Origin of the sequence: Actinotignum sanguinis (genome assembly GCF_030230305.1) — a bacterium.
Lineage (GTDB): Bacteria > Actinomycetota > Actinomycetes > Actinomycetales > Actinomycetaceae > Actinotignum > Actinotignum sanguinis.
Genome location: NZ_JASPCQ010000010.1, coordinates 1 through 57,671, shown reverse-complemented (window position 1 = coordinate 57,671; position 57,671 = coordinate 1). Strand labels below are relative to the sequence as shown.

Below are 57,671 nucleotides of genomic sequence, written 5' to 3'. Positions count from 1 at the left end.
TTTTGCCGCGGTTTTCGGGCCGACCCCGGGGACTCCGGGAATATTATCGGCGCCCTCTCCCACGAGTGCAGCCAGGTCAGCATAACGTTCGGGGCGCACCCCGGTTTTCTTTTCGATACCGGCCGGGTCGAGAGCCTGCATGGCCGAACGCGGCATGGGATAGAGCACGGTGGTGTGCTCGTCAACGAGCTGGTAAGAGTCTTTGTCACCGGAGGCGATATAGACATCCGCTCCCTCTTCTACGGCGCGACGCGAGAGGGTGGCGATAATATCGTCGGCTTCGTAGTCCTCATAGGTAAGCCAGGTAATGCCGCAGACATCAAGAACGTTTTTAATAACATCGATTTGTCCGGCGAATTCTACCGGTGTGGGGGCCCGGCCTCCCTTATAGTCCGGATAGACGCGGGTGCGGAATGTTCCTCCCGGCAGGTCAAAGGCCACGGCGATGTAATCGGGGTGGTAATCACCAATGATTTTAAGCAGGGTGGAGAGGAAACCGTAAACCGCATTGGTGTACTGCCCGCGATCGGTGAGGAAATTCTCTGCCCGCAGGGCATAGAAGGCGCGGAACGCCATGGAATGGCCGTCAACAAGAAGGAATTTTTTTTCACTCACCCCTCTAGCCTACGCGAGATAGCAAGCAGGCGCCCACCGGAGATCCGGTGAGCGCCTGGCTGCACGAGTATGGAATGATCAGCGCGAGCTCAGCCGCGCCATGCGTGCACCTGGTGGCTAATTACGCCCGCCTACCTGTTCAATCACAGCATCGGCCACTTCGCGCATAGTGAGGCGCCGATCCATCGAGGTCTTTTGAATCCAGCGGAAAGCTTCCGGTTCGGTCAGGCCCATCTGCGATTCCAGCAAGCCCTTAGCCCGATCCACCCGCTTGCGGGTTTCAAATTGCTCGGCCATGGTGGACACTTCGTTTTCGAGCGCTTCGATTTCCTGATTACGCGAGACCGCGATTTCTACCGCGGGAATGAGATCAGCGGGCGTGAACGGCTTGACCACATAGGCCATCGCTCCGGCGTCCCGTGCGCGCTCCACCAGGTCACGCTGCGAGTAGGCGGTGAGCATGACGATGGCCACGCGGTGTTCTTCCAGAATGCGATCCGCTGCGGTAATGCCGTCCATCCCCGGCATCTTCACATCCATGACAATAAGATCCGGTTCGAGTTCACCGGCTAGTTCAATAGCGGATTCGCCATCGCCAGCTTCCCCGACAACCTCATACCCGGCATCTTCCAGTGTTTCAACGATATCGAGGCGAATGAGAGTTTCATCTTCAACGACAAGAACCCGAATAGCTTCTTTGTTCTCCGCGGATTGCGCCGCTGCGTCCTTGGCCATCATGACCCCTTCGACCGGCATGCCGGATAGATTGAACCAATGTACTGCGTGCGATGTTGCACCTGCATCCACACTGAAGTGTTCTCTGACCTTTGAGAGAATGATGACCGGCAACGGGATTCACGCGCCCCTTACCATGCTGTCAGACTGCGCGGTGCAGAGCAAACACCGGGACAGAGATTCCCAGCGAACTTCAAGGTTATCGCCGCGGTGCTCCCGGAGGGACTCGAACCCTCACGCCTTGCGGCGCTGCATTTTGAGTGCAGTGTGTCTACCAATTCCACCACAGGAGCTTACGCGTGTGCTGACATTACCAGCGGGATCACCAGGATCACCGCGGGTGATTGTGCAAACGCAGAGAATATTTCACCATACCCGCCACCAAATTTCAAATGAGGTGACGCAGAAAGTTGGAATGGGAGCGGGTGCCCGCCCGACCTATGCCGGCAGGCACCCGCTCGCCTTTCCTGTGCTAGCCGCGCATCCGGCACGCCTAGCGCAGTTCGCGAGTTTTAGGCAACGCCCGTTTCTTCACCGATCTTGTGAACACGCAGGGTGTTGGTGGAGCCGGCTACGCCCGAAGGCATCCCGGCCACGATCACCACGCGGTCACCGACCTGGGCGCGGCCCAGTTCGAGAAGGCGGTCTTCTACCTGCTGCACCATCTCATCCGTGGTGGCAGCGGAGTGATCCACCGTGTAGGTTTCGCTACCCCACAGCACGGCGAGCTGATTGCGCACCTTCTCCGAGGGAGTGAAGTTGATAATGGGCAGGCGGGAACGGTTGCGGGCCACGCGGCGGGCGGTATGCCCGGTTTCCGTAAAGACCACAACGGCCTTGACGCCCAGCGCTTCACCGATGTCCAGCGCGGAGCGGGTGAGAACGCCGTTGCGGGTGCGATGCAGGGAAGAGAGCTGCGGGATCTGCTCCAGGCCGTGTTCCTCCGTGTAGGAAACGATAGAGGCCATGGTCCGCACACATTCGATCGGGTAGAGACCCACCGAGGTTTCCCCGGAAAGCATAACGGCATCCGCACCATCCAAAATGGCGTTGGCGCAGTCAGAGGCCTCAGCGCGGGTAGGCCGCGGGTTCTGGATCATGGATTCGAGAACCTGGGTGGCGAGAATGACCGGCTTGGCGCGCTTGCGGGCCAGCGAAATGGCTTCCTTCTGCACCAGCGGAACCTGCTCAAGGGGCAGTTCCACGCCGAGGTCACCGCGGGCGACCATAATGCCGTCGAAGGCCTGGACAATATCATCCAGGTTGGCAACCGCCTGCGGCTTTTCGATCTTGGCGATAACGGGGAGGCGAATACCCTCTTCGTCCATGATGCGGTGGACATCGTCAATATCCTTGGCATCACGCACGAAGGAAAGTGCGATGAGATCCGCGCCGTAGTTGAGGCCCCAACGCAGGTCCTCTTCGTCCTTTTCGGACATGGCGGGAACGGACACCGCCACGCCGGGAAGATTAATACCCTTGTTATTGGAAACAGGGCCGGGGACCTCCACGCGGGTGACCACGTCAGTGCCGTCCACAACTTCCACAACGCGCACGGAAACCTTGCCGTCGTCAATCAAGAGCACATCACCGGGGTTGCAATCGCCCGCCAAGCCCTTGAAGGTGGTGGAGCAAATATCCTTCGTGCCGGGGATATCGCGGGTGGTAATGGTGAAGGTATCGCCCACGTTCAGCTGGACCGGGCCTTCGGCAAAACGGCCGAGGCGGATCTTCGGGCCTTGCAAGTCAACGAGTACCGCAACCGGGGTACCCAGTTCCTTCGCGGCGGCGCGCACATTATCAATGCGCTTTTCGTGTTCTTCATGCGAACCGTGGGAGGCGTTAATACGCGCCACGTTCATGCCGGCTTTAACAAGTTCAAGGATTTGATCGTAGGTATCCGTAGCCGGACCCAACGTACACACAATTCTAGCTCTACGCATGTTTCCTATCTTACCCGAGCGCCCTGTTTCCCCATCGGGACTCAAGGCACTCGTCCTGGTAAATATGCACCGTTATAAGCCCCGCTAGCGGAGCTCATCTTTACGCTAGCGCACGGCTCGCGCAGCGGCGTCACCCGTTCACTGAGCGGTTACCCACGCCCTCGTCGGATTCGCTTGCCGCGGCGGCAGCATCACTATCGCGTGCGGCCCCGGGAGTCTCCATTTTTTCGGGCACGACGGCGGCCGCGCCGGCAGCGGCGGCGTCGTTCTGCGACATGTCAGTTCCCTCAGTTTCCGGCTCGGGGCGGGCCCGCAACCACACGTGATCGCGAGAAGAATCACGCAGGTAGGCGCGTCGCAGGATAAAGAGGGCGATGATCCCGCCGAGCAAAACGAGAAGCGATGTCCAAACGTTGAGACGCAGACCAGCAACGAGGTGCGCCGGATCGATACGCAGGTTTTCAATCCACACTCTGCCGAGAGTGTAAGCGATAACATATGCGGCAAAAAGCTGCCCGGCCACAAGGTGGAAGCGTTTTTCCAGGAGAAGGAGTACGACGGCGCCACCTAGGCACCACAGGGATTCATAGAGGAAGGTGGGGTGGAAGAGCTGGTCGGGTGGGAAACCGGCCGGGCGGTGTGCGGCATCGACTTCCAAACCCCACGGTAGTGCGGTGGGGCCGCCAAAAAGTTCTTGGTTGAAGTAGTTACCCAGGCGGCCGATGGCCTGGGCGATGAGAAGCCCCGGGGCAAGAGCATCCGCGAAAGGCAGGAGCCGGACGCCGTTGCGGCGGCACCCGATCCAGGCACCTACGCCGCCCAGCGCAACTGCACCCCAGATGCCCAGGCCGCCGCCACGCAGGTCAAAGACTCGCCACGGATCACGGCCCGGGCCGAAATACAGCTGGTAATCAGTGATCACGTGGTAGAGCCGCCCGCCGATAATCCCGAAAATAACCGCCCATAGCGCGATGGAAAGCGTGACGTCGCGGGTCGCGCCCTTCGCAACGTAGCGCCGCTCCGTCAGGGCATACGCGACGATAATCCCAATGACGATAGCAATCGCGTAGAACTTGATAGAGAGGGAAAATGCGGAGGTCTCGAAAAGCACCCATTCGGAGTGCTCGGGAGCCGGAATAGCTGTTGGTATCATCGTGTCCCTTCTTGTGCGTGGGCATGGGGCGGATGCCCGAGCCCGGGTGCCTGGGCGGTATATTCGGTCGCGTCAACGGCATGGTCGCTCACGTGCGCGATGCGTTCGGCCATGAGCAGCGCGGCCGGATGCCGCCCCGCGGTTGCCATGCGAGCCACAAGCCCGACCGGATCATCGGTTTCGAGGAGGGCCCGCCCTACGATAACGCACCCCGCACCGTGCCGCGCCGCGGTGAAAACATCTCGGGGACTACGCACCCCGCGCCGCACCACCCGCACGCAGGTGTAGGGCAACTGCTCGAAAAGCTGCGGATAATCTGTGACGGAACGCGAATCTGCGACGACGACGCGCGCCGCGCAGCCAATCGCACGAGTTATGTCACTTTCGGATTCCACTTCCAGGCAGGGTTCCATGCCGAGGGATCGCGCGCGTTCCACCAGTGCCTCGAGTTCCACATCGGAGAGGATGCGCGGGGTAAGCGACACAGCATCCGCGCCCGCCGCGCGCGCCCGCAAAAGCTGCACGGCGGAGACAGTGACATCGCGGTAGAGAAGCGGGCCCACTCCGATGGCGCGGGCGCGGCGCAGCGCCGGCAGGCCAAGCCCTCCGGGGATAACCGGTGCGGTCACGGAGATAGCAGCCGCTCCCCCGCCGCTCAACGCTTCCGTAAAGGCTTCGATATATTCCGGGGCGGGGGCAGGGTTTCCGTCCAGGCTGCGGATTTCCCCGATAACACCGATGGGACGCTGCGGACTGGGCGTGAGCGCACGGTAGAACTCGCGCGGTGCAGGAGCTGCCTGGACGGCGCGCCGCAGCGCATCACGCTCCTGGTCCGGGACCTGCCGAGCTGCGGCCCGCACCCGCTGTGCTACCTCATCAATAAACCATGCCACTGTGCCTCCCGCTCTCGGTGAGCTTCGCTCCGCGTGCCGGTTATGACATAGAGTACCCGCACGGGATGACAAAAATGACGCAGGAATAGGCGGGAGCAATGAAAGAAGGTGCGGACGGCCTGGATCTCCTTGCAGCCCTGGTGATTCGCGGGAACGGTAGGCGGATCTACGCCATTGACGGACGCAGCGGGGCGGGGAAAACCCAGCTATCGCGGGCCCTCGCGGCGCGACTACGGGAGAGCGGGCTGGCGGTCGAGATTCTTGAGGTGGAACGTTTCGTACCCGGATGGGACGGCTTGGCCCGTGGCGTGGAGCGGGTAGCCCGGGAGATTCTGGGGCCTTTTCTGAGTGGGGAAAGCGTGCGGGTGACACCGTGGAATTGGTATATGAGCTGCTACGATGCTCCGGTAACGGTGCCGGCTGATCAGTTCACCGAGGTGCTGCTGCTGGAAGGTTGCGGGGCGGCTTCCGCGGCCTGTGCCCCGCTATGCACGGCAACAATCTGGATGGAATGTGAGGATTCTCTCCGGCTGGCTCGGGTACGGGAGCGCGAAGGTGATCCGAGTGGCTGGTGGGATATGTGGGCCACCCAGGAGCGTGCGTTGCTCACAACAAGAGATGCCCCGGCCCTGGCACACGCGGTGGTGCGCTGGGATGCGGGGCAGCTACACGTGCAGATACGCGGCTCTTAGGCAGCCCCGGCACGAATCTGGGTGAGGGCCCGGCCCGTGGCCAAAATATCAACAATGGCAACGAGGTCGGTATCTCCGCGGGCTTGGCTGGCTGGAATAAGAATCATGACACGCGAACCTACCCGCTGATCAACTAAACCTTTGCGCATTCCATCCATGAGATCGCCCATAGCCGCGCGCACCGGCCCCGATGTCCAGCTGGAATCAACCGTTTGCCCATTCGGATCCACGAGGAAGTAGTTGAGCACAAGTTCGTCCGAGGCGGCTACCTGCTCACCGCGCCCGAGCACGAGCGGCACCACCGCGAATTCCGGAATGGGCCCGCCACCCCCGGTCAGCACGGGTGCCACGCCTTCGCCGCTTGCTAGCCCCGGCATTCCGGCCGGCGGCGTGGCCGGTGGAGGCGCTGACTCCCCGCGTGCATTTGTGTAGAGAATATCGACAATGACGATTTCTATCGCACCGGGATCTCCGGCAACTAATTCTTCTCGCTGGATGAGCAGGCGGCTGCCTTCCCGCTGCCCGCTGATGTAGGGGGCAAGTTCCCCCACTCCGGCTTGGCTCACGGTGGCGAGAGTGATCCCGCCGGTGGCAAAGCCTTCAACCGGAGCTTCGGTACGCGAGTCGAAGGAGGTAATGCGAGCGAGGACCGGGCTGCCTTCGGCCAGTTCCACCCCGTCTCCCGGGATGAGGACATCATGGCGCACTCCGTCAACATGGAGATTTCCACTCACGGAGATGGTCACGGGAGCTCCGAAAGCACCTGTAACATCCACGCTTCCGGGGGTGCCGGGCTCGCGGTGGCCGCTACAGCCCGCTAGCGCGGTAGCGGCCACCGCGAGGCCCGCCAAGATAGCTCGGTATCGCACGGGGTAGTTCACGCGGTGATCTCCTCGATAAGCGCCTCGACCTCGGGGTTTTCAGTGGCGAGTGGGTCGTTGAGGACCGCACTGGAATTCCCATTGGCCTCCATGAGGCGCAGGGTGGACCAGTCCACCGCCACATCGCGCCGGGCTTGCCGTGCAGCGGCCAGGAAACGCCCCCGCAGTGCGGCCCGGGTGGTGTGCGGCGGGGTCGTCATCGCTGCGGTGGCGCGTGCGGGCGCGATAACCCGGCGCAGAAGCCCGGATTCTTCCATCCGGTCGCGCAGACCTCCTTCGGTAATATCGTGATATGCCAAATCCAGGCGTGCCACGCGGGTATCGCAGAGTTTCGCCCCGGTGCGTTCCCGGTAGCGGGTGAGGAGGGCGAGTTTGGCAGCCCAGTCGATTTCGGTGGCAATAGCGCTCGGATCACGGCGTTCCACCGCGTCAATGGCGCGCTCCCACAGCTCGAGGAGATAGCGCCGGGTGGGGTCGAGCTCCGCCAGGTATCCTTTCCGATCCAGGTGGTTCAGCGCGGCTTCGTACATCCGCTGCTGTACCGAAATCGGATCGGTCAATCCACCACTGGCCAGTTCCAGATTCGCCCGCCCCGATAGGTCCGCGCCCGTGATCCGGATGGCGTGCATGGGGTCGGCGAGCTCCAGGTCCGGAAGGATAGCTCCTTCTTCCACGAGGGTGAGGAGAGCTTCGGTGGCCGCAACTTTGAGGCCGGTTGTTGCCTGGGAGATATTGGAATCCCCCACGATGACGTGCATGCGCCGATAGAGTTCCGCATCAGCGTGGGGTTCATCGCGGGTGTTGATCATGGGTCGGGACCGCGTGGACGCCGAAGAGATAGCCTCCCACATTTGGTGGGAGCGCTGGGAGAACTCATAGCGAACCTGCCCGTCTTCCCCGCGGTGCAGGCTACCGGCTCCCGCTACGATCTGCCTGGTCACGAAGAAGGGGATGAGCCGAGCAATGCGCTGGCGGTAGTCAGGGCGCCGGTGCACCATGTAGTTTTCGTGGCAGCCGAAAGAATGCCCCTCTGAATCAACATTGTTTTTCAGGAGGTGGATGGCCCCAGGTACGCCGTCGTCCTGTAGTTTTTCATTGGCGCGTTTCGCGAGCCGCGCAAAAATGAGTTCGCCGGCGCGGTCATGCGCGAGGAGATCGTCAATGTTGTCACATTCGGCCGTGGCATATTCCGGGTGTGCACCCACGTCCAGGTAGAGACGTGACCCGTTTTCTAGAAAAGTGTTCGTGGACCGATGCACGGCAACTACCGGCGCGAAGAGTCGCTGTGCGGATTCTTCGGCGTCCAGCGGTGGGCGTGTACCGCGCTGCGCCGCGCAGGTGATCCCGTACTCGGTCTCAATGCCCATAACGCGACGGGGTATCACTGTCCGCCTTTCTGTACGAATCCTTGCACGAAGGAGGACGCATTGCTTTCCAGCACGGCGTCGATATCGTCGAGCAGCGCATCAATACCAAAATCTTGGTTCTGTGCCTGCGGGGCCTCCACTTCGGTGTGTTCTTCCTGACGGCGTTGGGGCTGCAGGAATTCTTGACTGGACATTTCTTCCTTTCCTCTTCTCTGGTAGTGATATGCGCACGGGTGGCCGGGTGCTGCGGGCCGAGTGCGCGGCCGGGGCAGGGTGCCGGGCCGGGCGCGGTGGCGCGACTTCGCCTAGGAACCCGCCGCGGTGAGCGCGGCTATAACGTCGTCTATCGTGTGTGCGGCGGTCAGGGTAGCTCCCAGTGCGGCTTCGTTCGCGGCGTTCGGATTGGGCAAGTTGAGGCGATGAAGCTGGCCGGTGCTATCGCGTAGCAGCACGCTCGACCAGCTGGCCGCAGCCACGTGATCGGAAAAACGGGAGATGAGCTGCCCGCGGAGATACGCACGGGTGGAGCCCGGGGCCTGCCGGGCAGCGTGGGCGATCTCCGCCTCCGAGAACAGCTCCTCCACCCGGCCCGCGGCCCGGAGCTTCGCTACGATGGAGCGCTCGGGGCGCAGGTCGTGCCATTGGACATCGAGGGCACGCAGCTTATCCGAATCCCAGCTTCCCCCACCGCGTTCGCGTAATTCGTTGAGGATCTGGTATTTCGCTACCCATTCCACCTGGGGTGCGGCGGAAAAAATATCACGGGAGAGCAGGTCAAGAATGTTTTGCCAGCGTTCGAGAATCTCGGCGGTATCCGGGTCTACCTCACCGTGTTCGGCCAGCGCATCGCGCACCGCATCGAGGTAGATCTGCTGAATCTCCAGGGCGGTGCGCGGTTCGCCTTCGTGTACTTCGAGTTTGGTGGAGAGGGTGGGATCCTGGGATACCGTCCACGTGAGGGGCACGGGATTATCCATGATGACGGATTCCAGCCCGAGCGGCACCGCATCCTGTTCTAGCATCCACAGCACCAGCGAGGTGGTGCCGACCTTGAGCAGGATAGACACGTCGAATTGGTTGGCATCTCCCCCGATGACGTGCAGGCGCCGGAACCGCTGCGCGGCCGCATGGGGTTCATCGCGGGTATTGATAATGGGCCGGTTGAAAGTAGTTTCCAGCCCGACGTCATTTTCCACGTAGTCAGCGCGTTGCGAGATTTGGAATCCGGGTTGTTCGGAGCGCGGGCCGAGCCCCACGCGCCCGGTGCCGCACAGAATCGGCCGGGTCACGAAAAATGGAATGAGGTAGCGGATGATTTCCGTAAAAGGTAGCGCCCGATCCACCAGGTAGTTTTCGTGGGAACCGTAGGCCGCGCCTTTTCCGTCCACATTGTTTTTGTAGATCGCAAATTCTCGCCCGCGCTCGCGCAACAATTCCATGCCGCGCCGCGCGATGAGTTCACCCGCGCGGTCCCACAGCACCGCTTGCCGTGGAGTTGCGGTTTCCGGCGCCGAATATTCCGGGTGGGCATGATCAACGTAGAGGCGTCCGCCGTTGGTGAGGACCGCGTTGGCGGCGCGCGGGCGGCGCAGCTCTGCGTCATCTTCCGTACTAGGTACGACGACGACGCCAGCGGGCGGGGCGGGATGTTCGGGGTCATCGGTGAGCTGAGAGGGATCCGCCTCCTCCCGGCTCATCCGGAAACCGCGCGCGTCATTGAGGGGGTCTTCCCCGGTGTAGTCCCAGGCCACCGGGCCATGCGCGCCGGCTCCTTCCCCGCCCTGCCCGTAGCTTTCTACAAAATCGGCCGAGAGCACCACGGGATTTGCCCGCGGCGCAGCGGGTTCCATAATCCCAAATTCTGTTTCCAGGCCGATGACTCGACGTGCTGTCACCGTGACTCCTTCCCCGTTGTGTTGCGTGCGGGCTGCGCACTTGCGTCGGCCTGGCATGCCGGATCAACCTGGCGCGGCCGCACCGCCACGATTCGCTCCCCGCGGTTTTTACCGTTGACTTTGGCCCATTCATCCGGGTTGGAGATCTGATCCAGTTCCGAGCTATCACGCGCTTCAGCGTGGACCGCGGCCACGGCGTGTTCCGCGGTAATGCCGCGCACACCGCTCGTCAAATATGTTTTGATAGCTGCCTTTTTCGCGCGATCAACAATGCCTGCCAGCAGCGCCCCAGATACAAAATCGGCAAGGTAAAGAGTTTCTTTCCGCCCCGAGGCGTAGGTGACATCAACAAATCGATTCTCCGGGGATGCCTCGAAAACGCTATCCGCGATGAGGCGAGCCAGATGGGCAGCAGCTCCGGCCCCGCCACCGTAGGCTTCGATATCAGCCGGAGCGTAGGGCAAATCCGGAGTGAGGTACTTGGAGAGAATATCCACGCTTCCCGCGTAATCGGGGCGTTCTACCCGAATTTTCACGTCGAGTCGGCCGGGCCGCAAGATAGCCGGGTCGATCATATCTTCCCGGTTGGAGGCGCCGATAACAATGACGTTAGAAAGTTGTTCCACCCCGTCAATTTCGGCAAGAAGTTGGGGCACCACGGTTGTTTCCACATCGGAAGAAACCCCTGAGCCGCGGGTGCGGAAGAGGGCTTCCATTTCGTCGAAGAAAATAACAACGGGAATACCCGAGGAGGCCCGGTCCCGGGCCCGCGAAAAGATTTCGCGGATCTGGCGTTCGGTTTCCCCCACGTATTTATCGAGAAGCTGCGGGCCCTTGATATTGAGGAAGTACGAGGATGCCTTGGCTACCCCCTGGGCGCGCGCAGCATTCTCCGCGAGGGAGGTGGCCACCGCTTTCGCGATCATTGTTTTCCCCGTTCCCGGAGGCCCGTAGAGCAAAATTCCCTTGGGTGGGCGCAGGCCGTGCTCTCGGTAGAGTTCGGGTTGCTGGAAGGGTAATTCGATACTGTCACGAATTTCCTCAATCTGGGCATCCAGACCGCCAATATCCGCGTAAGAAACATCCGGCACCTCTTCGAGTAAGAGGTGTTCGACATCCGGCCGTTCCACTTTTTCAACCAGGAACCCGGTTTTCAGATCCGCCATGCAGGTATCTCCCACCCGCAGGCTAGAGGCTGAGAGCTTCCCGCCAATGCGCAGCACCTTTGTTTCATCCGCGTGCACTCGCACGAGCACCCGCTGGGGATCCAGGACAAGCTCCACGGCCACAAGTTGCCCGGTATTTTCGTAGCCGCCGATGCCGACCACCACGAGTTCTTCATTCAGGCGTACTTCTTGGCCGGGGCGTAATTGTTCCAAGGCGACATACGGGGACACAGCCACATTCATTTTTCGGCCGCCTACGAGGGCGTCAATGGAATGATCAGAAGAATGCCCGCGAATAAAGGTGGCGAAAGTAGCCGGCGGCCGGGAAAGGGAATCGAGTTTCTCCCCCAATTCCTGGATCCGTTTGCGGGCGGCGACCAGCGAGGTGGAAAGCCGTTCATTTTTCTCACGCAAGGACGCGATTTCGGCAAGAGCCGCGCTCGACTCCGATGTGCTCATGGCTTCCTTTCTGATCGTCCCTTTATTCTAGGACAGGCCAACCTTACCGCCCACCCCGGGATATAGCATCCCCGGCGCTCCCGAAGCTAGGCCACTAGTCCTCTACCTGGCGGGATTCCTCCACCTGCCCTTGTGTTTCCACCTGCCGGAGTTCCTCTGCTCGCCGCTGTTTTTCGGCTTCGCGGACGGCGATTTCCGCCGCGATTTTCTCAGCTATCTTGCGAGAATGTTCCCCCGGAGTAGATACCCCGCTTTCTTCTACGTCGGCTCGGTGTGCCAGGTCACGGCGGACTTTACGCAGTTTCTTTTCTGCAATCGGGCGTTCTTGAAGTGGTGCAGCTTCGCTATTTTCCCAGGGCATAGGTTCGGCGTAGGCACCCTTGGCCGGGCGGGATGCCGGAGTTAGCCGGGTCGGCCCGGCTAGCCGACGCGCCAAAATGAGGAAGCCGGTATGCGCGACCATCCGGTGATCGGGACGCACCGCGAGTCCCTCTAAGTGCCAGGTACGCACCAGAGTTTCACTGGCCTCGGGGCCGGTGAAAAGTCCGGTGGCTTTGAGATCTTCGGCGCAGCGGGAGAGCTGCGTCGTCGTTGCAACGTAGGCGAGGAAAACCCCGCCGGGTACCAGAGCCTGCGCGGCCGCCGGAATGATTTCCCAGGGAGCGAGCATATCGAGGATAACGCGATCAAAACCTGCCGGGTGAGCAGCCAAAATATCAGCGGCCTCCCCGCATTCCACCCGCCAGTTATCCGGGTGCTTCCCCCACCAGGACACCAGATTGGCCTGCGCTATCTCCGCGAATTCCGGGCGGCGTTCCGCGCTCAGAAGAAAACCTTCGGTGCCGACCGCCTGGAGCAGCGAAATGGAGAGCGCGCCGGAGCCCACCCCGGCTTCAAAAACTCGCGCCCCCGGATAGATATCCGCGGCGTGGATGATTTGCGCCGCATCTTTCGGGTACACAATGGTGGCACCGCGGGGCATGGAGAGCACGTAATCGCTCAGGAGCGGGCGCAGGGCAAGGAATTCGCGGCCCTCCTGGGTGGTGATGAGGCTGCCTTCCTCTTGTCCAATAAGTTCGCTGTGGCGGAAGGAACCGCGCGTGGACTGGAAATAGCCATCAACCGTAAGATTGATGGTGTAATGCCGCCCTTTAGGATCGGTGAGTTGCACGCGTTCACCGGGGCGGAAGGGGCCTCGTCGTAGTGTCATTCCTCCAGTGTAGTTTGTCCGTGCGACAGATTTTTCTGTCGCAGCGAGTTGTTAAAGTGGAATCATGACTCGTCACGCCGCACTATCACCATCACGTGCCAAAGATTTCAAGCAGTGCCCGCTACTCTTCCGTTTCCGGAGCGTCGATCACCTTCCCGAAGCGCCTTCCCTCGCCGCGCTACGCGGCACTCTCGTGCATTCTGTTTTGGAGTACCTATACGCCGCACCGCAGCACGAACGCACCGAGGAATATGCCCAGTCCCTCCTGCTGCCGCGCTGGGAAGCTCACCTGGAAAAGTCCCCTCAGGATGCCGATCTTTTCGAATCCGCGGATGCACTCTCGCAATGGCTGGAGCAGGCCCGCGCTCTTATTAGTAACTATTTCCATATGGAGAATCCGCGTTTTTTGGCGCCGCGGGATCGGGAGAAGTTCATCAATGCCCGCCTGCCCTCCGGTTTAGCGCTGCGCGGAATCGTGGATCGAATTGACGCGGCACCCGATGGAGCCTTGCGCGTGGTTGACTACAAAACGGGGAAGTCACCACACCCGCGCTACCAGAACGAAGCGCTGTACCAGATGCGCTTTTATGCCCTGCTTTTAGAGCTGACGGAAGGGCAGCGCCCGGCTCGCACCCAACTTGTCTACCTCAAAGATGGACGCACCCTCACCTATGATCCGCTTCCGGAAGATACCCAGCGTATCGCCATGGATTTAGAGGAAACCTGGCGGGCCATCGCCGCGCGCCTGGATTCGGGGGAATTCGAACCGCGTACCTCCCGGCTGTGCGATTGGTGCTATTTCCAGCAGATCTGCCCGGCCTTCGGCGGCACTCCCCCGCAGCTCAGCAGTGAGGGGGTGGAGCAGATGCGCACCGCACATAGTTAACGCAGTGCCGCATCGCCCGTGCTGCCCTCGGGCACCAGGCCCGCCCTCAGGCACCACACCTGAGCCATCTGCCTCAGGTCTGGTGCCTCGAACACCTGTCCCTTGTTCTGCGGTTAGTGGGTAAGAAGCCGAATCCCCAGGAGTGCATCAACGGCGCGGGCCACCTGTTCCGTATCGGGTGCCCCGGCTGCCGCCCAGTCATCCAGGATGCGCAGTGCCTGCGGAGTATCCAGATCATCGGACATAGCGTCAATAAGTGCCCGGCACGTTGGAGCTAACTCCGCGGGTGTTGTGGCTGGCGCAGCGGAAGTTTCGGGTGCGCTCGCAGCGGCCGCGGGCTTTGCGAGCGCACTGCGGGCTGCCTGCTGCCAGCATTCCAGGCGGGCTTCGGCACGCCGGAGCGCACTCGCCTCGTATTCCCAATCGGAGCGGTAATGATTGGCCAAAAGAACCAGGCGAATAGCACTCGGGTGCGCGCCTGCCGCGGTCAGCTCCGAAACCCGCACCAGGTTACCCAGCGACTTGGACATTTTTTCGCCCTGGTAGGCCACCATACCCACATGGAAGTGGATATCTACCCGGCCGCGATCATCGGTCATCTCTCGCAGATGGCTCTCGCTCATTTCGTGGTGCGGGAACAGCAAATCGCGCCCACCGGCCTGCACGGTGATATGTTCTCCCAGGTAGGTGCGGGCAATCAGCGCGCATTCCACGTGCCAGCCCGGCCGCCAGAATCCGGGTTTCTCCCCCGCGGGTCGGAAATTATTACCGCGCACGCCCTTCCACACCAGCGGGTCAAGGGTGCGGCGTTTGCCCGGCCGGGTGGAATCCCCACCGTGCTCGTCAAAAATCTGCTCGAGATCCAAATACTCAAATACCGGCGCGGCAGCGAAACTCGGGTCACGGGTGAGGTCAACATAGATATCTTCCGAGCCGTCCCCATTGGGCAAACGGTAGGTAAGACCGCGAGCCTCAAAATCGCGCACAACGGCCTCCAGCTCGTCCAAAATCTCGGAGACCGCAATCCATTTCCCGGGCGGGACAACTCGCAGCGCATCCATATCGGAACGGAAAAGCGCTATTTGAGAATCGGCAAGTTCGCGCCAATCCACCCGCGTTTGCTCGGCGCGTTCGAAAAGCGGATCGTCAATATCCGTAATGTTTTGGGCGTAGCGAACCGGAAGGCCAGCCGCCATCCAGTACCGCACCAAGGTATCGGCGCTCACATAGGTAAAAGCGTGCCCCAGGTGAGTGGCATCGTAGGGCGTGATACCGCAGGTATAGAGGGTAGGTTGCCGAGTTTCTACCCGGCAGATTTCCTCATTATCGGAATCGTAAAGGTTGAGGTCCGGGGTGAATCCCAGTGGTGGTACCTCCGGGCGTGTCCAAGTCTCCATCTGGTTATCCGTTAGTCTCCTACGTCGCGAGTCCTCCACGTGAGGAACTCAAGCACAGTTTACCCAGTACGCCGCTAGCTCTCAGAGAACACCGGTGCAAGGCGAGCCATCGCGGCGTCGTCGTTAAAAAACAGAGAGCGTACCGGCGCCCAAGAGCACCACCACGAGTAGCGCCAATCCAAGACGGTAGATCACGAAGGGCAGGTACGAACGCGTGGAGACCAAACGCAAGAACCACACGATCACCGCGTACCCCAGAACGAAAGAAATCACCGTGGCAAGAATCGTGGGCCCGGCCGGAATCGAGGCGTCTCCGGCGTATTTGACCAGCTGGTAGAAACCGGAGAGCAGCACCGCGGGCACCGCCATAAGGAAAGAGACCCGCGCGGCAGCTTCGCGCGTGTAGCCGAGGAGCAGGCCGGTGGTAATCGTTCCACCCGAACGAGACACCCCCGGAATAAGCGCGAGAGCCTGCCCGCAACCGAGAAGCAAGCCGTCGCGGTAGCTCATATCGCGCAGCTCTTTGCGCTGGCTGGCCCAGCGATCCGCCAGCCCGAGGAAAATCGCGAACAGCGCCAGCACAGCCGCGGTGATATAAAGATTGCGCAGCGATGTTTCAATCGTGTCCGCGAAAAGAAGGCCGAGAATGCCAATGGGAAGCGTGCCGATAATGACCACCCAGCCCATGCGTACATCCGCGTCCGTGCGCGCCACCCGCCCGGTCCACGAACACAACCACTTCCGGATAATGCGCACGATATCTTTCCAGAAATAGCAGAGTACCGCTGCTTCGGTACCCAGTTGAATAATCGCGGTGAACGCCGCACCCGGATCTCCCCACCCGAAAAGATCACCGACAATCCGGATGTGCGCCGAGGAAGAAATCGGCAAGAATTCCGTTAGCGCTTGCACAAAGCCAAGAATGGCTGCTTCTAGATAACCCACGGGGCCTAAGCATAGCGGGCGGGACGTGCGCGCGCGGTGAGGTGTCCGGCTGACACAGTGGTTTAGAGTGGAGCTATGGATTATCGTGCAGTTGGTGCCAGCGGGCTTCTTGTATCCGCTCTCGGCTTGGGAACGCTCACGTGGGGTCGCGATACCGATGAGGAGGAGGCCCGCGGGCAATTGCGCGCTTTCCTCGACGCGGGCGGCACCCTCGTAGATACCTCACCGGCTTTCGGTGATGGCGCGGCAGAAGCACTGCTCGGCTCCTTGCTCGGCTCTTTTTTTGGCGACGACGCCGCTCGCTCCCAGCTCACCATCTGCACCCGCGTAGGTTTCCTCGATAATCCGAGCGGTCCGAGCTATAGCGTGTCGCGGGCCGGTATTGAACGTTCCCTCGCCGCCTCGCTCTCCCGGCTCGCTATCGAGACCGTAGATATCGCCGTAGCCGGTGGCCCCGATGGCGTGACCCCGGATGAGGAAACCGCACTAGCCCTGGCCGGGCTGGTAACCCGCGGCAAAGCACGCTACATCGGAGTATCAGGGTATGAACCCTGGCGGGTGGCGGCTATGCAAACTATGCTGCGGGAACGCCATCTGCCTCCGCTGACCGTGGTGGAAGAAGAATACTCGCTGGTGGAGCGCAGTGTAGAAAGATCCACACTTCCCATGTGTGAAGCTATGGGGATCGGGGTGCTCGCCACCTCAGCACTCGGCCGCGGGGTGCTCACCGGGAAATACCGGCATTCTATTCCCGCCACCTCGCGGGCTGCCTCCGATCACCTGGCTGCTTTTGTGGCCCCCTATTTGAGCGAAGGACCGCGCCGGATCGTGGAGGCAGTGGCGAAAGCCGCTGACGGCTTGAACTGGAATCCCGCAGAAGTTGCGCTGGGCTGGATACTATCCACCCCCGTAAGCGCGGCGCTGGTGGGCGCACGTACCGCCAGTCAATTAACAAGCCTGCTGGGGGGAACCCTCGCGAGTGGTGAAGAACTTCCCGATCTGGTGATCGAGGCGCTCAACGATATTTCTTAGGAACGGGATGCGGGGGCGTCGTCGTCTTCTTCGTCATCGAGACCGGGGTAATCCTCATCATCGTCATCGTAATCATCGTCTGAATCGTCATCATCGTCGTCCAGATCGTCGTAATCATCGGTGTCGTAGAGGTAATCCTCGGAATCATCATCCTCGTAAAAATCTTCGCTATCGCTATCGAAGACATCCAGCGGTGTTTCGACATCAAAATTCGTGAAGATGACGTCATCGTAAATGGTGTAAGCATCCGCCAGCTTATCGGCGGCTTCCAGCACCGCCGGAGCTTCCGGGTCATCAGCGGTAGTAGCCGCCTGGTGGAAATCCTCGAAAGCACCGATGAGACGGTCAAGCGCAGCGCGCGGATTCGTAGCCATGGCCCTAGAATACCCCGAAAGGCACGCGATTCGCTAACTTCTTCGGCACCGAGCCTCTCCCCAGGCCGGGCCGGGGAACCCCAGCCATGCGAAAAGCCCCGGAATTTGTGTTTTCCGGGGCTTTCTCACCGTGCGCGGAGGGGGACTTGAACCCCCACCCTCTATACGAGGACTAGCACCTCAAGCTAGCGCGTCTGCCTATTCCGCCACCCGCGCGGTGATTGCCATTCAGCACGCCGTGCTGAGCAACAGAGAAGAATCTACCAGGCCCGCGCCTGCTTTTTCAAATCGCAGGCCCGCGCAGAGGTGTGATTCCACTTACGCCTGATTATGCCTGGCCACGCCGGTACTTGTCGTGCGAGCCGTGCTGGTACTTGTTCGGCCCGGGCCGCTACCGTTAAGCCTATGAGTACTCTCTTACCTGATTTTTCGCATGTGACCCCGGCATCCCAACTTGCCACGGTCCTTGATTTGATGGAGCACCAGCGCGGCGTCGTCGCCTCTCTTCTCGAGGTGACGGATGCGCCAACCGTTGATAATTTCCTGCGCCCCTTTGAGCTCTCCGGAGCGCAGCTCGAGGTGGAAGCTTCGATTTTCTACACCTATTGTTCCTCGATTGGCGGGGCTGATTGGGATCGCGTGGAGGCCGAGCTCAGCCCGAAGATGACCGCGCACGAGGACGCGCTCTATATGGATCCGCGGTTGTACCGGCGTTTTGAACAGCTATGCGAGGCGGACCTGGATCCCGAAACCGCCTATACCGCCCGCGAACACCTCAAGCGCTGCCAGCAGTCCGGTGCCGGGCTCGCTGAGGCAGCGCGGGGCGAACTGGCGGCTATCAATAACCGCATGGCCGAACTCTCTACCGAGATCGGTCAGCGTATCGTACAGGCCGGTCTGGATGACGCAGTGGAATTCACCGAAGCCGAGCTCAGCGGCCTTTCCGCTTCCCAGCGGGAGGGGCTGGCCGGGGAGGCCGCCGCGGCTGATAGCTCGGCCGCCTATCTCGCCACGCTGCGTCTTCCCACGCAGCAGCCGTTGCTGGATAATTTGGACGACGCCGCGGCTCGCGCCCGCCTCCTGGAGGCATCCCTGCGGCGCTGCGACGGCCACGACGCGGCAACCGATACCCGCGAATCCATTTTGGAACTGGTGCGGCTGCGGGCTCGGGCCGCCAAGCTGCTCGGCTACCCGAACCACGCCGCCTACGTGGCCGCGAATTCTTCGGCCGGGACGCTCGAGAACATCGATGCGCTTCTCTCCCCCATGATGGCGCCCATCGCCCGCAACGTTGCTGCCGAAGCTGAGGAGCTGGCCGCTTTCGTCAAGGAACGCTGGGGTAAGGACACCTTCACCGCCAGCGATTGGGTGCGGGCCCAGAATCAGGCGCGCGCCGAAAAGTTCAGCATTGATGACGAGGCCCTTACCCCGTACCTCGAACTCGATAACGTGCTGGAAAAGGGTGTTTTCTACGCGGCGAATAAGCTCTACGGGCTGACCTTCACCCGGACCGAAGAGCGCGGGTACACCGATGACGTGGTCGTGTGGAAGGTTGCTGAAGAAGACGGCACCTTCCTTGGCTACTTCCTGGGTGATTACTATGCGCGGCCCGGTAAGCGCGGGGGCGCGTGGATGCACGCCATCGTGCAAAAATCCGCGGAGGGATCCCCCGCTTCGGTTATCTGCAATAACCTCAATATCACCAAGCCGGCTCCCGGCGAGCCCACCTTGCTGAGCTGGGACGAAGTGGAAACTGCTTTCCACGAATTCGGGCACGCCTTGCACGGTTTCCTCTCCGACGTGCGCTGGCCCTCGGTGGCCGGAACGAATGTTCCGCGTGATTTTGTGGAGTACCCCTCCCAGGTCAACGAGATTTGGGCGCGGCATCCGGAGGTACTCGCACGCTACGCTCGCCACTACCAGACCGGGGAAGTCCTTCCCGCCGCCCAAACCGAGGCCCTCGTTGCCTCGCGCGGCTACGGTGCCGGCTTCCGCATGTGCGAAATTGAGCAGGCGGTGCTTCTCGATCAGGCATGGCATCGGCTCAGCGAAGCCGAAGTCCCGGCAAGCCCCGCCGACTTCGAAGCTTTCGAGGAGAAGGCTTTGCGAGCCACGGGTGTCCAGCATGAGCTGGTGCCGCCCCGGTACCGCAGCGCCTACTTCAACCATGTTTTCTCCGGTGGATATTCTGCTGGATACTACTCTTACACCTGGTGTGAAGCCCTGGACGCGGATACGGTGGCGTGGTTCCAGCACGACGCCGCGCGGGAGGGCGATCTGGGCCTCAATCGCGAGGCTGGCGAGAAGTTGCGCCGCGAGGTCCTCTCGCGGGGTAATTCCCGTGATCCGAAGGAGTCCTTCGCGGCGCTCCTGGGGCGGGACGTGGATGCCACCGCGCTGCTCAAGCGGCACGGCCTGGTGGAAGCCTAAGCCCCGAGGTTAGCTGCTTCTTGCGGTTCTGCTGAGATTCCGCGAAGAGCGCGAGGGTTGGCGCGAGGCCCGAACTGTGTGGCGGTTCGGGCCTCGCGTTTTTGTAGGCTTGCTGGCCTGCGTACACTAAAGCCATGCAGGAGTTCACACTAACCACGCCGTCGTACTTTCTCAGCGCTCCGCGCCCCGCGGATGTTCCCGCACTAGCGACGATATGCGCAGATCCGGATATCCAACGCTGGACCACGATTCCGGCCGGGTATTCGCGCTCTGATGCCGAAGCTTTCGTCACGGAGTTCGCGCCGCGGAAATGGGCCGAAGGTTCACCGGTGTGGTTGATCCGCCACACCTCTCAATCCGCGCCGCTGGGATGCGTTCAGGTAGATGTAACGGGAAACGGACGCATCGGCCGGCTCGGCTTTTGGGCCGCCAAAGAGGCCCGTAACACCGGCATGGTGACGGAAGCCGTTCGCGCAGCGCTGGAATATTTCTTTGATAAAACTGATCTTGCCGCCATGCATTGGGATTGCGAAGTGCAAGGTTCAGATATTAATTGGGCTTCGGCAAAGATCGCGTGGAAGCTCGGCTTTTCCTTCCTTGGTATTCGCCCGGCGGTCACGGTAAATAAGGGCGAGGTCTACGGTTTATTCCAGGCAACTCTCCAGCGCGGGGAGGCCATGGAGCCCGCGCACGCTTGGTTTGGGCCCAGTGAAAAGCATCCGGCTTTTTCCGATCCGCGCCGCCCGGAGGATCTGGTACGGCAATTCCACGAAACGTACTCCCTTCCCATCGTCACCGACGGGCCGAATGCGCATCGGCCGCGCCTGCCGATGCGTATGTCCCTTATCGCTGAGGAATTCACCGAATTGGTGACCGCTGCCTACGGTAAGGCGGCTGGTGAGCAGATCAGCGCAGCTTTTGAGCGCGCTGTCGATCTTGATGATGAGAGCCGCGATATCGTTGAGATTTCGGATGCGCTCGCGGATTTGGTGTATGTCATTTACGGGATGGCTTTAGAGCTGGGTATTCCGATGGCCGATGTGCTTGCCGAGGTACAGGCTTCGAATCTATCGAAGCTTGGGGCGGACGGGCGGCCGATCTATCGGGAGGACGGCAAAGTTCTCAAGGGCCCACATTTCTTCAACCCGGATATCCCGCGTGTTTTGGGACTGGCCCCGCACAATTCTGCGGAGCACTCGCGCTAATGGCGATTCGTTCCGGGGCTGTCAGTTTCGGGGGCGCCGGGAGTAGCGTCGTCACCCGGCGCCGCGTTCCCGGGGGCAGCTGCGTCGTCGTCAATAATGGCGTCTTCAATGTAATCGCTGAGGCTGGCGGAAAGAATGCTCTGGGATAGCGCGTCGATCCGCTTGGAGAGCTTGCGCTGCTCGCTGAGCCGCTGGGTGCGGGCCATCGCATCAAGGACGGGGATCGCCCGGTCAATAGAATCGAGTTCCGCACGCCAGGCCGCAGCTTTTTCGGCAATTTCCGGGGTATTGGCCGAGGCATAGAGATAGGTGACGTGTTCTTTGAGGATCTCGATGCGGCCGCCCAGGCTACGCGCTTCCCGCTCGTGCGGGTTTTTGCCGGCAAGCTGATGCATGCGGTTCTGAATTTTGGACACAATCTGCGGGTTTTCGCGGATGAGGGCGCGCAGTTGCGGTCCGTAACGTGTGATCACGAAAACGATGGCGGGGCCGATACGACGCGCAAGCCGCAACAGTGCCCGATATTTACCCATAACCTTGTGCCTCCAGATTCTGTGCGGGTGCTGCTCCAGATAGGGAGCAACTTCAGTTATCGTATCGATTGTTTGCGGCGCGGTGCGTTCTTTTCGCTAAGAGGTTTTAAGCGACGACGCCGCTACGCTTGTGCCACAAGACTTCCCGTGCGACTAGCGGAAATCCCGGGAGGGCAGGCTGATCCCGAGCGGAATAGCTGCGATTCCATCCGCGTGGAAAACAGCGGCTCCGCCATCGCGTTCGACCATCCCGCGGATAACCAGGGCGTTCGCGGTTCGTGCGATATCCCGATACTTTTCCCATAGCTGCGGGGTAATGAGGACGTTGAGCATCCCGGTTTCGTCCTCGAGGTTGAGGAAGGTGATGCCTTTCGCGGTATGGGGACGCTGGCGATGGGTAACAAGGCCGGCTACTTTGCACCTCCTTTTTTCCGGATGGGTGGACGCTGCGGCGACGGTGAGAATCCCGCGCGCAGTGAGAGCTGGGCGAATAAATTGCGTCGGATAGGACGTGGGAGAAATCCCGGTGGCGCGCAGGTCTGCATGAGCTTGTTCCACTGCGGTGAGTTCCGGGAGCTCGGGGATCGCACCGAAAGGTTCGGTTCCGGGGATCGCGGGCTGATATATGGTGCCTCGCGCAATATCAGCATTGCTCACGGCCTGGGCGATCCACACGCCTTCCCGCCTGCTCAGGCCCAGGTTGTCGGTGGCTCCGGCGCGAGAAAGGGCCTCGATATCTGTTGTTTTTAACCGGGCGCGCTGCGCGAGATCAGCGAGGTCACGGAAAGGTGCGTGGGAGCGGGCCGTGAGAATTCGCTGCACGGCTGCGCTTCCGAGGCCCTTGATACCGGCGAGCCCGAGCTGGAGGTAACGGTGGCTATCCACGTGGATACGCGGGTGTTCCCGTTTCGGATGCGACTCCGTATCGCATAGTTCTTCCACACTGGCGTGTTCCTGCGAACGTGTAACATCGGCTCGCCGCACCACGATGTGATGCCGCCGGGCATCGGCAACGAGGGATTGTGGGGAGTAAAACCCCATCGGTTGCGCATTGAGCAAGCCCATATAGAACTCTTCCGGGTGGTGGACTTTGAGCCAGGCGGAAGCATAAACGAGATAGGCGAAGGAAAATGCGTGGGATTCGGGGAAACCGAATTGGGCGAAGGCAGCAAGTTTCTCATAGATTTCTGCGCGCACCGCCGGATCTGTAATCCCCTGTTTTTCCATGCCTTCCATGAGGTGACCGCGGAGGCGTTCCATCCGGGCAGCTGAACGTTTCGCGCCCATGGCTTTGCGGAGTTGATCGGCTTGCGCGGGTGTGAAGCCCGCGGCATCGATAGCAATATGCATGAGTTGTTCTTGGAAAAGTGGCACCCCCAGGGTTTTTTCCAGCGCGTTTTTCAGGAGCGGATGGGGATAGGTCACTTTTTCTTTGCCTTGTTTACGCCGAATATAGGGATTGACGGATCCCCCTTGGATAGGTCCCGGGCGGATGAGAGCTACCTCGATAACAAGGTCGTAGAAGCATTCGGGTTTCAGGCGCGGCAAAGTGGCGATTTGTGCCCGTGATTCCACCTGGAAAACTCCGACGGTATCGGCTGCTTGGAGGAGCTGATAAACTTCCGGATCTTCTGCCGGCACATTGTGCAAGCTGAGGGGGCGACCATACGGATCCAGAATTCCACGACGCGTGAGTTCGGTGAAGCTAATACGCAAGGCGGTGAGCATTCCGAGCCCGAGAAGATCGAATTTCACGAGCCCTGCGGTAGCGCAATCATCTTTATCCCATTGCAGTACTGTTCTTCCCGCTTTGGAGGCCCAACCTACCGGGCAAACGTCAATAACCGGCCGGTCACAGAGCACCATTCCGGAAGAGTGAATACTAAGATGCCGCGGGAGCTGCTGTATCCGGGCAGCCAGCGCCGCCACGCGCTCCGGTATTCCGGCGTGCCGAGGCTGTGCGCCGCTATCCGAGCTAAGACTGCGATGGTGGGTTGCCTCTGCCCACTGGTCGATATGGCCCTCCGGATATCCGAAGGCCCGAGCCACATCCCTGAGAGCGGAGCGCGGCCGATAGGATATGACATTAGCAACCTGGGCCGCGTGGGAACGCCCATAGCGCGCGTAGACATGTTGGATGACTTCTTCGCGGCGTGAAGATTCGATATCAATATCGATATCGGGTGGCCCCGAGCGCCCCGGAGATAAAAATCGCTCAAAAAGCATGGAGTGTTTCACGGCATCTACCGCGGTGATCCCCAGGGCGAAACAGACGGCGGAATTCGCTGCGGAACCGCGGCCTTGGCACCAAATATCACGTGAATGGCAAAAGGACACTATTTCTTCAACGATGAGAAAGTATCCGGGGAACCCCAAGGTGGTGATGACCTCGAGTTCGTGCTCAATCACTTCCCAAGCTCGCGGGTATTCCGCCGGTGTCCCGTAGCGTTCCCGGGCTTTGCGCATAACAAGTTCCCGCAACCATGTGGCTTCGGTATAGCCATCCGGAACTGGGAAAGGCGGAAGGTTCGGCGCAACGAGGGAGAGGTCAAAAGCACATTCTGCTGCGATGTGGGCTGCTGCTTCCAGGTAACGTTCGCGCCCGCGGTGCAGAGTACGCAAAGCGTGCCCGGAGCGCAGGTAGCTTCCGGCGGCGGGTAGGTAGGGATCTATCTCATCGAGAGTGCAGCGGGCCCGGGTAGCCGCGAATACATCGGCAATCGGACGGTCTGCGGGACGCGCGTAGTGGATGTTTCCGGTGACCGCCGCGCGAACCCCGGCTTCTTGGGCTAGGGCTTCGAGAAAATCACACCGCTGCGCATCAAGGGGCCCGGCATGGGAGGTGAGTTCCACAACCACGTTATCTTTCCCGAAGGTATCGATAAGTAGGGCTAGTTCCTGCCGGGCTGCGCTGCGAGCCCAGCTGCCTCGCTGGGTGTCAAGGATTCGGCGGAGTGCGCTTTTCCGGCAGCCACCGGTGAGGACGAGAATATCGCCATTATTGCGCGCGAGCTGATCTAGAGTATGGTGCGCGATTCCTTTCGCACCGCTGGCGAGCATGGCGTTTCCTATACTGCGGGAGAGGTGCTGATATCCGGCCGGGGTTCGAGAAAGGAAAACAAGATGGTCACCATCCGGATCCGGGCCTTCGCGCGGCCGGGTACTATTCAGCGTTATTTCGGTGCCGGTGATGGTAGGAAGGCCGGTATCCCGCCCGGCTTGCGCGAGCTGCATGACACCTGGAAAACCATTGTGATCGGTAAGAGCTAGAGCTTCGATACGCAGATCTAAGCAACGTTGTACGAGCTCTTCGGGCAAGCTAGCTCCGTCGAGAAAACTGAAAGCTGAGTGGGCATGCAGTTCTGCATACGGAACATAGGGAGAGCTGCTGATAAAAGTGGTCATGGCTAGATGTAGCTGGCAGCAAGGTACCAGCGCTCCTGTTCTACATAGAGAAGTACAGCCCCGGTGGTGGTGACCACCTGGATATAGGCACGCCGGGTGGCGCGTGCCCACCAGCGCTGTTCACTGACCCAGGGGCCGGCGTAGTCGAGCACCGTGAGGAATTCTTCCACCCCGAAAAGAGCGTGAAGCGATGCGGTGGGAAATCCGGAGCTACCCGTGGATAAGGTAGCACCGCCCGCAGGTGAGGTAGCACCACCGGCTACAGCAGCATCACCCACACATGGACCAGCGTGTTCTGCCGGCAAGACCGCGCGGACAGTAGCGGGAAAGGGATGCCGGCACTCCCCCGGGCAGTGCAGCGCGGTAGTAGCGGCAATAGCGAGTGGCTTCCCGCAGGTACACAGCACAGTTACCGGATAGGGAGTGCGCAGCAGCTGTACCGGAGCAGGTTCGGGCAGCCGGCCCGGCCAGGGAAGCTGAGCCCGGGAGGTATCTACGGCCTGCCCCCAGGGGATTTCTTGCACATCTTCCTCGGGGAGGCGCCCACCCACCCGGCGAGGTACCCGCACGTATTCTTCACCGAGGAGACTTTGGAGGCGGTGAGCCCCGCGAGCGGCCGCCGCATCGCTGGCGGTGCGCGCGCCCCAGAGAGGGGCCGGATGGTTACCCGCTGGGGTAATATCCCGCGCTATGAGCTCTAATTGGGTAATGCCTCCGCGGTTTTCCATGCCGGCCGCATCGGCTTCCACACCGCTAGCACCGCCGGGACTTCCCGCTAAGGCTTCCCTGTTTTCCCGAGGCTGCGCTATCCAAGCGGAGATTTGCCACCGTACCCGATCTACCACATCTTCTTGGGTGAGGAGTTCGAGGTGCCAGCTGCGTGTCATCACTTCTCCGTGTGCGGCACTCGCCCGGATATCCAGGCGAGCAGAGCCAGCCGCACCGGCACGCATTTTTGTTTCGAGCTGCCCGGCAAGATTACGTGCGGCAAACGCCGCGTGCTCCGCGTGAGTGAGAGGCGGATCAAAGGTGGCTACCACGGATATATCACGCGTATCCGGAGTTGATTCATGCGCGGGCAGGGTGCGCGCGACGGCCAGATCCCACATGTATTGCCCGATATTGCCGAAACGTGTAACGAGGGAACGCTGCCCCAGCCCGATAACATCCGCGATAGTGGCGATACCCAGATCACGAAGTAGCTCCACGCAATCGCGGAGCGCCGGACGCGTTGCTGGTGTTGCGACAAGAAGGAAGAGCGAGATCGGTTGACCGGCCAGCGCTTGTTCGGAAGCCCCCGGAGCGATAATGCGCGAAGTGCGAGCTGCCCACAGGCTAGGAAGAGTTCCCTCCGCAATTCCAACCCGGGCTTCGCACCCGGCGGCATCAACAATATCTCCCACAAGGTTTTCACATAAGCGTTCTTCTCCCCCTTCGGTACGCGCCGGCCCCGCCGCTGAAAAGATAACCACCCCCGGTTCCACCAGCGAGAAACGCGCCACTCTATTTGAGATAGCACGCAGCACCGGGTCAAAGAAGCGCAGTTCACGCGCCCTATCACGTTGAATAACGGTGCACTGCGGCACGAGAGATTGCAGTTGCCGAGTGGGCATATCCACGCGAGCACCTTCCCGCCAGGCCCAGACATTGATGTTGGCTACCCGGTGGTGTTCCACGAGTGCTACGGGCGTTTCCCTGGTGGCAATCCCGGCCATTTCCGCCGCGATAATGGGCCAGTTAGGAACCCACACCGTTGCCTGGCGCATTATTTTCCCCCTCCCCCCGCGTATCGCTAACCGGTACCAAACGGAGCCCGCCTCCAATAGCCTGCCCGCGCGGAACCCGAGGCGCCGGAGCAGCTTCGCGTACAGCTGGCACCGCGCGCAGGCCCGCGGCCGGGTGCCAGCCGGTAGCATCCCAGGAAATACGCAGGCGCGCACCGTGCGCGGAGCGGAGCTCCACGGTGATATACGCGACGTGCCCACTTCCGTTGGCCGGGCCCGTCACCGACTCATAGCGCGCATTCACCCGATCACGCACCTGCCAATTTTCCGCAATAAGCAGTGTTTCCCGGCTACGTGCCCGGTGCGCGAGCCTACGCTGCTCCCGCGTATCCACTCGCAGCGCGCTCCCCACAATCACCACGTCGAAAAGATCAATCGCGGCCGAGAGCGCCGCCCCGCTCCGCGCCGGCGGGAGGTAAGGAATAGTAACAATCCGATTGAGATCACTGCCTAACCCGGCGCAGGCTTCCCACCCCATATCAGGAACGCCCAGATAGATGCACCACGCGCCTTGCGCGCTTACCAGGGCAGCCACCAGTGCCAGTGCAATACGCGAACCGCTGACTCCGAGCGTCATTCCCGGGGCTAGACCCCGCGGAAAAAGCGGAGAAAGTTCCGGTGGGAGATCCCACCCGTTCCCGCCCGAATACGGCTGTGGCTTCGGTTGCGATCCAGCTAATCCCACCGCGGATTCCGCGCGGGCCAGCGCGGCACGCGCGGCCGCTAGTTTCTGCGCACCCATAGCACCCCCCCCACACAACATATTAGAACGTATGTTCGATTTTACGATACGGCTTTACTCTACCGAAGGGATACGACACAAAAATCGCGCGTGAAATTCTCAGGCTAGTACCCTGGATAGGTGCTTCATATTGTTTTCTACGAGCCGCGCATTCCCGGTAATACCGGCGCGGCGATTCGCCTAGCGGCGTGCACCGGCGCCACCTTGCACCTTATCGAGCCCCTCGGTTTCGATTTTTCCGATGCCCATCTCAAACGTGCCGGCTTGGATTACCACGACCTCGCGGACCTCGTTATTCACCCGAATTTTGAGGAGTTTCTCACCAGCGCGCCTGCTGCTCGCATCTTTGCTTTTACCGGACATACCCAGAACAACTTCGCCGAGGTCTCTTACCAGCCCGATGACTATCTTCTTTTCGGGCCCGAACCGACCGGCTTACCCGCGCGCGTCGTCGCCCACGAACGTATCACCGCGGCGGTGCGCATACCGATGCTCCCCCACCTGCGGTCCCTTAATCTTGCCAATGCGGCATCCATTGCAACCTACGAAGCCTGGCGCCAGCTCGGATACCCCGGTGCCGCCCAATTTTCCTAAGGTATTTCACCGGCATCCCCGGTGTGATGGCCCGCATCGTATGCACGGCATCTCACGCGAGCTCATCCCAGCGCCGGCCAGGAATCAAGTTACAGGCCTTCCTCGCGAAGCGCCTGATCATATAAGCGCTCGGCTTCGCCAAGTAGTTCCCCGGCGGACATTTCCAGCGCCCGCGCCAATTGGAGCAGCGTCCGTAGCTGCGGATTAGCTGGCTTTCCGGTTTTATGGTCGGAGCGCCCGCTTTCTAGCGATTGCAACGTGGTGCGGTTGAGATTGGCGCGCAAAGCTAGATCTTCTTGCGACATTCCCAGGTTTTCACGCCGGTCACGTACTGTTTTCGCCAGGCGCCACGCGACGAGCGAATCAATTTGGGAACTGTCCTGCACCCTTCCACTTTCGCCGCGCGCAGCACCCTCCTTCCACCGGGTATACCCGGCATTAACAGTAATTATTTTCTCAATGGCCAGCTCTACGTGCCGCTTCTTTGCGCCCCTACCTCAGTCCCGGATGCGCAGCGCCCAGCAAGCTACCGCGCTCGCGGCCGCCACATTGAGAGAATCCACATGCCCGGCCATGGGGATAATAACCCGGGTCTGAGCGCTCGCAACCGTGCGCGCACTCAGGCCGTCCCCTTCTGTTCCGAGAATAAGCGCTACTCGCGAATCCGAGGCCAGCACATCAGCCCGCTGCGCAAAGTCATCAAGAGTTTCGGCGTCGTTTTCCAACGCCAAGGCGGCCGTTAAGAAACCGAGCTCGTGCAATTTTTCGATACTGCGCGGCCAGTCGTGGATCCGTGTCCACGGCACCTGAAATACGGTACCCATAGATACCCGCACGGAGCGGCGGTACAGCGGATCGGCACAGGTATCGGTCACCAGCACCGCATCAACCCCAAGTCCGGCGCAAGAACGGAAAATAGCGCCCACATTCGTATGATCTACCAAGCCTTCTAGAACGACGACGCGCCGCGCCCCACGCCCTGCGCGCGCCCGCGATAGCAGCGTGGCAACATCGGCCAATTCCGGGCGGTGCATCGCGGCTAGCGCACCCCGATGCACTTTGAACCCGGTCACCGCCTGGAGCATGTCATCAGTGCCTACGTAGACAGGGACTCCAGCACCCTCCGCTTCCCAGCCGCAACGTAATAAGCACGCCTGCAAATCCGGTAACCACCGCGGTGAGCTAAGAAAAGACCGCGGCTGGTGGCCAGCTTGTAAAGCCCGCTCGATGACTTTTGTCGATTCGGCCATATACACCCCGCGCTCGGGTTCCAGCAGGCGGCGGAGATGCACATCTGTCAGCCGGAAATAGTCATCGAGTTCGGGAGCAGCAACGTCATCGAGGTAAATCAACACATAGCAAGCGTGCCACCGTGCCGGTGCCAGACACAAATCACCGGAGCTACCCATCGCGCAGAACGCGAGGGTAGCCCCGGTTAGTTATATTGCAGCAAGGCCGCGGCATTACGCCCCAGGCAAGCTTTTTATCTTCGCTTAGTTATGCGGCATCTGGGTGGGATCGGAAACGGAACCGCGGGCATCATCAACCGCGCGATTAGCTTCTCCACGCGCATCGGCCAGCGCCGAATCAATATCCGGGAGGGTGGTTTCCTTGAGTACATCGGCCACATCAGCCGCATTCTCAAAATCTACCCCGGTGGGCCCAGCCGGGCTGGGTTCATCTCCCCCGCCGCTGCGGCCCCCACCAAAGCCCTTCTGCACCGCGTCAAGTGCGGCGGTGAGCTCGGTAGGAACAATCCACAGCTTCGAGGACTGGGAATTGGCGATCTGCGGCAGCGTCTTGATGTACTCGTAAGAGAGCAGCTTCGGATCGGCATTACCCTTGTGGATCGCGTCGAAGACCTGGAGGATAGCCCGGGATTCACCCTGAGCTTTGAGAACGGTGGCCTGCGCTTGACCTTCAGCCTTGAGAATAGCCGATTGTTTTTCACCCTCAGCAGTCAGAATCTGGGACTGTTTAATACCTTCCGCGGTGAGGATCGCGGCACGGCGGTCACGTTCCGCCTTCATCTGCTGCTCCATCGCGCCCTGCACCGTGGCCGGCGGATCAATCGCCTTCAATTCCACGCGCGAAACACGAATACCCCACCGCCCGGTCGCATCGTCAAGTACGCTGCGGAGCTGATCATTAATACGGTCACGGCCGGTCAGCGCCTGCTCCATATCCATGGTGCCGATGATATTACGCAAGGTGGTCACGGCCAGCTGCTCAATACCCGTCATCGGATCGGCAATTTCGTAGGTTGCAGAGTACGCGTTCGTCACCTGATAGTAAATAACCGTGTCAATGGACACGTTGATGTTATCGGAGGTAATAACCGGCTGGGGCGGGAAGGGTACCACCTGCTCACGCATATCGATGCGCTGGCGCACCGCATCGAAGAACGGTACCAGGAAGTGCAGCCCCGGTTGCAGCACGGAGTGGTAGCGCCCCAAGCGTTCCACAACCACCTGGTAGCCCTGCTGCACCTTGATGACGGAACGGAACACCGCCACCACCACCAGGAGAAGGAGTAAGAGGAGGAGCACACCAATAATCGTGCTCGCGTTGAAATCAACATCCATGATTGTTCCTTTGTGCCGCTAGGCGGCCTCGGTGACTTTTCGGTGATACGTGAGTAGATACAACTTATGGTTCTGGGGTCACGATTGCGGTGGCGCCATCGATTGCCTGCACAAGTACGACGCCGCCCTCCGGGATGCGCCCCGCAGCGGTGCGCGCACTCCACTCATCTCCGCCAATTTTCACGCGCCCGCTGCGTTCGGTAATTTCCGTGAGCGCGTAGGCCCGCCGGCCCACCTGCGCCTCCACGTTGCCAACGGCGGCTCCGCGTGGATTGACGTGACGGCGCGCCCAGGGGCGGGCGAAGAGCAAGAGGATAAGAGCGAAAACCCCGTAGGCCACGATCTGAACCCAGAGAATATCTGTTCCCAGAGCCACCCCCGCGGTTGCCAGGGCCGATAGCCCCAACATAAGGAAAGTGAAATCGAGGGTAAACATCTCAACAATTGCGAGTGCCAACCCGGCGATGACCCAAATTTGCCACGTCATTGTTCTCCCTTTCCTGAGAGTTCCGTACTGCCGGTTCTCCGACTCCGGGCCTCTTCGTCCTCTGGTGCCATGCTACCGGACGCACTGCTACCCGGATATACCGAGCCGCACATCGACCGGTGCGGGATATTGGGATATGCCGCGCGCCGGAAATTTCTAACGGGCCGCGCGCGCCGTGTAACGCCCCGCGTTTTCCTCCACCCGCAGCGGGTAATCAAAAACATCCGAGAGCTGCGCTGAGGTAAGAACTTCCGCCAGCGGCCCGGCGGCAACAACGCTTCCGGCTTTAAGCAGCAGCATGTGGGTAAATCCGACCGGGATTTCTTCCACGTGGTGGGTAACCAGCAGCATGGCCGGGGCGTATACTTCCCCGGCCAGTCGTGACAGGGTGCCCAACAGACGTTCACGCCCGCCCAGATCCAGACCCGCGGTGGGTTCATCCAAGATAAGGACTTCCGGATTGGGCATGAGAGCGCGCGCGATACCCAGGCGTTTACGTTCCCCGGACGATAGGTACGCAACCTTACGTTCCTCGAGGTCACGCAAGCCGAGCCGGCGCAACATGGCGCGGGCGCGGGCATCATCTGCGGCGTCGTACTCCTCATTCCACGCGGCCAGGTGCCCGTACGCGGCGCTGCGCACCGCCTGGAAAACCGTTTCGCCACCGGGAATACGAGCATCGATCCCGGCGGAGGTCACGCCCACGGCGCTGCGCAGCTCCCGCACGTCTACCGTGCCGAGGCGTTCGCCCATGAGCTCTACGCTTCCCGAACTGGGGAAGAGCCGCGCGGCAGCCACCTGTATCAGCGTGGTTTTCCCGGCGCCATTCGGCCCGAAAATAACCCAGCGCTCCCCGGAATTAACATCCCAAGATACCGAGCGGAGGATTTCCGTGGCCCCGCGGCGTAGCGTTACATCTTTCAACGACAGCACGTCACCCATGGTTCTAGAATAGCGTGCCGCTGGGGCAGAACTCGTTAGCGCCGCGGATAGTTATCCACGAGTTCCCGGTAGAACTCCATGGTTTTTTCGCCAATGGCTTCCCAGGAGAAATGATCTTCCACCCGGCGCCGGCCCGCGGCACCCATCTGCGCGGCCCGTTCCGGATCGGAGCATACCTCGTTGAGAGCCGCAGCCAGATCTGCCTCGAATTGCTCGGGATTGAGCGGGGTGCCCGTACCGTCCTGAGCTTGTTCGATAGGTACGAGCAGCCCGGTGGCTCCGTGCACGATGCAATCGGGAATCCCCCCGGTTTCGGTGCCGACCACCGGTAATCCCACCGCCATAGCCTCGAGATTAACAATGCCGAGTGGCTCATAGATGGAGGGGGTAACGAAGGTGGTGCAGCACGCTTCCAGGGCAACAATGCGATCCTGGCTGAGCATATCGTCAATCCATACCACGCCCTCGCGTTCGGCCTGCAGCTCGGCCACGAGAGCCTTTGTTTCCTCCAAAATTTCGGGGGTATCGGGAGCCCCGGCGCACAGTACCACCTGAATACCCTTATCTACCTGGCGGAGCGCGCGCAGCAGGCCCGGCACGCCCTTCTGGCGGGTGATGCGCCCTACGAACATAATGGTGGGCCGGTCCGGATCCAAACCGTAGCTGGCGAAATACCGGCGGGCTTCTTCTTTATCCGCACTGGTTTCCGGGGCCTTCCACGCGTTCAAATCAATACCGTTGTGGATGACCCGCACCCGTTCGGGCGCAATATTCGGGTAGCAGCGCAAAATATCGGAGCGCATCGCGTGAGATACCGCCACGATTCCGGCCGCGGATTCATATGCTGTTTTTTCCAGCCAGGAACTCAAGTGGTAGCCGCCCCCGAGCTGTTCGCGCTTCCACGGGCGCAGCGGTTCGAGGGAGTGAGCCGAAATCACGTGCGGAATTCCGTAAAGAATCGAGGCGATATGCCCGGCAAAATTTGCGTACCAGGTGTGGGAGTGCACCAGATCCGCTCCCTCGACATCCGTGACCATCGCGAGGTCAACGCCCATCGTACGCACGGCAGCGTTAGCGCCCTCAAGTTCCTTGAGGTAGTCATAACCCTGGAGCGCCACGCCCGCGGGAACATCTTTGTTCTGCGCGGGAGTGCGCGGGCCGTCGAAAGCACGCACGTGGATATCAGCGTGCCGGGCAAGCACCCGGGAAAGTTCCGTAACGTGGACTCCCGCGCCTCCGTACACGTGCGGGGGGTATTCACGGGTCAGTAAATCAATGCGCATGGCTGCCTCCGGCTTCTTCGCCGCCGTCCGCTTCCCCACGAAGCGGATCATGCGTGCGTACTACCCCAAGGGTATCCCACCGCACCGGGAAACACAGCCGTGGCACGTATCTATCCACAGCGTGGACCTACGCTCAGCTTGTCCACACGCACCTCGAGAAGTGGGTGTTCAACTTCACGTTTTACGGTACGCTGTAGGCATGAGGAGAGATTTACGCGTTCTGGCCATCGTCCTTGCGGGAGGCGAAGGCAAGCGTCTAATGCCGCTCACTGAAGATCGAGCGAAACCCGCGGTTCCTTTCGGGGGCATTTACCGGCTGATTGACTTCGCGCTGAGTAACATCGTGAATTCTGGATATCTCCAGATCATCGTACTTACCCAGTACAAGTCACATTCGCTGGACCGCCATATTACGAGAACCTGGCGTATGTCCAACCTCTTGGGCAATTATGTAGCCCCGGTTCCCGCCCAGCAGCGGCGTGGCAAGGGATGGTTCTCCGGAAGTGCGGATGCTATCTACCAGTCCATGAACGTCATTGATGATGAACGCCCTGATGTTGTGCTCGTGACCGGCGCAGACAATATCTACCGCATGGACTTTTCCCAGATGATGGATCAACATGTGGAATCCGGTTTTGATCTGACCATCGCCGGTATCCGCCAACCGCTGGAACTGGCGCCTTCTTTCGGCGTTATCGACGTTGATGAAGAAAACCACCAGAAGGTCTCCCGGTTCCTTGAAAAGCCGCAAGATACTACCGGCTTAGGTCTGGAAGAAGCTCCGGATCAGTTCCTGGCCTCGATGGGTAACTACATTTTCAATACCGATGCGCTGGTCGAAGCATTGCAGAATGATGCCTCCGATCCCAGCTCTGCCCATGATATGGGTGGAAGCATTGTTCCGCGTTTCGTGGAGGCCGGTAATTGTGGCGTCTACGATTTCACCTACAACCGCATCCCCGGTGAAGGTGAACGCGATAAGGACTACTGGCGTGACGTGGGTACCATTGACGCCTACTACGCGGCGAATATGGATCTTATTTCCGTTACCCCGGACTTCAACCTGTACAACGAACGCTGGCCGATTCTGACCGGGTACACCGGGTTACCGCCCGCAAAATTCGTGTACGGGCATCACGAACGCCTCGGGCATGCCCTAGATTCCATTGTTTCTCCCGGAGTGATTGTTTCCGGCGGTGAAGTCATCGGATCGGTGCTCTCCCCCGGGGTGCGGGTGAATTCCTGGTCCTCGGTGCGCGAATCGGTCCTGTTGGACGGAGTGAACGTGGGCCGCAACGCCACCGTTATCCGCGCCATCGTAGATAAGAACGTCCAGATTGAAGAAGGCGCGCAACTGGGAGTTAATCACGATTATGATCGCGAACGCGGTTTCTACGTTTCCGAAGGTGGCGTGGTCGTGGTTCCCAAGAATGCGGTGGTGCGCCGCTAAGCACCTAAGTTGCTCAGCGCGTGCCCTGAGCTACTAGCCGCAGGCAGTATCTGTGCCCGGTATTGGTTTCCAGTACCGGGCACAGGCGTACCCCTAGCCATATTTCCCTGCTTTCCACCTCCGCGAGTAACTCCCGCCGCTTAGGCGAGGGAGACCAACTCCAGGTAGTCGTCGTTCCACAAGTCTTCATCTCCGTCCGGGAGGAGAAGCACCCGCTCGGGATCAAGTGCGGTCACGGCACCTTCGTCGTGCGTGACGAGCACGACGGCGCCTTCATATTTACCCAGAGCAGCTAGGATTTTTTCGCGGGATGCCGGATCGAGATTATTCGTCGGTTCGTCTAGCAGTAGCACATTGGCGCGCGAGACCACCAGCATGGCCAGCGCCAAACGAGTCTTTTCACCGCCGGAGAGGACGCGGGCGGGCTTATCGGCGTCGTCACCCGAAAACAAAAACGAACCGAGCACGGTGCGTAAGCCTGTTTCATCGAACTCCGGGGCGACGTAGCGCAAATTATCCACCACAGTTTTATCAGTATCGATAAAATCGTGTTCCTGCGCGTAATATCCCAGCTTGAGGCCGTGGCCGGGGATTACTTCGCCGGTATCCGGTGTTTCCGTTCCGTAAAGCAGCCGCAGCAGCGTGGTTTTACCCGCGCCGTTGAGCCCCAGAACGACGACGCGCGAACCGCGGTCAATCGCCAGATCAACGCCGGTAAACACCTCCAGCGAGCCGTAGGATTTTGACAGGCCCCGGGCCCGCAAGGGGGTTTTTCCGCACGGGGACGGTTCCGGGAAGCGCAGCGCTGCCACTTTGTCATCCGCGCGTTCTTCTTCCAGGCCCTCGAGCAGCTTCTCCGCACGTTTCGCCATATTTTGAGCGGCCACCGCCTTCGTAGCCTTCGCGCGCATCTTATTAGCCTGCGCTAGCAGCTGGTCCGCCTTCTTTTCGGCATTAGCGCGCATCTGCCGGCGCCGGCGTTCATCGGTTTCACGTTGCTTGAGGTAGGCCGACCATCCCATCGCGTACTGGTCAAGAGCTGCCCGGTTGGCATCTAAATGCCACACCGCCGTGACCGTTTCTTCCAGCAAATCCACCGAGTGAGAAATCACCACGAAACCGCCCGAATAATTAGAAAGGTAATCGCGCAGCCACAGGAGAGAATCATGGTCGAGGTGGTTGGTCGGTTCGTCCAGAAGCAGCGTATCTGCCTGGGAGAAGAGCACCCGCGCCAGATCGACGCGGCGGCGCTGCCCACCCGAAAGCGTCCCCAGCGGTTGGTTGAGGACACGCTCATCCAAGCCCAGCGCGGCAGCCATCTGGGAGGCCTGCGCATTGGCGGCCCAGCCCCCGGCCGCGGTGAACTCCTGATCGAGACGCACGTAGCGCTCCATAGCTTTTTGCTGGCGCGCTCCGGTACATTCGGCCATATCCTTTTCCGCTTTGCGGATACGGCGAATCGTGGCGTCGATTCCGCGCGCCTCCAGGATACGATCCCGAGCTATCTGATTCGGATCCCCATCGTGGGTATCTTGCGGGAGGTAGGCAATGGTGCCGCTGCGGTGCAGGGTTCCTTCGTAGTCAACGGCATCAGACGTGGTGCCTTCGCCCGCCAGCAGGCGAGTCATCGTGGTTTTGCCAGCGCCATTGCGCCCCACCAGGCCCACGCGCATACCCTTGTGGACCTGAAAACTAGCGTGCTGGACAAGTTCACGCGTACCGATGCGGATCGTGAGATCAGAAGCCGTAATCACAAGGGCCTACTTTACCGAGAAAACCGCCCGCGGGCCGCATTGCTCATCACTCTAGCGCGCTACGGGTGGACCCGGCCGGCATATGCCGGCACGCCAACGCGCCACTGGTGCGCCTAGCCCGCACGCGCGACAATGGAGAAGTGATAACAGCTTCTTCCGCACCCGAGCCGAATCCCGGCGAACAGCCGGAGAACCACACCACCTATGTGCTGCCCGTGATGATATCCGTCTGCGCGGCAGCCTGCGTATTCCTCGGGCACGGTCGCCTGCTCGTCCAACTCCTCGCCTGGCTCGGCACGGTAGCTGGCCTGGTGCTCACCGCTGTCACCCTCTCGCGCGAACAACGCGCCACTCCCGGACAGCTGCGGTTCCGCAAGGCTGCCGGATGGAGCTTCCTCGCCTGTGTGCTGTGTGTGATCGTGGCCGCGCTGCCCCTCGGGTACGCCATCGCGCAATACTGAAGCGCGGTTGAGGAAACGCGCACGGGGTGCGCACCGGGAGGGTAGGCTCAACGTCATGAGTGTTAACGACGGCGTGCGCCTCGACGGGGCGAGAGTACAACATCGCGGCCGCGGGCGCGGTACCATCATCGGCGGCGGTATGGGCGTGACCGGCATCATTATTGCCCTGGTGTGGTACATAGTTACCGGTACTCCCCCGCCGGCGGCCCTCTCCCAGGGTGGCTCAGCGCAGGGCAGCTCCGCCCAGCAATCCACCACCTCCGATTTTGCGGATAAATGCCGCACCGGGGCGGATGCCAATGCTTCCACCGAGTGTTTCATGGTGGCGATAGCCCAATCACTCGATACGTTTTGGGAGGGTGAACTTCCCCGCTCGGCTCGCACGTCCTATGAACTTCCCGGATTCGCACTCTTTTCTGAGGGAGTGAGCACCGGGTGCGGGAACGCGTCCAGTCAGGTGGGGCCCTTCTACTGCCCCGCCGATAGAACCGTCTACCTCGACACCACTTTCTTCGACGAGCTGGAAACCAGTTTCGGGGCAGAGAACACCACCCTGGTGCAGGCCTATGTGGTTGCCCACGAATTCGGGCATCATATCCAAAACCTCACCGGGGTATTCGAACGTATTAATCCGCGTGATACCGGCCCGGATTCTTCGCAGGTACGTTCGGAGCTGCAAGCTGATTGCTACGCTGGACTCTGGCTGCATCACGCTGCCAGCACGGTGGATCCGGCCAGCGGAATCCCGATTCTGCAAGCCCCCACCCGGGAGCAGCTCGCCAGCGCTATTGATGCCGCGGTCGCGATCGGCGATGACCATATCCAAGAAAGCGCCGGAATGGATGTCAACCCCGAAAAATTCTCTCACGGGTCATCTGCCCAGCGGATGGATGCACTGACAACCGGCTACGAAACAGGCGATTTCAACGCCTGCAATACCTGGCGTTAAAGTAGCGCCGGTAGAGATAACACGGGCGCCCAGAGTTTTCTGGGCGCCCGTGCGTCGTCGTACTAAATATTGAAACCGAGGGCACGCAGGTCATCGCGGCCATCTTCGGTAATGCGTTCCGGGCCCCACGGAGGCAACCACACCCAGTTAATATCCACGTCATCAACAAGATCTTCCGTGGCGATAATAATGCCGTCGGTAATGGCGTCTGTGAGCGGGCAGGCCGGCGAGGTGAGAGTCATATCGAGGTGAAGATGGCGGCCGTTGGTCGTCACGCCATACACGAGGCCAAGATCAACAATATTGACGCCGAGCTCCGGGTCGATAACGTCTTTCATCGCTTCGAGAACGAGATAGGGGTCGACGTCGTCCACCGGGCTATCGCCGTCCGTGTAAATAACTTCGCCGATATGTTCCCCGGCCTCGGTCGGGGGCGGTTGAGGCGTGCTCGTTGTGCTCAACGTTTCCACTACGGGCGCTGTGGCCTCGGGCTCCGGCGGGGTTGTGTCCTTCTTCTCCGTCATTGTTCCGGGGTCTCCTTTGTGTTCTGCGACGTATCTTCCGCGGAGCCACTCTCCTGCCCATCGGAGGTGCCGAGGTGGCGAAGAGCTTCGTCAGTGGCTTCACGGACCGCCATCCAGCCCAGCAGCGCGCATTTGATACGCATGGGGAAACGCGCGACACCGTGGAAAGCGGCGGCATCTTCCAGGGCATCCGCGGCGGCCTCGGGCAGCTCGGCCCCGCGGCTATCCATCATCTCGCGGAAATAGCTGTAGAGCGTGGCGAGATGCTCGATGGACTGCCCGGCAACCAGGTCATTCATAATGGAAATCGAGGCCTGGGAAATAGAACACCCCTGCCCCTGCCACGCCAGCTCGGCGATCTTCTCCCCATCCGGAGACAGGCGCACCTCAAGGGTCACTTCATCCCCGCACATGGGATTGACCTGGGTGGACTCCCCACACGGCCCGGATTGCGCGCCCGCGCCAGCCGCACCCGCGCCGGCCTCCACCGGCGCCAGCTCGCCTTCCCCGTGCCGTTCACGCGCCGCATCGAGAATAATCTGCTGGTAGAGCTCATCAAGTTCGCTCACGTGCCTATCCTTCCGCCCGGAAATAGCCGCGGACCTGGCTCAACGCGTCCAGAAACGCATCGATATCCGAGCTTGTTGTATATATCCCCACCGAGGCGCGCACCGAGGCAGGCACCCCGAAGAAATCGTGAATGGGCTGGGCGCAATGGTGCCCCACCCGCACCGCAATACCGCGCGCATCTAAGAATTGCCCTACGTCATGGGGATGCACACCGGCAACGGTAAAAGCCGCGATCCCGGTACGGCCACCTCCCCCGCGCGGTCCGAGCACCCGGATCCCCGGGATCTGCCCGAGGCCTTCGAGGAGCTGGACCGTGAGCGCGTCTTCATAGCGTGCCACCTTCTCCATGCCGATAGCACTGAGATAATCAACCGCACGCGCAAGGCCCACAATCTGGGTGACCGGTTGGCTTCCCGCCTCAAAACGGGCCGGCGGGCGCGCGTAGCGCGTTTTTTCCATCGTCACCCGTTCGATCATTGAGCCACCAAATTGGTAGGGCGGCAGATCCGCGAGGAGCTCTTCGCGCCCGTAGAGCGCGCCCACACCGGTGGGGCCGTACATTTTGTGCCCCGAAAAAGCAGCGAAATCCACGTCGAGGGCATGCACGTCCACGGGAAGGTGCGGCACCGATTGGCAGGCATCCAGAACCGTAAAAGCCCCCACCGCGCGGGCAGCTTCCACGATCTGTGCTACCGGAGATACCGCCCCGGTCACATTCGAGACGTGGGTGAAAGCAACGATCCGGGTGCGCCTCCCGATAACCCCGAGACTAGCCGGGTCAATTCGCCCCTCGCTATCCAGCTCAAGCCAGGTGAGGCGGGCCCCGGTACGTTCACACAGTTCTTGCCAGGGCAGCAGATTCGCGTGGTGTTCGGCGCGGGTGACCACAATATCGTCACCGCTACGCAACAGGAAACGATCCGCATTACCCCATCCGCGTCCCGCCGTGGCATTCGATATCGCGTAGGCGATGAGGTTGAGGGACTGGGTGCTTCCGCTGGTCCACACGATTTCCTGGGGTGCCGCCCCGATGAAAGCCGCCACTTTCGCGCGGGCTTCTTCGTAGGCCACGGTGGATTCTTCCGCGAGCAGGTGGCTACCGCGTTTGACCGCTCCGTTGGAGCGTGTATCAAAATCCATCATCGCGTCTAGAACGGCGCGCGGGCGCTGCGCCGTCGCCCCGGAATCTAGGTATACAAGGGCCTGGCCCCCGCGCATCGGCCGGGCAAGGATCGGGAAATCTTCCCGCGCCACCAGCGGGCGCACGGCGCTCACCTACTTCGCCTCCGCTTCGATGTAGCTATCGTAACCGGAAGCTTCCAGTTCGCTCGCCAGATCCGGTCCGCCGGTGCGCACAATCTTGCCGCCGGCGAAAACGTGGACGTAATCGGGTTTGACGTACTGCAAAATTCGGTTGTAGTGGGTGATGAGCAACAGCGAATTACCGGTGCGTTCATGCACGTCTACAATCCCTTCGGAGACCACGCGCAGCGCATCCACGTCCAGGCCGGAATCGGTTTCGTCCAGGACGGCGATCTTCGGTTCCAGCAATTCCATCTGGAGCACCTCGGTGCGTTTCTTCTCCCCACCGGAGAAGCCCACATTGAGATCACGCTTAATGAAATCGGCATCCACGCGCAGTTTCTCCGTGACCTTGCGCAGGGCCTGGGACCATTCCCGCAGCTTCGGAGCTTCTCCGTCAATCGCGGTTTTCGCGGTGCGCAGGAAATTCGAGACAGATACCCCCGGCACTTCGACCGGGTATTGCATGGCGAGGAAAAGTCCTTCGCGGGCGCGTTCATCAGCCGTCATATCGGTAATATCCACGCCGTCAAGCAGCACCTGCCCGGAGGTGATCTCATAGGAAGGGTGCCCGGCCAGCGCGTACGCCGTGGTCGATTTACCCGAACCGTTCGGACCCATAATCGCGTGGATCTCATTATCGCCAATATGTAGATTGACGCCGTGCAGAATCGGCTTGGGGCCTTCGGGGGTAATCACCGAGGCATGCAAATCAATAATATCGAGAGTAGCCATTACTTCTCCTCAGGTCTTGTGTCCACGTCAATAAAAACGCGGCCGTCGTTATCGCAGGTCAAGGGGTAGACGGGCACGGGTGTGACCGCCGGGAGCGTGAGGGCACGCCCGGAACACAGGTCGAATTCCGCCCCGTGTTTGGGGCATTCGATTGTGGTATCAAAAACTTCGCCGTCGCTGAGATTGACGTCTTCATGGGTACAGATATCGCCCACGGCATGCCAGGTTCCGTGGCAGTCGCGCGCGATACATACAGGTACGACGGCGCCGCTAGCAGCGCGGACTTCCACGCTCAAGGCGCTTTCCGGTTCGAGATCCGCGGTGGTACACACCTGCTGCCAGCTCATGCCTCCTCCCCGTTCCCGGCATCGGCTAAATCGAGTTCCCGTTCGATGGCATCCATGAGCTTGGTACGCACCGAATCCACTTCGATCTGCTCCACCAATTCCGCGAAGAAACCACGCACCACCAGGCGGCGCGCCACATCCGCGGGAATGCCTCGCGCCATGAGATAGAAGAGCTGCTCATCATCAAAACGGCCCGTTGCCGAGGCATGCCCGGCCCCCGCGATATCTCCGGTGAGGATCTCCAGGTTAGGCACCGAATCGGCCTTGGCTCCCTCGGTGAGGACCAGGTTACGGTTGAGTTCGTAGGTATCCGTCTGGGCGGCCTGCGCGCGAATAAGCACATCCCCGATCCACACCGAATGTGCCTCATCGCCCTGGAGTGCCCCCTTGTAGGTAGCGCGGGATTTGCAATGCGGGGCCACGTGATCCACGAAAATGCGGTGCTCGTGATGCTGGTGGCTTTCGGTGATATAGGCACCCAGCAGCTCGCTATCGGAACGCTCTCCTTCCAGCTCGCACGCGGTGGTCATGCGGATGAGATCCCCGCCGATAGTCACCACGATATGCCGGAATTTCGCGCCTTCTCCCACCCGGATCCGCTGGGCGGAATGCTGGGAGGCGCTACGTTCCTGTTCCTGCACGGAAACGACGGTGAGATCAGCGTGCGGACCCACCTCAATTTCCACAGTTTCGGTGAGATTGCCACTGCCGGTGTGCTCGAGCACCACGGTGCCGCTGGCCTCCGGTGCCGCGGTAATGAGGGTGTGGGCAACGCTCAGTTTTCCTTCCCCCGTGATGTTGGCGACGACGTCCGCGTGCTCACTTCCATCGAGGGTCACGATATGCGCGCGCTGGAAAGCCGACCAGGCGAGGGCAGCCGCCCGGTCGTCGGGTTTCCCGACGGTCCCCAGGCGCGGATCGGCGCGGTCCACTTCTTCCACACGGGCACCGCCCACAACGGTGGCGGTCACGGTGGCATCCCGCACGCCCTCCACGTCCTTAATAAACGGGGCTACCCGATCCATCGGCGTGAAACGCCAATCTTCTTCCTCCCCGGTTCCGCGCGGAATCGGGAACTCCTCCGGATTAAAGGAGGCGAAGCGATCCGAGCGGTCGGCGTGCGCGGTATGGAATCCTTCATCTGCCAGCACCGCCTGGGAATGATCAGTACTGACCATTAGCCCACACTCCCTTCCATTTGCAGATCAATAAGACGATTGAGTTCAAGTGCGTACTCCATGGGCAGTTCCCGAGCGATGGGCTCCACGAAACCACGCACGATCATACCCATGGCTTCCTGCTCAGACAGGCCGCGTTGCATGAGGTAGAAGAGCTGCTCCTCGCTCACCTTCGTCACGGTCGCTTCGTGCCCCATTTCGACGTCGTCCGTGCGCACGTCCACATAGGGGTACGTATCCGTACGGGAAATATCATCGACGAGCAGCGCATCGCAGACCACATTCGATTTCGAGCCGCGCGCATCTTCTGAGACTTGCACGAGACCGCGGTAGGAGGAGCGCCCGCCCCCGCGCGAAATCGACTTCGAAACAATCGAGGAGGTGGTATTCGGGGCCAGGTGCTGCATTTTCGCGCCGGTATCCTGATGCTGGCCGGGGCCGGAGAAAGCCGCGGACAGCGCTTCTCCGTGCGCGTGCTCACCTAGGAGCACGCAGGCCGGGTATTTCATATTGAGGCGTGAACCGATATTACCGTCCACCCATTCCATCGTGGCACCCTCTGCTACGGTGGCCCGCTGCGTAACGAGGTTGAGCACGTTATTCGACCAGTTCTGGATGGTGGTGTAACGGCAGTGGGCGTTCTTCTTCACGATGATTTCCACGATGGCTGCGTGGAGGGAATCTTCGGAATAGATAGGGGCCGTGCAGCCTTCCACGTAGTGCACGTAGGAGCCTTCATCACAAATAATGAGGGTGCGTTCAAACTGCCCCATTGCCTGGGTGTTGATACGGAAGTACGCCTGCAAGGGAATATCCACGTGCACGTTCTTCGGGACGTAAATGAAGGAGCCACCCGACCATACCGCGGTATTGAGCGAGGCGAACTTATTATCGCCGGCCGGGATCACGGTACCGAAGTATTCGCGCACAAGATCTTCATGCTCGCGCAGCGCGGTATCGGTATCCACGAAAATAACGCCCTGTTCTTCCAGATCCGCGCGAATCGAGTTGTAGACCACCTCGGATTCGTACTGGGCAGCCACCCCGGCCACCAGGCGTTCTTTTTCAGCTTCCGGGATGCCGAGCCGGTCGTAGGTGTTTTTGATTTCCGGGGGAAGATCATTCCAGTCGGTAACCTGGCGGTCGGTAGCTCGCACAAAGTATTTGAAGTCATCAAAGTTGATACCGGAAAGATCGGCTCCCCACGTGGGCATGGGGCGTTTCTCAAAAAGACGCAGCGCACGCAAGCGCCGTTTGAGCATCCATTCCGGCTCTTTCTTCGCCGCGCTAATCGCGCGTACCACGCCCTCATCCAGACCGCGGCGCGCGTGCGCCCCGGCGGTATCGGTATCGTGCCACCCAAATTCATAGGCGCCGGACAGGTTCGCAATAACGTGTTCCTGCTGCGCCACGGCCTCCGCAATTGCTGCCTCGTGCCGTGTTTGTGCCATGTGTTTCCTCCCGATTTAAACGCTGTCAGCGTGCAGCGTCACCGTGCATACGTGGCTCCCGGATGCAATGGTTGCCAAGCGTTGCACGGGAACCCCGAGTAGTTCGTGAAAAGCGCGGGTTTCCGCCGCGCATAAAAAGTTATTCCGTGTGGCGACGTCGCGCAGAGGGCAGCGCCCTTGACACAACTGGATCATCTGGCGCGGCCCATCTTGCGTACCCGGAACATCGCGAACCGAAGCGGCGTAGCCATCTTGGGTGAGGGCGCGCGCCAGGCGGCGCAGCCGCTCCGCCGGATTTTCCGTATCCCCGAGCGCATCGCGGTAGCGCGCCACCAAAGCGCGTTCACGCCGGCGTGCAAATTCTGTCACCCCGGCCTCCCCCAGACTTTCACGCAGAAAATCGAGGGCCGCATTTGCCATGGTGTGATAGGAGGTTGCTCCGGCATTCTGCCCGGTATCCGTCGCCACGTAGTAGCGCGCTGGTCGCCCGGCCCGTGCTTCACGCTGCCCGGGTTTCTCGCATTCGGTGATCGCACCGGCATCTTCGAGCGCCACGAGATGGCGCCGCACCCCCGCGGGGGTAAGAATAGCCAGGTGGGCCAGTTCCGCGGCGCTAATGGGCCCGCGCTCCATAATGAGACGCAGAATCCCTTCGCGGGTTGTTTCTTCCCGGGGGCGGATCCCTGCACTTTCTTTGTCAGCCATCTGCATCTCCACCCCTTCCACTGTCCACCGTTCTACACCCTCACCGAGCACTCGTGCGTACCTGAGCCGCAGCCCGAGGTTCTCCCGAATGTCCCGCCGCCGCCCTATCACGTGCCGGGCTGCCATATCTAGGACCTCGCCATTCAATTAAACAACACCGACGTTGCGTAATCTAGTTTGGTCAGCCTAACCGGACGGGAAAAGTCCCGTTCTTACCGGCGCGGATCCGCAGCCCGCCCGAGTTACGCCGGTGGCTGAGACTGCCCGGAGCCACCGCCCCCCCCCCGGTGAGCTACCGGCCCCCGGTGAGCTACCGGCCCGAACGCCCCTAGCCGTTAAGAGCGACGTGCCAGGTACGCAAGTACCGCTGCCACCAGCTGCGGATTAGCAACCCGTCCGGCCATAATCGCCTCTCGCACCAGGGGTAGCGGCACCCACCGCACCTCAATTTCGGCCTCTTCATCTTCCCGAGCAAAAGCGGCCGCGACTGGCGCGGGGTTACGAGTGAGATAGACCGTGAGCTGCTCGTTAGTGAAACCGGGCGACGTGTAGAAACGGGTGAGAAACTCCAGTTCCCCGGCCGTATAATCCGTTTCTTCACGCAGCTCCCGGCGCGCGGCATCCATCGGATACTCACCCTCGATATCGAGGATGCCAGCCGGAATTTCCCACAGGAACGAGCGAACCGGAATCCGATACTGGCGGATGAGCAGCACTTCCTCAGCTGCGCCGTCGCCGCTGCCCCGTACCGCGAGCACCGCCACCGCATCGCGGTGCTCCACCCAGTAACGATCCATCCGCGCCCCCACGCTGGGCAGTTCCACCGTGTCCTCGTACACGTTAATGAACGGGGACGTGAGCACATTGCGCCGCCCCACGTGCCGCATATGCGCGGGACAGTACTCGTCACGCAGATCCTGGTACATAAAATTTCCTTTCCCGCCCTGCGCAGGCGTGCGAGCATCAGGCCCGTTTATGCATTAGCCTCGTCGAAAGCCACGGCAATGGCGGGCATTTCTTGGGTCGACGGCGCCTCCGCGTCGCGCGCCAACCGGAGCGCCCGCCGGTCAACGAAGTAGAGCGCCACTCCCCCGATGGCGAGGGTGAGCACTCCCGCCCCGGCAGTTGCCCCCAGCGCCCCAAGGGCACCGTCCCCCCACCAGCGTAGTATTCCGCGCCCGCTGGCATATCCGACCGTGCCGGCTACCATCGCGGCGGGCAGTACGATCCGTAGGGAGTATCCGACGCCCCGCAGCGCCCCGGGGCCTACCGCGCGCCGGATAGCGAAGATGTGGCCAACCCCGCCCACGATCATTCCCACGGACATCGCCACACCGATGCTGATGAGGACCTCGGTGCGTCCGCGCACCCCCAAGCCCGCCGCCCCAATAAGAACCACAACCACCGTCAGCCACGCCGCAGAATTGACAATAATGACCGCGCGGGCCGCCTCCACTGCGTAGAGCACCCGCGACCCGTGGTAAATGAAGGCGTAACCGAGAAGAGCCGGCGCCATGGCCAGCATGGCGGTATCCATATGAGCCACCGGACGCGCCACCGCGAAGAGTGCCTGGGCGGGCTCCGCAACGGCCACCAGCAGTGCCACGCACAGCAGCCCGATATCGAAGACAAGGCGTGAGGAGCGGGCGGTGATCCGAGCCAGGCCCGGGCGCCCGGGGATCGCGGCGGCTTCCGCGAGGCGTGGGAAAACCGCGGTGGCGATCGGAACAGCCAGCACGGCATAAGGAACCATATAGAGCTGGTTCGCGAAAGTGAAAACCGGGTAGGTTCCCACATCACCGCGGGCATTGGCGAAAAGCATGACCGCGATGATCTGAATTTGCTGAGCAAGCAGGCCAGCCAGCCCGGCCGCGCTTAACCGGAGCGCCCGACGCCCTACCCCCGGCGGGAAACGGAATGTGGGCCGCAGGGTGATGCGGCGGAGCACCGGGATGAGCTGGGGAAGGGAAAAGACCGCGACCCCCGCCGTGGTCCCCCAGGCCAGCACATAGAGAGCCGTGCGCGAAATCCGCGCCGGATCGTGCTGCTGGCCCGCGGCTAGCTGCGTGAAAATAAGGAAGGTAATAATAACTGTGACGGAGGAGAGCAGCGGGGCAAGAGCCGGAAGCACAAATTTTTTATGCGCCTGCAAAAGTCCCGTACACACGACCGACAGTCCATAGAGCGGGATTTGCCAGGCGAAAATCCGGAGCAGGGTGGCAGCGAACTCCACGCTAGCGGCAGGCGATCCCTCCCCCAGGAGCACGTCCATAATGGGCCGGGCGCCCAGGGTAACGAGCCCGGCAACCGGAATCCCGATGGCAAGTACCCAGGTGAACAAGGCCGAGGCGGTGCGGGATACCTCCGCGGCCAATGCCTTGGCCAGGAATCCGGAGACCAGCGGAATGACCGCGGCGGCCAAGGCCCCGCCGGCCGCGATTTCAAAAAGCACATTGGGGACGGTATTCGCCGTCGAATAAGCCTCCCCGGCGAGGGAATCCCCCAGCGCCCCGTTTTGCACCCAGGCGCGCACAAACCCCATGGCACGCGAGAGCAGGGTGAGAATCGCTATGGTTCCGGCTGCTCCGAGTGCCGTTCCGAGAACTTTTTTCATGCCCGGCCCGCCTGGTCGAGGGCGCGCAACCACGGATGGGTTGCGATGACCCGCGAAAATGATATTTTTTCACTCGCGATATTAAGGGCGACGACGACGCCCAGCGCCCCGCGCCGCACCCAAGGCCCGCGGCTGGCAAGCGTCCACCCCAGGGCCGCGCCCACCGCATTTGCTCCGGTATCTCCGAGCATGACCGTGCCCGCGAGATCCGCGGGCAGGCAGGCAACGCCGGTACCGACAAGTGCGGCGGCAATAGGCCCGGATGGCGGGTAACTGAGAAGAGAAAAAGGAGCAGCCGCGATCAGGGTACCTTTCCAGGCGCGACCCGGCGCGAGGTCGAGGAGATTAATAAGATTTGCGGTGGCAGCGATAAGCACGGCGCGTTCAGCGCGCAGGGCGAGCTGCCGGGAACGAGACCCGGTAGCACTGATCGGGAAACCCGCTGCCGCGACCGCGCCGAGCCCAATAATCACTATTTTCAAAGCTCCGGAAGTCAGGTGGCCGTGCGCCAGTGCTCCGAGGTGGCCGCGCAACCCCTTGGAGGTTCGCGAAAATGCGCCCTCGTAGAAATCGTCGATATAACCGGCCAGTCCGCCGCTAAGCGCCGCGAGCACGGGATGGCCCGAACACCTGCCTCCGGAGAGCAGGGAGCCCACCGTGCACCCCGTGGTGACACCCGCCACCGCCACCGGGCCTTCCCGCAAACTGACACTGCGCCCATCCTTGGCAGTGCGCTGCCAGGCGGGTGCGGTGCGCCGGGCGAGCAGCTTCTCGGCTGCGCGGGCGGCGGCGTATCCGGCCAGGGCTGCGGCACCCAGGCGCACCTGGTTCCTCCAGAAAGCAGAAAGGGTCATGAACCCATGGTACCGTTACTGCCCTGCCGGAGCCTGCCCACCTTCGGGAGCCTGCCCGCCTTCCGCGGGCGCGGGAGCCGGCGCCGGAGCCTGTTCGGGGTGCGGGGCAGGCGCTGCTTGCGCCGGCGCTGCCGAATTTTGACGCTCCCCAATCGCGCTATCCGCTCCGGGGGCTACCCCGAGGTGGACGTGGCGTTCATGCAGTTCAGCAGCTGCCGCCATGGGAATATTGACATCACCAAGCGCGGTCTGCGCCGAATCCACCGTCGATCCGTTTTTTGCGGAACGCACGGCTCCCAATACCGAGTTTCCGTCTGTTCCCGCTCCGACGGCCACGGCCGGACCGCGTCCGGCAATAGCTGCGAAGGCAGCCTGGTAGGTATCCGTAATATGCGGTGAGGTGGTCGCCTTGTCGGCCGGAACCGGTGCGGTCTCGGCCGGATCCGCGGTGATAAAAACAACCACCTCCGCGGCTTCACTCGGAGCAACCGCCACGTCGATCAGCTTATTTTCCGGGGAGGTGAGAAGAGTGATGAGCGTCGTCGCCCCCGCATCTTCGGGCGCGGAACGTACCACGGTATCCACGGCCGCCCCGAGAATCGCATCCGCGGAACCACCGGCCGGCAAGTCCTTGACATAAGAGCCGAGGTTACCGGAAAGGGTGGAACGGTAGGTGGCGTATTCGGTATCAGTAAAGGCTGGGGCTAGGGTGATTTCACCCGTGATACGGGCACCGGCCGCGGTTAGGCTCTGCCGGGTCTTCTCCACGATGGCTCCGTCCGCGCCGGCCGCCGCCACGATAGCAACGCGCCGGTTGGTTAGCGTTCCAGCATTGAGTTGCTCGCCGGCACCGAGCAGCGCCGTCGACGCCGCATCGAGCTGCGCCCCGCGTTGATCAAGCTCCACGCGCATCTTGTCACGCGATTCACGCAGGGAATCCACCTGGCCGGTGAGCCCGTGCGCGATGGAATTTTGCAGCGGTCCGGCCCCGAGAATCACTCCGATGGCAAGCGCCAAAAACACCGAAACCAGGGAAACGAGATGATACCTAAAATCAACCATCAGCTAACTTTCCTAGAAGAGATTACGGAACCACTCGGCAAGATCCCCGAGGCGAGTGGTGAGCACGGACAGGAAGGTTTGGCCCGCACCGGTGACGGCCAGGGCAGCGAAGAGCGCAAAGACTCCCGCAAGAATGAGGGCGACGAGCATCCAATTCGAGATCGAGGAGCGGTAGAGGCGCGAAACTCCTTTCGCGTCAATGAGCTTGCCCCCCACCACCAGACGGGTAAGGAAAGTGGATGCCATTCCCGCCCGGCCTTTATCGAGGAATTCAAGAATCGTATTGTGCGTGCCCACCGCCACAATGAGCTTGGCACCTTTGGAATCAGCCAGCAGCATGGCAACATCTTCGGAGGTTCCGGTAGCCGGGAAGACCACGTGATCCACTCCCAGATCCTCCACCCGTTTCTTACCTGGTGCGCGCCCATCGCGATAGGCGTGCACCACTACCTCAGCACCGCAGCGCAAGGCTTTATCGGAAACCGAATCCATATCGCCCACGATAATATCCGGGGTGTAGCCAAGTTCCAGAAGCGCATCGGCCCCGCCGTCCACCCCGATCATAAGCGGGCGATTTTCCCGGATATAGGGGCGCAGGGCGCGCAGGTCTTCACGGTAGTCGTAGCCGCGCACCACCACGAGCACGTGGCGGTGCTCCATGGACGTACGGATATCGGGAATTCCCACCCCGTCGAGGATAAGACCCTGTTCCTCGTTGAGATATTCGAGGGTATTGGCGGCAAAAGCACGCAGTTGCACGGTCATGCCCGCGCGGGCGGCCTCGCTATCGCGAGCGATGCTCTGCGCGGTTTGCAAGGTGCCCTCCGCAATAACGCGCCCGCCTGCCACCACGCGCGCCCCGTCAATATCGACCCACTGGCCCTCGGAGATATCCATAATTTCTGGGCCGAGGTCATCGATAAGCGGAATACCGGCTTCTTCCAGAATCGCCGGGCCAAGATTCGGGTAGCGCCCCGAGATAGACTTCGCGGCATTGAGCACGGCAACGGGCTGCGCGGCCACGAGGTTTTCCGCCGCCACCCTATCCAGATCTGTGTGGTTAATAATCGCTACATCGCCGACTTGGAGACGACGAGTGAGATTTTTGGTGCGCGCGTCCACCCGGGCCGGACCGGCCAGGGTTCCTTCCGCAACGACCTTCTTTTTTCGCCATAACTTCGATGCCACAAGCTTTATAGTGCCACACTCGCGGCCTTAAGTAGCTCAGCGGCGTGCGCGCGTGCCACATCGGTATCGCTGCCCGAAAGCATGCGCGCCAGTTCCGCTTCGCGTTGCGGCCCGGTGACGTCACGCAGCTCCGTGCGTGCGGCACTTTCTTCAAGTTGTTTCACGACGACGAGTTGGTGCTCGGCACAGGCCGCGACCTGGGCGAGGTGGGTAACAACAATAACCTGGGCGCTGCCGGCCAGTTTTGCCAGTCTTTTCCCGACCGCGGTGGCGGCACGGCCCCCAATCCCGGCATCAACTTCGTCGAAAAGGAAGGTGTGGCCGCGCTGAGCGCGCCGCGCCGCCAATCCCACTTCGAGGGCGAGCATAACGCGCGAGAGTTCACCACCAGAAGCGCCCGATGCGAGCGAAGAGAGCGGAGCACCGCGGTGAGCGGCAAGCAAAAAAGTGACGGAATCCGCACCGCTTGGACCGGGATCCGCGGCGCTCACTGCCACGGTGAAACGGGCATCGGGCAAAGAGAGTTCGGGAAGTTCCGTTTCCACCGCGCGGGCGAGTTCTTCCCCGGCAGCGGTACGCGCCGCCCGCAGGGCTGCTCCGGCTTGTTCCAGGGCAGCATGAGCTTGCGAAAGCTCTTTTTCAAGACGTTCCAGGGTAGCTGCCGGGTCATCGAGGTTTTCTAGGCCCTCTCGGGCCTCAGCGGCAGCCCGCAGGATTTCTTCGCCGCTCATTCCCAGCTGTTTGCGCAGTCCGGCCAGTTCGGAGCGACGCGAATAAATGGTGGAGAGCTCCTCGGGTTGGGCTTGGGTGCAACGTGCCAGTTCCGCAATCTCGGTGTGGATATCCGTGATATCGGCTTCGGCGCTTTCCAGGCGTTCCCGGAGCTCCCCGAGCTTGGTATTCGGCACATCCGGGCCGCTGAGCTCAAGGACGCGTTCGAGTTGTGCACCCGCACTTCCCAGCGCGGATATAGCTCCGTTTTCGGTATCGCTCCCGCTCAGGGCTTCAGCAGCCGCGGAGTAGGCCCCGTACATTTCCACCGCATTTTCGAGCACCCGGGCGCGCGCCCGCAGGGCTTCTTCCTCACCGGGCTGGGGATCGACCGCCTCAACTTTGTCAAGCAAGGCTCGGTAGGCTAAACGCTGTTGCGCAGCACGCTGCGCCCCGGCCCGAAAGGCATCGCGAGCTTCCCGGGCTTCCCCGTAGTTTTTCCATGCCTGCTCCCACGCTTTTTTCGCCCGCGTAACGGCTTCCCCTCCGAATTCATCGACCGCCGCGCGCTGCTGGCTGGGGTTCCCCAGCCGAATCTGATCGGATTGGCCGTGCACGGTCACAAGTTCGGCCGCGATATCGGTGAGTACCGCAGTGGGAACCGAGCGCCCTCCGACGAAGGCACGGGAACGCCCTTTCGCGGGAATATGCCGGGCAATAATCACGGCGGCGGTATCGCCGTCCACGTCGTACCGCCCCCCGGCCTCGGTGATGCGTTCCAGAAGCGGAGAAGCGGCGTCCACGAGAAACGTTCCTTCCACTTCCGCTTGGGCGGCCCCGGCCCGCACACGCGCCGGATTTGCTTTCGCTCCCAGAAGCAATGTCAGGGAGGTTACCGCCATGGTTTTTCCCGCCCCGGTTTCCCCGGTCAGCGCGGTGAGCCCGCGAGACAGATTAAGTTCAGCTTCCGCAATAACACCGAGATTGCGGATGCGTACCTGTTCGATCATTCCCGTACCTCACGCTCGCGCCAGCCGCGCACCGGTAGGTGGAAACGTGCCACCAAACGCCCGGAGAAAGGTGTTTCATTCAGACGGGCGAGCTTGACCGGACGTTCCCCACGCACCGCGGTAATCACGGTTCCTTCGGGTGCTACAAGCCGACGCCGCGAATCACAAGAAACCATAGCCTCATCGCGCAAAACCCGTACTTCCAAGGTTGAGTAAGGGCTGACCACAAGCGGACGGGTAAAAAGCGCGTGGGCTGCTACCGGAGTGAGAAGGAGTGCCTCCACGCTCGGCCATACCACCGGTCCGCCAGCTGAGAAGTTGTATGCCGTGGAGCCGGTGGGCGTTGAGAGTAACACCGCATCAGCTTTGAAAGCGGAGATTTCGCGCCCGTCCACCCCGATGGACGTTTCTATGAGACGCGAGTTAAAAGCCTTTTCCACCGAGACTTCGTTGAGGGCCCACTGGACGTTACAGGAGCCATCCGGGCGCTGCACATGCACGTCAATGGTCATGCGTTCGGAAATAACCCAATCGCGCGCGGCGATTCTTTCCACGACGGCAGGGAGCTCATCGGGTTGCGCTTCGGAAAGAAAACCCATATGCCCGTAGTTGATACCGAGGATAGGCACCCCGGTGCTGCGACCTAACTCAGCGCCGCGCAAAATCGTGCCGTCCCCACCCATGACGAGGATAAGATCCGCATCGCGGGCACCCGCCAGGGTTTCACTGGTGTCCACCCGCACGCCGCGGTCTTCTAGGGCGACAATCGCATCGTGAGCGGCGCGTTCCATCTGCGGTGGTAACGTGCGATTGACGACCAGGGCGACTTTTGGTTCTGCCATCGAATGCCTCCCCTCTCCCAGGTATCCTACCGCGCTACCGTGCTGGCCGTCCTTGACCCGCAGGCCCGGCTTTCACCGCGGCCCGCACACTTTCTTCGAGGTTCTCGCCTAGCTGATCGGTAGCATTTTTCTTCATATAAAGAAAGTATTCAACGTTCCCCGCCGGTCCGGGCAGGGGCGACGGCGCGATCGCTTGCAGCGCCAGCCCCGCGGCACGGGCAGAAAGGGCGACGTCGCACACTGCCTCCACGTGGTACTCCGGATTTCGTACCACCCCGTGCGCACCGATTTTCTCCCGGCCTACCTCGAATTGAGGCTTAACCATAAGCAAAAAATCGGCCGTTGGCGAACTCGCCGCAGCGAGCGGGGCAACGAGGAGTCGCAAAGAAATAAAAGATAGGTCCCCGACAACCAGATCGGGAGCAGGCGCGACCACCGCGGGCTCCAGGGTACGCACATTCGTGCGTTCCAGCACGGTGACGCGGGGGTCTTCACGCAGCTTCCAGGCTAGTTGGCCATAGCCAACATCCACGGCAACCACGTGGGCGGCACCGCGCCGCAGCAGCACATCGGTGAATCCGCCCGTGGAAGCACCCGCATCCAGGGCACGGACTCCCTCCACACGCGGGCCGGCATCCCCGAGATACTCGAGGGCGCCCAGGAGTTTATATGCTCCGCGGGAGACGTAGCGATCCTGAGCCGCTTCTTTGACCAGAAGTGCCTGGGCCGGATCCATCTGCCGGGCGGGTTTCGTTACCTCAGCTCCGTCAAGGAATACCTGACCTTCACGAATGAGCACCGCGGCATCCTGGCGGGAGCGCGCGAGCCCACGCCGCACGAGTTCCGCGTCAACGCGCCGTAAACGCCCCATAGGCTCGCCTTTCTGATTTAGACCCGCGCCCGGGATAGGCGCCGGCCGAGTTCGGTGTGAATCGCCTCCAGCTGTTCAATCTGTTCGGGCAGATCAAGCTCGTTGAGATTCTCTAAGGCCGCCTCAATATTGAGCGGAGCGCTCGGGCGCGGTACCGTTCCTCCAGGTGCCGCGGCTCTTTCCTGATCCGTCATCGCCGCTCCACGATGATGTCCTCGAGCGTGACATTTTCGCTAAGCCCACGATCACGGGCCTCCCATACCGCGTGCACCGCGGCCCGGTAGGTGTCCAGCCCCAGGTGGGGCCCACATCCATCGGAGGTGACCAGGCGGGCCGCTGCGCCGTCGTTACTATGATCAACCTGTGCCCAGGATGTGCCCGCAACCCAGCGTTCACCTTCCCGATAGATCTCCGGGTAGTCCTCGTTGAGGACCCGCAGATCATCACCGAGATAATCGGGGCGTTCTTCCTGCGCAGCCAGCATAATATCGCGGGCGGAACTGACTCCGGTAAGCACGTGGAGGCTGGCGATACCTGCGGCACGCGCGCCGCGAATATCGGTATTGAGCCGGTCACCGATAGCGAGGGGACGGCTGGCTCCGAGCATCTCCATCCCGATGGCAAAAATCGCGGGATCGGGTTTGCCCGCGGAGAGCGGTTTCACCCCGGTGGCGTTAACTACTGCAGCCACGAGTGAGCCGCAGCCGACCATAAAGCCCCGCTCCATGGGGAGAGTCGCATCGAGATTCGTAGCAACGAAAAGGGCACCGCGGCGAATAGCCAGGGCCACTTCCGAGAGCGCTGCCCAGTCAATCGTCGGGTAAAACCCCATAATGACCACGTCCGGATTATCATCCGCGGATATAACCGGAACAAGGCTGGTTTCACTCACCGCACGATGCAGACCGTTACCCCCGATAACGAGGGCTTTTGCTCCGGCCGGCACCCGTGACGCGGCGAGCCGTGTGCTCGCCATCGCGGAGGTGAGCACCGTTGTTGCCGGGGCTGAAATTCCCACTGTCGCGAGGTGCGCGGCGACTTCTTCCTGGGTACGCGAGGCGTTATTGGTAAGGAAAAGCGGGCGCATTCCGGCCGCGATGGCGCGCCCGTAGGCATCGGCAGCGTTGGGGGCCGGATCGGTGCCCAGATAAACGACACCGTCCAGATCGAAAATCACGCCGTCAAAATGAGATACCAGACTCACCATTACTCTTCTTCTGACTCCGGCTCCGGTTCCGAAATGGCCTGCGTCTCGACCTCAGCTTCGTGCGCCAGTTCAGGTTCAGCTGCGGTTACATACGCCGGTTCCGTCTCGGATTCCGTATCAGACTCAGCTAGTGCTCCGGCCTCAGGCTCTGCTTCCGCTACCTGTTCCGCTTCCGTTTCCCCGGCTACGTTCGTATCGGTTTCTAATTCGGACGCGTCCGCTGCGTCGGACTCAGGGTCCTCCGCGGTGAACAGCTCGACTTCACCTTCGGCGTTGTAGACCGGGTTCCAGCGGGCCCGCAGCTCGTCAGCCTCTTCCACGCGTCCTAGCTCTTCGAGGCGATCTGCTTTAATGAGCTCAACGCGCGCGCGCAATTCTTCATCGAGGTTCTCGACCTTGATTTTCTCCAAAACAGCGAGTCCCGCCTCAGAATCTCCCGCGTCCGCGCGGGCGCCGGACGTCACCAGTGCCAATTCCAGCGTGGTGGCGGTATTGAGCCGCTTGAGCGGAATTTCGGCAATAAAGGCGAGAGCCTTTTCGGGCCGTCCCAAGCCACGCTCGGAATCAGCCTCGAGGGCCACATGCGAGTAATCATCGGTCATACGCCGATACGTGCGCAGCTCACGCAACGCTTCGGAATATCGGCCGGTCAAGTAGGACGTCAATCCCAGCGCCTCGCGCACAATATCGATGCGCGCCGCGTGCCGATAGGCCGCTTTGGCGTGCTCGTAGGCGAGTTCCGGGTTCTGGTCCATCATCGATCCGGCATAAACCAGGTGCCGTGCCACATTCTCGGACACCGCCGGCGCGAGAACTTTAAGCTTACGCCGCGACTCCGCTGCAAGATCCTGCGCATTGACGGTTTCGGGAACGAAGGGATCCTTCGCTCCACCGCGACTGCGCCGATCATCCCGCCGCTTCTTATCGTCCTCGCGATGCCCGCCACGGTCCTCGCGGCGCCGATCATCCCGGCGATAGTTATCGCGACGGCGCTCATGGCGGCGCCCGTCGCCACGCCAATGATCGTCACGCTCAAAACGGCGCCTGGCATCGCCCTGGTCGCGGCCCCCGTAGTTGTTGTTATCGCGTGGTTCATCTTCGTTGGTACGACGACGATCTTCGCGTCCAGAGCGGTCATTGTAACGATCATCGCGGCGCCCACTGAATCGCTTATCCTGGCTCCGGCGGTCTTCACGCCATTGGCCGCCGCGGCCTGCGCGCCGGTCGCGACGATCATTGCGGCCTTCGCCGCTCCGATCCCAGGAACCTCGCGACTCGCGTGATTCGTTTGAATCCCGGTCGTTCCAATCGCGCCGGTATCCACGATGGTCCTCACGGTCACGGCGGTTATGGAATCCGCTCTTCTGCCCGTGTTCACCGTGACCATCTTGGAATTCGCCTCGACGGTTCCACGACGAGCGCCGGTTGCCACTATCGCGCCCACCATAGGAATCTCGCGATTCCCATGACTCGCGATCCTGGCGCCGATCATCACTGCGGCCTCCGCGCCGATCACCTTGATGCCGGTTCCACCGGGATTCACGGTTATCCCGCCGCCGTGATCCGCCACGGTGATCATTCCAGGCATCGCGAGGATCGCTCCAATCGCGTTCCCCACCGTTTCCCCCAGATTCACGCTGCGAGGATTCGCGCGGTTGCCGTGCCGAGCGCCATTGTCCTCTCGGACGGTCGTCTTCGGAGCGTGCGTCGCTCCACTCTTCGTGGTCAGACATTTTATTCCTCGCAGTTCGATTGTAAAGAATCACGATGCTGTGCTTATTTTAGGCCGACTTCAGCTCGGCCGCGCGCTGAGCAGCCAATTTTGGCGCGCAGAGATTAATAAAAGTGTGGGGTGTGTTCTATGCCCTATCTAAAAAGACATAAACACACCCCACACACAATAAGAAACATGGCGGCAGCAACCTACTCTCCCACACCCCACCGAGTGCAGTACCATCAGCGCAAACAACCTTAGCTACCGGGTTCGAAAAGGATACCGGGCGTAACCTTGCCGCTATAACCACCGCCACAACCAAAACACCAACCAACCACCACTATGGTGGCCAGTCATCGCACAGTGAACGCAAACACCCAATCTCACGCAAAAACAATTCCAAATGCCTTGTTATTTTGGCTATCGGTCCATTAGTACCAGTCAACTAAACACCTCACAATGCTTACATCCCTGGCCTATCAACCCGATCATCAACCGGGGACCTCACCCACAACAAAATGTGGAACGAGAACTAATCT

General features: G+C 61.1%; 53 protein-coding genes, 2 tRNA genes and 2 rRNA genes (1 of these 57 running past the window's edge). 9 read left to right on the top strand and 48 right to left on the bottom strand.

Going from position 1 to position 57,671, the window contains the following annotated elements:
* The 6 genes from polA to QP828_RS06515 all read right to left on the bottom strand — a co-directional run.
* Positions 1-615 carry the beginning of a DNA polymerase I gene (gene polA / locus QP828_RS06540; RefSeq protein ID WP_274734408.1) on the bottom strand. The gene continues 2,064 nt to the left of window position 1, outside the view, so the window shows 615 of its 2,679 coding nt (coding positions 1-615); its start codon is at positions 613-615; the stop codon falls past the left edge of the window.
* A gap of 117 nt (positions 616-732) precedes the next feature.
* Positions 733-1,350 (bottom strand): ANTAR domain-containing response regulator, encoded by a 618-nt coding sequence (locus QP828_RS06535; RefSeq protein ID WP_274734414.1) that lies wholly within the window; start codon positions 1,348-1,350, stop codon positions 733-735.
* Positions 1,351-1,561: 211 nt separating this feature from the next.
* Positions 1,562-1,643: transfer RNA gene (locus QP828_RS06530), tRNA-Leu, on the bottom strand.
* Positions 1,644-1,862: 219 nt separating this feature from the next.
* Complete coding sequence (gene pyk, locus QP828_RS06525; RefSeq protein ID WP_126134945.1) at positions 1,863-3,293, bottom strand: pyruvate kinase; 1,431 nt, start codon at positions 3,291-3,293, stop codon at positions 1,863-1,865.
* Positions 3,294-3,423: 130 nt separating this feature from the next.
* Positions 3,424-4,446 carry a prolipoprotein diacylglyceryl transferase gene (gene lgt, locus QP828_RS06520; RefSeq protein ID WP_274734409.1) on the bottom strand — a complete coding sequence of 341 codons (1,023 nt, stop codon included), beginning with the start codon at positions 4,444-4,446 and terminating at the stop codon, positions 3,424-3,426.
* Positions 4,443-5,339, bottom strand: coding sequence for a beta/alpha barrel domain-containing protein (locus QP828_RS06515; RefSeq protein ID WP_274734410.1), 897 nt, complete (start codon positions 5,337-5,339; stop codon positions 4,443-4,445). Before QP828_RS06515 ends, lgt begins: the two co-directional genes overlap by 4 nt.
* Positions 5,340-5,437: 98 nt before the next feature.
* Between QP828_RS06515 and QP828_RS06510 the strand changes: the two genes are divergently transcribed.
* Complete coding sequence (locus QP828_RS06510; protein WP_274734411.1) at positions 5,438-6,031, top strand: nucleoside/nucleotide kinase family protein; 594 nt, start codon at positions 5,438-5,440, stop codon at positions 6,029-6,031.
* On the opposite strand, the gene QP828_RS06505 is transcribed toward QP828_RS06510, so the two are convergent.
* From QP828_RS06505 to QP828_RS06480, 6 genes are all read right to left on the bottom strand, one after another.
* Positions 6,028-6,912, bottom strand: coding sequence for an FKBP-type peptidyl-prolyl cis-trans isomerase (locus QP828_RS06505; protein WP_274736534.1), 885 nt, complete (start codon positions 6,910-6,912; stop codon positions 6,028-6,030). The genes QP828_RS06510 and QP828_RS06505 overlap by 4 nt on opposite strands.
* Positions 6,909-8,279, bottom strand: coding sequence for a Pup--protein ligase (gene pafA / locus QP828_RS06500; protein ID WP_274734046.1), 1,371 nt, complete (start codon positions 8,277-8,279; stop codon positions 6,909-6,911). Before pafA ends, QP828_RS06505 begins: the two co-directional genes overlap by 4 nt.
* Positions 8,280-8,293: 14 nt before the next feature.
* Positions 8,294-8,473 (bottom strand): ubiquitin-like protein Pup, encoded by a 180-nt coding sequence (locus tag QP828_RS06495; protein WP_126134950.1) that lies wholly within the window; start codon positions 8,471-8,473, stop codon positions 8,294-8,296.
* A gap of 111 nt (positions 8,474-8,584) precedes the next feature.
* The gene (gene dop, locus QP828_RS06490; RefSeq protein ID WP_274734049.1) at positions 8,585-10,174 is read right to left on the bottom strand and encodes a depupylase/deamidase Dop; all 1,590 of its coding nucleotides are present in this window, start codon (positions 10,172-10,174) and stop codon (positions 8,585-8,587) included.
* Positions 10,171-11,799 carry a proteasome ATPase gene (gene arc / locus QP828_RS06485; protein ID WP_274734050.1) on the bottom strand — a complete coding sequence of 543 codons (1,629 nt, stop codon included), beginning with the start codon at positions 11,797-11,799 and terminating at the stop codon, positions 10,171-10,173. Before arc ends, dop begins: the two co-directional genes overlap by 4 nt.
* Before the next feature lie 94 nt (positions 11,800-11,893).
* Entirely contained in the window at positions 11,894-13,009 is a 1,116-nt protein-coding gene (locus tag QP828_RS06480) for a tRNA (adenine-N1)-methyltransferase (RefSeq protein ID WP_274734051.1), read from the bottom strand.
* A 64-nt stretch (positions 13,010-13,073) separates the two neighbouring features.
* On the opposite strand from QP828_RS06480, the gene QP828_RS06475 reads away from it, so the two are divergent.
* Complete coding sequence (locus QP828_RS06475; RefSeq protein WP_274734052.1) at positions 13,074-13,895, top strand: RecB family exonuclease; 822 nt, start codon at positions 13,074-13,076, stop codon at positions 13,893-13,895.
* Between the two features lie 113 nt (positions 13,896-14,008).
* On the opposite strand, the gene QP828_RS06470 is transcribed toward QP828_RS06475, so the two are convergent.
* Positions 14,009-15,292, bottom strand: coding sequence for a hypothetical protein (locus QP828_RS06470; RefSeq protein ID WP_274734053.1), 1,284 nt, complete (start codon positions 15,290-15,292; stop codon positions 14,009-14,011).
* 123 nt (positions 15,293-15,415) lie between these two features.
* Positions 15,416-16,237, bottom strand: a complete 822-nt coding sequence (locus QP828_RS06465) for an undecaprenyl-diphosphate phosphatase (RefSeq protein ID WP_274734055.1) — start codon at positions 16,235-16,237, stop codon at positions 15,416-15,418.
* A gap of 75 nt (positions 16,238-16,312) precedes the next feature.
* On the opposite strand from QP828_RS06465, the gene QP828_RS06460 reads away from it, so the two are divergent.
* Positions 16,313-17,269, top strand: a complete 957-nt coding sequence (locus tag QP828_RS06460) for an aldo/keto reductase (protein WP_274734056.1) — start codon at positions 16,313-16,315, stop codon at positions 17,267-17,269.
* Here QP828_RS06460 and QP828_RS06455 read toward each other — a convergent pair.
* Together QP828_RS06455 and QP828_RS06450 are read right to left on the bottom strand one after the other, a co-directional pair.
* The gene (locus QP828_RS06455; protein WP_126134958.1) at positions 17,266-17,643 is read right to left on the bottom strand and encodes a hypothetical protein; all 378 of its coding nucleotides are present in this window, start codon (positions 17,641-17,643) and stop codon (positions 17,266-17,268) included. The two genes, QP828_RS06460 and QP828_RS06455, sit on opposite strands and share 4 nt — an antisense overlap.
* A gap of 131 nt (positions 17,644-17,774) precedes the next feature.
* Positions 17,775-17,859 (bottom strand) — tRNA-Leu (locus QP828_RS06450).
* Positions 17,860-18,048: 189 nt separating this feature from the next.
* On the opposite strand from QP828_RS06450, the gene QP828_RS06445 reads away from it, so the two are divergent.
* Complete coding sequence (locus QP828_RS06445; RefSeq protein WP_274734057.1) at positions 18,049-20,073, top strand: M3 family metallopeptidase; 2,025 nt, start codon at positions 18,049-18,051, stop codon at positions 20,071-20,073.
* Positions 20,074-20,207: 134 nt separating this feature from the next.
* Positions 20,208-21,278 (top strand): GNAT family N-acetyltransferase, encoded by a 1,071-nt coding sequence (locus QP828_RS06440; protein WP_274734058.1) that lies wholly within the window; start codon positions 20,208-20,210, stop codon positions 21,276-21,278.
* Here QP828_RS06440 and QP828_RS06435 read toward each other — a convergent pair.
* From QP828_RS06435 to QP828_RS06420, 4 genes are all read right to left on the bottom strand, one after another.
* Complete coding sequence (locus QP828_RS06435) at positions 21,275-21,811, bottom strand: hypothetical protein (RefSeq protein WP_274734059.1); 537 nt, start codon at positions 21,809-21,811, stop codon at positions 21,275-21,277. The genes QP828_RS06440 and QP828_RS06435 overlap by 4 nt on opposite strands.
* Before the next feature lie 153 nt (positions 21,812-21,964).
* Complete coding sequence (locus tag QP828_RS06430) at positions 21,965-25,216, bottom strand: error-prone DNA polymerase (protein ID WP_274734060.1); 3,252 nt, start codon at positions 25,214-25,216, stop codon at positions 21,965-21,967.
* 2 nt (positions 25,217-25,218) lie between these two features.
* Positions 25,219-26,982, bottom strand: a complete 1,764-nt coding sequence (locus QP828_RS06425) for a Y-family DNA polymerase (protein ID WP_274734061.1) — start codon at positions 26,980-26,982, stop codon at positions 25,219-25,221.
* Positions 26,954-27,742 (bottom strand): DnaE2-dependent mutagenesis accessory factor ImuA', encoded by a 789-nt coding sequence (locus QP828_RS06420; protein WP_274734062.1) that lies wholly within the window; start codon positions 27,740-27,742, stop codon positions 26,954-26,956. Before QP828_RS06420 ends, QP828_RS06425 begins: the two co-directional genes overlap by 29 nt.
* A gap of 120 nt (positions 27,743-27,862) precedes the next feature.
* On the opposite strand from QP828_RS06420, the gene QP828_RS06415 reads away from it, so the two are divergent.
* A complete protein-coding gene (locus QP828_RS06415; RefSeq protein ID WP_274734063.1) occupies positions 27,863-28,336 on the top strand; it encodes a tRNA (cytidine(34)-2'-O)-methyltransferase in 474 nt (157 codons plus the stop codon).
* An 89-nt stretch (positions 28,337-28,425) separates the two neighbouring features.
* On the opposite strand, the gene QP828_RS06410 is transcribed toward QP828_RS06415, so the two are convergent.
* The 6 genes from QP828_RS06410 to glgA all read right to left on the bottom strand — a co-directional run bounded on the left by QP828_RS06410 (position 28,426) and on the right by glgA (position 33,633).
* Positions 28,426-28,722 carry a helix-turn-helix transcriptional regulator gene (locus QP828_RS06410; RefSeq protein ID WP_164545978.1) on the bottom strand — a complete coding sequence of 99 codons (297 nt, stop codon included), beginning with the start codon at positions 28,720-28,722 and terminating at the stop codon, positions 28,426-28,428.
* 111 nt (positions 28,723-28,833) lie between these two features.
* Complete coding sequence (locus QP828_RS06405) at positions 28,834-29,691, bottom strand: TrmH family RNA methyltransferase (RefSeq protein WP_274734066.1); 858 nt, start codon at positions 29,689-29,691, stop codon at positions 28,834-28,836.
* 138 nt (positions 29,692-29,829) lie between these two features.
* Positions 29,830-30,921 (bottom strand): SPFH domain-containing protein, encoded by a 1,092-nt coding sequence (locus tag QP828_RS06400; protein ID WP_274778559.1) that lies wholly within the window; start codon positions 30,919-30,921, stop codon positions 29,830-29,832.
* Positions 30,922-30,985: 64 nt separating this feature from the next.
* Entirely contained in the window at positions 30,986-31,408 is a 423-nt protein-coding gene (locus QP828_RS06395; RefSeq protein ID WP_126135600.1) for an NfeD family protein, read from the bottom strand.
* 156 nt (positions 31,409-31,564) lie between these two features.
* Positions 31,565-32,350: an ABC transporter ATP-binding protein gene (locus QP828_RS06390; protein ID WP_274778558.1), complete on the bottom strand. Its 786-nt coding sequence runs from the start codon at positions 32,348-32,350 to the stop codon at positions 31,565-31,567.
* A 35-nt stretch (positions 32,351-32,385) separates the two neighbouring features.
* A complete protein-coding gene (glgA, locus tag QP828_RS06385; protein WP_274778563.1) occupies positions 32,386-33,633 on the bottom strand; it encodes a glycogen synthase in 1,248 nt (415 codons plus the stop codon).
* 199 nt (positions 33,634-33,832) lie between these two features.
* Between glgA and glgC the strand changes: the two genes are divergently transcribed.
* Positions 33,833-35,083 (top strand): glucose-1-phosphate adenylyltransferase, encoded by a 1,251-nt coding sequence (glgC, locus tag QP828_RS06380; protein WP_126135598.1) that lies wholly within the window; start codon positions 33,833-33,835, stop codon positions 35,081-35,083.
* 140 nt (positions 35,084-35,223) lie between these two features.
* Here glgC and QP828_RS06375 read toward each other — a convergent pair whose 3' ends face one another.
* The gene (locus QP828_RS06375; RefSeq protein ID WP_016442713.1) at positions 35,224-36,837 is read right to left on the bottom strand and encodes an ABC-F family ATP-binding cassette domain-containing protein; all 1,614 of its coding nucleotides are present in this window, start codon (positions 36,835-36,837) and stop codon (positions 35,224-35,226) included.
* 140 nt (positions 36,838-36,977) lie between these two features.
* Between QP828_RS06375 and QP828_RS06370 the strand changes: the two genes are divergently transcribed.
* Entirely contained in the window at positions 36,978-37,298 is a 321-nt protein-coding gene (locus QP828_RS06370) for a hypothetical protein (protein ID WP_039898853.1), read from the top strand.
* Positions 37,299-37,353: 55 nt separating this feature from the next.
* Positions 37,354-38,247: a KPN_02809 family neutral zinc metallopeptidase gene (gene ypfJ, locus QP828_RS06365; protein WP_016442711.1), complete on the top strand. Its 894-nt coding sequence runs from the start codon at positions 37,354-37,356 to the stop codon at positions 38,245-38,247.
* A 62-nt stretch (positions 38,248-38,309) separates the two neighbouring features.
* Here the strand turns inward: ypfJ and QP828_RS06360 are convergent, their stop codons facing one another.
* The 21 genes from QP828_RS06360 to QP828_RS06260 all read right to left on the bottom strand — a co-directional run.
* Positions 38,310-38,771 (bottom strand): metal-sulfur cluster assembly factor, encoded by a 462-nt coding sequence (locus QP828_RS06360; protein WP_016442710.1) that lies wholly within the window; start codon positions 38,769-38,771, stop codon positions 38,310-38,312.
* Positions 38,768-39,340, bottom strand: a complete 573-nt coding sequence (sufU, locus tag QP828_RS06355) for a Fe-S cluster assembly sulfur transfer protein SufU (RefSeq protein ID WP_016442709.1) — start codon at positions 39,338-39,340, stop codon at positions 38,768-38,770. Before sufU ends, QP828_RS06360 begins: the two co-directional genes overlap by 4 nt.
* Positions 39,341-39,344: 4 nt before the next feature.
* Positions 39,345-40,616 carry a SufS family cysteine desulfurase gene (locus QP828_RS06350; protein WP_126135594.1) on the bottom strand — a complete coding sequence of 424 codons (1,272 nt, stop codon included), beginning with the start codon at positions 40,614-40,616 and terminating at the stop codon, positions 39,345-39,347.
* On the bottom strand, positions 40,617-41,378 hold the full coding sequence (gene sufC / locus QP828_RS06345; protein ID WP_016442707.1) for a Fe-S cluster assembly ATPase SufC: 762 nt from the start codon (positions 41,376-41,378) through the stop codon (positions 40,617-40,619).
* Complete coding sequence (locus QP828_RS06340; protein WP_126135592.1) at positions 41,378-41,725, bottom strand: Rieske (2Fe-2S) protein; 348 nt, start codon at positions 41,723-41,725, stop codon at positions 41,378-41,380. The genes sufC and QP828_RS06340 overlap by 1 nt, the downstream gene beginning before the upstream one ends.
* Positions 41,722-42,903 (bottom strand): Fe-S cluster assembly protein SufD, encoded by a 1,182-nt coding sequence (sufD, locus tag QP828_RS06335; protein WP_274734085.1) that lies wholly within the window; start codon positions 42,901-42,903, stop codon positions 41,722-41,724. Before sufD ends, QP828_RS06340 begins: the two co-directional genes overlap by 4 nt.
* Positions 42,903-44,354: a Fe-S cluster assembly protein SufB gene (gene sufB, locus QP828_RS06330; protein WP_200807184.1), complete on the bottom strand. Its 1,452-nt coding sequence runs from the start codon at positions 44,352-44,354 to the stop codon at positions 42,903-42,905. The genes sufD and sufB overlap by 1 nt, the downstream gene beginning before the upstream one ends.
* 15 nt (positions 44,355-44,369) lie before the next feature.
* Positions 44,370-45,059: a helix-turn-helix transcriptional regulator gene (locus QP828_RS06325; RefSeq protein WP_274734087.1), complete on the bottom strand. Its 690-nt coding sequence runs from the start codon at positions 45,057-45,059 to the stop codon at positions 44,370-44,372.
* Between the two features lie 335 nt (positions 45,060-45,394).
* Positions 45,395-45,985, bottom strand: coding sequence for an NUDIX domain-containing protein (locus tag QP828_RS06320; RefSeq protein WP_274734089.1), 591 nt, complete (start codon positions 45,983-45,985; stop codon positions 45,395-45,397).
* Between the two features lie 47 nt (positions 45,986-46,032).
* A complete protein-coding gene (murJ, locus tag QP828_RS06315) occupies positions 46,033-47,673 on the bottom strand; it encodes a murein biosynthesis integral membrane protein MurJ (RefSeq protein WP_274734090.1) in 1,641 nt (546 codons plus the stop codon).
* Positions 47,670-48,527 (bottom strand): MraY family glycosyltransferase, encoded by an 858-nt coding sequence (locus QP828_RS06310; RefSeq protein WP_274734092.1) that lies wholly within the window; start codon positions 48,525-48,527, stop codon positions 47,670-47,672. The genes murJ and QP828_RS06310 overlap by 4 nt, the downstream gene beginning before the upstream one ends.
* Before the next feature lie 15 nt (positions 48,528-48,542).
* Positions 48,543-49,589 carry a copper transporter gene (locus QP828_RS06305; RefSeq protein ID WP_274734093.1) on the bottom strand — a complete coding sequence of 349 codons (1,047 nt, stop codon included), beginning with the start codon at positions 49,587-49,589 and terminating at the stop codon, positions 48,543-48,545.
* 12 nt (positions 49,590-49,601) lie between these two features.
* Entirely contained in the window at positions 49,602-50,777 is a 1,176-nt protein-coding gene (gene steA, locus QP828_RS06300) for a putative cytokinetic ring protein SteA (RefSeq protein ID WP_274734095.1), read from the bottom strand.
* A gap of 5 nt (positions 50,778-50,782) precedes the next feature.
* Positions 50,783-52,498, bottom strand: a complete 1,716-nt coding sequence (gene recN / locus QP828_RS06295; RefSeq protein WP_274734096.1) for a DNA repair protein RecN — start codon at positions 52,496-52,498, stop codon at positions 50,783-50,785.
* A complete protein-coding gene (locus QP828_RS06290; RefSeq protein WP_126135585.1) occupies positions 52,495-53,340 on the bottom strand; it encodes an NAD kinase in 846 nt (281 codons plus the stop codon). Before QP828_RS06290 ends, recN begins: the two co-directional genes overlap by 4 nt.
* A gap of 34 nt (positions 53,341-53,374) precedes the next feature.
* On the bottom strand, positions 53,375-54,211 hold the full coding sequence (locus QP828_RS06285; RefSeq protein ID WP_274734098.1) for a TlyA family RNA methyltransferase: 837 nt from the start codon (positions 54,209-54,211) through the stop codon (positions 53,375-53,377).
* Between the two features lie 17 nt (positions 54,212-54,228).
* The gene (locus tag QP828_RS06280) at positions 54,229-54,405 is read right to left on the bottom strand and encodes a hypothetical protein (protein WP_164545944.1); all 177 of its coding nucleotides are present in this window, start codon (positions 54,403-54,405) and stop codon (positions 54,229-54,231) included.
* Positions 54,402-55,418 (bottom strand): HAD-IIA family hydrolase, encoded by a 1,017-nt coding sequence (locus QP828_RS06275; protein ID WP_274734100.1) that lies wholly within the window; start codon positions 55,416-55,418, stop codon positions 54,402-54,404. Before QP828_RS06275 ends, QP828_RS06280 begins: the two co-directional genes overlap by 4 nt.
* The gene (locus tag QP828_RS06270; RefSeq protein WP_274734102.1) at positions 55,418-57,151 is read right to left on the bottom strand and encodes a hypothetical protein; all 1,734 of its coding nucleotides are present in this window, start codon (positions 57,149-57,151) and stop codon (positions 55,418-55,420) included. Before QP828_RS06270 ends, QP828_RS06275 begins: the two co-directional genes overlap by 1 nt.
* A gap of 177 nt (positions 57,152-57,328) precedes the next feature.
* Positions 57,329-57,446 (bottom strand): 5S ribosomal RNA (gene rrf / locus QP828_RS06265).
* 96 nt (positions 57,447-57,542) lie between these two features.
* A 23S ribosomal RNA gene (locus QP828_RS06260) occupies positions 57,543-57,671 on the bottom strand; the annotation flags it as partial.

Coding starts and splice junctions, on each gene's coding strand:
- QP828_RS06535 (WP_274734414.1), bottom strand. CDS start 1,350: ATGGCCAAGGACGCAGCGGCGCAATCCGCGGAGAACAAAGAAGCTATT.
- pyk (WP_126134945.1), bottom strand. CDS start 3,293: ATGCGTAGAGCTAGAATTGTGTGTACGTTGGGTCCGGCTACGGATACC.
- lgt (WP_274734409.1), bottom strand. CDS start 4,446: ATGATACCAACAGCTATTCCGGCTCCCGAGCACTCCGAATGGGTGCTT.
- QP828_RS06510 (WP_274734411.1), top strand. CDS start 5,438: ATGAAAGAAGGTGCGGACGGCCTGGATCTCCTTGCAGCCCTGGTGATT.
- pafA (WP_274734046.1), bottom strand. CDS start 8,279: ATGGGCATTGAGACCGAGTACGGGATCACCTGCGCGGCGCAGCGCGGT.
- QP828_RS06495 (WP_126134950.1), bottom strand. CDS start 8,473: ATGTCCAGTCAAGAATTCCTGCAGCCCCAACGCCGTCAGGAAGAACAC.
- arc (WP_274734050.1), bottom strand. CDS start 11,799: ATGAGCACATCGGAGTCGAGCGCGGCTCTTGCCGAAATCGCGTCCTTG.
- QP828_RS06480 (WP_274734051.1), bottom strand. CDS start 13,009: ATGACACTACGACGAGGCCCCTTCCGCCCCGGTGAACGCGTGCAACTC.
- QP828_RS06475 (WP_274734052.1), top strand. CDS start 13,074: ATGACTCGTCACGCCGCACTATCACCATCACGTGCCAAAGATTTCAAG.
- QP828_RS06470 (WP_274734053.1), bottom strand. CDS start 15,292: ATGGAGACTTGGACACGCCCGGAGGTACCACCACTGGGATTCACCCCG.
- QP828_RS06460 (WP_274734056.1), top strand. CDS start 16,313: ATGGATTATCGTGCAGTTGGTGCCAGCGGGCTTCTTGTATCCGCTCTC.
- QP828_RS06455 (WP_126134958.1), bottom strand. CDS start 17,643: ATGGCTACGAATCCGCGCGCTGCGCTTGACCGTCTCATCGGTGCTTTC.
- QP828_RS06445 (WP_274734057.1), top strand. CDS start 18,049: ATGAGTACTCTCTTACCTGATTTTTCGCATGTGACCCCGGCATCCCAA.
- QP828_RS06440 (WP_274734058.1), top strand. CDS start 20,208: ATGCAGGAGTTCACACTAACCACGCCGTCGTACTTTCTCAGCGCTCCG.
- QP828_RS06435 (WP_274734059.1), bottom strand. CDS start 21,811: ATGGGTAAATATCGGGCACTGTTGCGGCTTGCGCGTCGTATCGGCCCC.
- QP828_RS06430 (WP_274734060.1), bottom strand. CDS start 25,216: ATGACCACTTTTATCAGCAGCTCTCCCTATGTTCCGTATGCAGAACTG.
- QP828_RS06425 (WP_274734061.1), bottom strand. CDS start 26,982: ATGCGCCAGGCAACGGTGTGGGTTCCTAACTGGCCCATTATCGCGGCG.
- QP828_RS06420 (WP_274734062.1), bottom strand. CDS start 27,742: ATGGGTGCGCAGAAACTAGCGGCCGCGCGTGCCGCGCTGGCCCGCGCG.
- QP828_RS06400 (WP_274778559.1), bottom strand. CDS start 30,921: ATGGATGTTGATTTCAACGCGAGCACGATTATTGGTGTGCTCCTCCTC.
- QP828_RS06395 (WP_126135600.1), bottom strand. CDS start 31,408: ATGACGTGGCAAATTTGGGTCATCGCCGGGTTGGCACTCGCAATTGTT.
- QP828_RS06390 (WP_274778558.1), bottom strand. CDS start 32,350: ATGGGTGACGTGCTGTCGTTGAAAGATGTAACGCTACGCCGCGGGGCC.
- glgA (WP_274778563.1), bottom strand. CDS start 33,633: ATGCGCATTGATTTACTGACCCGTGAATACCCCCCGCACGTGTACGGA.
- glgC (WP_126135598.1), top strand. CDS start 33,833: ATGAGGAGAGATTTACGCGTTCTGGCCATCGTCCTTGCGGGAGGCGAA.
- ypfJ (WP_016442711.1), top strand. CDS start 37,354: ATGAGTGTTAACGACGGCGTGCGCCTCGACGGGGCGAGAGTACAACAT.
- QP828_RS06360 (WP_016442710.1), bottom strand. CDS start 38,771: ATGACGGAGAAGAAGGACACAACCCCGCCGGAGCCCGAGGCCACAGCG.
- sufC (WP_016442707.1), bottom strand. CDS start 41,378: ATGGCTACTCTCGATATTATTGATTTGCATGCCTCGGTGATTACCCCC.
- QP828_RS06340 (WP_126135592.1), bottom strand. CDS start 41,725: ATGAGCTGGCAGCAGGTGTGTACCACCGCGGATCTCGAACCGGAAAGC.
- sufD (WP_274734085.1), bottom strand. CDS start 42,903: ATGGTCAGTACTGATCATTCCCAGGCGGTGCTGGCAGATGAAGGATTC.
- sufB (WP_200807184.1), bottom strand. CDS start 44,354: ATGGCACAAACACGGCACGAGGCAGCAATTGCGGAGGCCGTGGCGCAG.
- QP828_RS06325 (WP_274734087.1), bottom strand. CDS start 45,059: ATGGCTGACAAAGAAAGTGCAGGGATCCGCCCCCGGGAAGAAACAACC.
- QP828_RS06320 (WP_274734089.1), bottom strand. CDS start 45,985: ATGTACCAGGATCTGCGTGACGAGTACTGTCCCGCGCATATGCGGCAC.
- murJ (WP_274734090.1), bottom strand. CDS start 47,673: ATGAAAAAAGTTCTCGGAACGGCACTCGGAGCAGCCGGAACCATAGCG.
- QP828_RS06310 (WP_274734092.1), bottom strand. CDS start 48,527: ATGACCCTTTCTGCTTTCTGGAGGAACCAGGTGCGCCTGGGTGCCGCA.
- QP828_RS06305 (WP_274734093.1), bottom strand. CDS start 49,589: ATGGTTGATTTTAGGTATCATCTCGTTTCCCTGGTTTCGGTGTTTTTG.
- recN (WP_274734096.1), bottom strand. CDS start 52,498: ATGATCGAACAGGTACGCATCCGCAATCTCGGTGTTATTGCGGAAGCT.
- QP828_RS06290 (WP_126135585.1), bottom strand. CDS start 53,340: ATGGCAGAACCAAAAGTCGCCCTGGTCGTCAATCGCACGTTACCACCG.
- QP828_RS06285 (WP_274734098.1), bottom strand. CDS start 54,211: ATGGGGCGTTTACGGCGCGTTGACGCGGAACTCGTGCGGCGTGGGCTC.
- QP828_RS06280 (WP_164545944.1), bottom strand. CDS start 54,405: ATGACGGATCAGGAAAGAGCCGCGGCACCTGGAGGAACGGTACCGCGC.
- QP828_RS06275 (WP_274734100.1), bottom strand. CDS start 55,418: ATGGTGAGTCTGGTATCTCATTTTGACGGCGTGATTTTCGATCTGGAC.
- QP828_RS06270 (WP_274734102.1), bottom strand. CDS start 57,151: ATGTCTGACCACGAAGAGTGGAGCGACGCACGCTCCGAAGACGACCGT.